The sequence below is a fragment of the Solimonas aquatica genome (assembly GCF_900111015.1).
Classification (GTDB): Bacteria; Pseudomonadota; Gammaproteobacteria; order Nevskiales; family Nevskiaceae; genus Solimonas; species Solimonas aquatica.
In genome coordinates this window covers 56848-114518 of sequence record NZ_FOFS01000006.1, presented here as the reverse complement: position 1 = coordinate 114518, position 57671 = coordinate 56848, and the positions used below count along the sequence as shown (strand labels likewise).

Sequence of the window (57671 nt, the reverse complement as noted above, 5' to 3'; positions counted from 1 at the left end):
CATGCTGACGCTGTACGACGAGCCGGATCTGCTGCGGCAGCGTGCCGGTCAATGCCTTTTGATAGGCCGCCTTGGCCTTGTCCTCGGCGCGCTCCACCGATTCGAGCACCGCGATGTCGGCATCGCCCATCGCCGTTTTCACTTTCGCCCAGCCGCGATGCATCGCGCCGCTGACCGTGCCGCCGTCGCTGGCCGTGCCGCCGAGCGAGTGCACCAGGGTCTGCAGTTCCAGCACGGCGGTGCCGCAATCGGCGGCGCGCTGCTTGAACAGGGACTTCAGGTCCGCTTTCTTGGCTTCCTGGGAGGCTTCGGTGAAACCTTTCTTGCCGTCCTCCGATGTCTGAATGAGTTCGTTGAGTAGCTTCACGGTGTCTTGACTGTGCATATTGATTCCTTCAACCGATGGGCCGGCGGGGATGTCCGTCAGGCCAAGCATGAAAGATGCGCGCAGCACCGCAAGCTGTCGGTTCGGTGCAACACAGACGCCCCGGTAGGCCGCGCCTAATCTGCAATCCAGGGATCCACGAAGCGAGCCTGCGCCCGCACGGCGCCAGGTGGCGCATGGGAGCGGCATGCGGCTCTTCGCACTGGAACACGGCAAGGTGGCGTATTACGCCGACTTCGCGCTGTACGGCTCCGCGCTGGCCGTGCTGACGACCCTGCTGCTGGTGGCCGGCCCGCGCGGACAAGCGGCGGGGCTCTGCGCGCTGGTGCTGCTGGGTCTGTGCACCTGGAGTCTGATGGAGTATCTGGTGCACCGCTTCATTCTGCACGGCATGCAGCCCTTCCGTCGCTGGCACGCGGAGCACCATCGCCGGCCGACGGCCCTGGTCGGCGCGCCCACCGTGCTGAGCGCGATGCTGTTCGTCATGCTGGTTTTTCTGCCCGCCGCAGCGCTGGCCGGAAGATGGCAAGCCTGCGCGCTGCTGCTGGGCGTGCTGATCGGCTATCAGAGCTATGCCATGACGCACCATGCCATACACCTCTGGCGCAGCAATCAGGCCTGGTTGCAGCGCCGCCGTCGCTGGCATGGCCTGCACCATCGTCGCGGCGGGCAAGCCACGCACTACGGCGTGACGACCGCCTTCTGGGATCAGCTGTTCGGCAGCGACGAGCGGAACTGAAGCCTCGTTCGTGCCACAGAAAAGCAAAAGGCCCGGCAGGTGCCGGGCCTTTTGCCATTACGCAAAGCTCAAGCCTTGCCAGCCAGCTGCGCGACGATGGCCGGATTCTCCAGCGTGGAGACGTCCTGCGTGATCGCTTCGCCCTTGGCGATCGAGCGCAGCAGACGGCGCATGATCTTGCCGGAGCGGGTCTTGGGCAGGTTTTCGGCGAAGCGGATGTCGTCCGGCTTGGCCAGGGCGCCGATCTCGCGGCCGACGTGGTCGCGCAGTTCCTTGGCCAGCTTCTCGGCCTCGGCGCCGATGGGGCGCTCGCCACGGCAGATCACGAAGGCGAACACGCTCTCGCCCTTGACCTCGTGCGGGCGACCGACCACGGCCGCTTCCGCCACCGCCGGGTGACTGACCAGCGCGCTTTCGATCTCCATGGTGCCGAGACGATGACCGGAGACGTTCAGCACGTCGTCGATGCGGCCCATGATCCAGTAATAGCCATCGGCATCGCGATGCGTGGAGTCGCCGGCCACGTAGTACTTGTTGCCGAACTGACCCCAGTAAGTCTTGATGTAGCGGTCGTTGTCGCCCCAGATCGTGCGCAGCATCGACGGCCAGGGCTTGGTGACCACCAGATAGCCGCCGACGTCGTTGTCCTTGATGATCTCGCCGGATTCATCCACCACTTCCACGGCGATGCCGGGCAGGGGCTTGGTGCAGGAACCGGGCTTGGTGGGCACCGCGCCGGGAATCGGCGAGATCATGATCGCGCCGGTTTCGGTCTGCCACCAGGTGTCCACGATCGGCAGCTTCTCCTGGCCGATCACGGTGTGATACCACATCCAGGCTTCGGGATTGATCGGCTCGCCGACGCTGCCGAGCAGGCGCAGCTTGGAGAGATCGTACTTCTTCGGCCAGTCGTCGCCGAGCTTCATCAGCGCGCGGATCGCGGTGGGCGCGGTGTAGAAGATGGTCACGCCGTGTTCCTGCGCGATCTTCCAGAAGCGGCCCGCGTCCGGCACGGTGGGCGCGCCTTCGTACATCATGATGGTCGCGCCATTGGCCAGCGGACCGTAGCAGACGTAGGAGTGACCGGTGATCCAGCCGATGTCGGCGGTGCACCAGAACACATCATCCTCGCGCAGATCGAACACCCACTGGCTGCTCACCGTGGCGCCCAGCAGATAGCCGCCGGTGCAGTGCTGGATGCCCTTGGGCTTGCCGGTGGAGCCCGAGGTGTAGAGCAGGAACAGCGGATGCTCGGCGTCCACCCATTCCGGTTCGCAGCGGTCGGACTGCTTGGGCACCAGATCGTGCCACCAGATGTCGCGGCCTTCCTGGAAGCCCACCTTGTGGCCGGTGCGGCGCAGCACCAGCACATTGCCGATGCTCTTGCAGCCTTCCGACAGGGCTTCGTCGACGGCCTTCTTCAGGTCCACGATATTGCCGGCGCGATGACCGCCGTCCGCCGTGATCAGCAGCTTGGCGCCGGCATCGTCGATGCGGTCGCGCAGCGAGCCGGCGGAGAAACCGCCGAACACGATGCTGTGCACCGCGCCGATGCGCGCGCAGGCCTGCATGGCCATCACCGCCTCGGCGACCATCGGCATGTAGATCACCACGCGATCGCCCTTGGTGATGCCCAGGGACTTGAGCGCATTGGCGAGCTTGCAGACTTCGGCGTGCAGCTGCTGATAGGTGTAGAGCTGCACATCGCCCTTCTCGCCCTCGAAACGGATCGCGAGCTTGTTGCCGCGCGTGGCGAGGTGACGGTCGAGGCAGTTGGCCGAGGCGTTGAGCTTGCCGTCGGCGAACCAGGTGTAGTTCGGCGCCTGGCTGTCGTCGAGCGTCTTGGTGAACGGCGTCTGCCAGCTGATTTCCTTGCGCGCCAGATCGGTCCAGAAACCAACGTGGTCCTTGGCGGCGGCTGCGTGCAGGGCAGCCAGCTTGTCGGCGTTGAGGCGCGCACTGCGCACGAACTGCTCGCTGGGGGCGAACACGCGCTTTTCGCTGAGCACGGACTGGATGGTCTGCTGTTTGTCACTCATGGTGGATCGTCTCCTCGCCTCGGAGTTATGTGAAAGCGGCGGAGCTCACGCCGCAGATCGGTCATTATTCCGCAAGCGTCTTGCGGACAAAACCCCGACCTCGCGGCCGGGGTTTTGTGTTGTCACACCGCTGGAACAGTGTGTGTACCACAGCCCTCATCAGTCATGCACGTGCAGCGAGCTGCCCTTGGTTTCGCGCGTGAACAGCACGCCGATCACCAGGGTCATCAGCGCCACGCCGATGGGATACCAGAGGCCGTAGTAGATGTCGCCCTTCAGGCTCACCAGGGCGAAGGCAATGGTGGGCACGAAGCCGCCGAACCAGCCGTTGCCGATGTGATACGGCAGCGACATCGAGGTGTAGCGGATGCGGGTGGGGAACATCTCCACCAGCCAGGCGGCGATGGGGCCGTAGACCATGGTCACGTAGAGCACCAGCAGGGTCAGCAGCACCACCAGCATGGGCTTGTTGATCAGCGCATCATCCGCCTTCTTGGGATAGCCGGCCGCTTCCAGCGCGCCGCCCAGGGTCTTGTCGAAGGCGCCCTTCTGCTCCTTGAACGCGGCCTTGTCGAGCGCCTTGCCGTCGAAGGAGGGCACCACGTTTTCGCCGATCTTCACCTGCGCCACCGTGCCGGCCGGTGCCGCGACATTGCTGTAGGGAATGCCGGCCTTGGCCAGCGCGCTCTTGGCGATGTCGCAGGAGCTGTTGAAGACCTTCTTGCCAACGGGATCGAACTGGAAGCTGCACTGCGCCGGATCGGCAACCACGCTCACCGGGCTGCTGGCGGCGGCGGTTTCCAGGGTCGGATTGGCGTAGTGGGTGATGGCCTTGAAGATCGGGAAGTAGGTCAGCGCCGCAATCAGGCAGCCGGTCATGATGATGGACTTGCGGCCGATGCGGTCGGACAGCCAGCCGAACAGCACGAAGCAGGGCGTGCCGATGGCCAGCGCTGCGGCGATCAGCAGGTTGGCCGTGGTGGCATCGACCTTCAGCGTCTGCGTGAGGAAGTACAGGGCGTAGAACTGGCCGGTGTACCAGACCACGGCCTGGCCGGCGGTGGCGCCGAGCAGGGCCAGAATCACGATCTTCAGATTCGCCCACTGGCCGAAGGATTCGGAAAGCGGGGCCTTGGACTGCTTGCCCTCTTCCTTCATCTTCTTGAACAGCGGCGATTCATTCAGCTGCAGACGGATGTACACCGAGATCGCCAGCAGCAGGGCCGAGACCACGAAGGGAATGCGCCAGCCCCAGGCTTCGAAGGCATCGTTGCCCAGCGTCAGGCGGCAGCCGAGGATCACCAGCAGCGAGAGGAACAGGCCCAGGGTCGCGGTGGTCTGGATCCAGGAGGTGGAGTAGCCGCGGTTGTCGTCGCGGGCATGCTCGGCCACGTAAGTCGCGGCGCCGCCGTACTCGCCGCCGAGCGCCAGGCCCTGCAGCAGTCGCAGCGAGATCAGAATCACCGGCGCGGCCACGCCGATGGAGGCGTAGCTGGGCAGCACGCCGACCAGGAAGGTCGAAAGACCCATGATCAGGATGGTGACCAGGAAGGTGTACTTGCGGCCCACCAGATCGCCCAGGCGGCCGAACACCAGCGCGCCGAAGGGACGTACCGCAAAACCGGCGGCGAAGGCCAGCAGCGCGAAGATGAAGGCGCTGGTGTCATTCAGACCGGAGAAGAACTGCTTGGCGATGATCGCGGCCAGCGAGCCGTAAAGATAAAAGTCGTACCACTCGAATACGGTGCCGAGCGAGGACGCGAAGATCACGCGTCGGACATCGGCTCGGCTCATATCGGGGGCACCACCGGCGATGGTGCTGGCAGGGCTGCTCATAGCGAACTCTCCTCTTTGTGTAGGTGTCGTGGTCCCCGGCTTCGCGCACAGGTCCTGGCATCAGCTAAAGCAGTTCCAATGCCAGAACCGAGCTTATTCAAAATCAAGGTCTTGTGTGTGACAGCCGCCGGGGTGCTGTTACCTTGCGTAACAGCTGCGTCACGAAACGAAAGCGGTCGGGGCGTCCGGGCGAGGGGCGCCGCGCCTGCTGGCGGCGTCCGGAATCGTGCGCTTACAGCGAGTAGGCGCTGAGCTGCTGCCAGAGCTCGGCGGTGGCGCTCAGGTCCTGGCTGGTCTTGCCGATCTGCGCTTCCGGCAGGTACTGATAACCACCCGGCCAGGTGTGGCCGCCGTTGTTGATGGTGTACAGCCGCACCTGCCCGCCGCTGCCGCAGCCGCTGTTGCGCTTGAGCGTGACGCTGGTGCCGTCGCTGACGCTGTCCGGCAGATTGCTGCTCACGGTGCTGCTGGCCGTGCAGTTGTTGCGGCTCAGCCAGAGATTGAACGCATCGGCCACCGACAGCACGCCGGTGCGGCCGCCGTTGTACGGCACCAGCGTGTCCGCCGTGCCGGAGAACATCAGCAGGGTGCGCGGCGAAGACGGCGCGCAGGCGCGCGACAGGCCGCTGCTCAGGGTCGCCGCCACCGTGGCGAAGGCGGCGATGCGATCCGACAGCTCGCAGGCCAGGCGTGCAGTCATGAAGCCGCCTTCCGACATGCCGCTGGCGTAGACGCGCTTGCCGTTCAGACCGAAGTAGCCGGTGGCGATGTCGATCACCTTGGCGATGAAGCCGACATCGTTGGCGCCGCCGCTGCTGTTCAGGGGATCGGTATTCCAGCTGCCGCTCAGGCCCTGCGGCAGCACCGCCCAGTAGCCGTTGGCGGCGACACTGGCGGCCACATAGCTGAGCGTCACCTGGCCTTCGGGATCGCCGCCGGCGCCGTGCAGCATCAGCAGCGCCGGTGCTGCCTTGGTGGCCGGCTCCGGGCGCACGATCGCGAAGCGGCGGGTGTTGCCGCCATCCGTGAAGGTGACATCGAAGATCGCGGTATTGCGCGCCAGATACACCCAGTGGTTGTTGTACTTCACCAGGCCGTTGGCGGTGGTCTTGGGACCGTAGACCGCTGAACCCACGCTCAGGGTGCCGATGGCACCGCTGCGCGCGCCGACGAAATTCTTCACCGTGGTGACGGTGCCGGTGGCCGCTGCCGCAGGCAGGCAGAACAGCGCTGCCAGCAGGGATAAGCAAGGCAGCCTTCGTGCAATATGCGTGGCCATTCCAAGGCGCTCCGGGTGAGTCGTGGCCACAGTATCATCCTGCGTATCAGCCGCGGCCATCAGGTCTGCGTTCACCGCTCGTCGGTGCCTGCGCCCGCTTTCGGCGGTTCAGGCGCGGCCACTCAGCCACCACCCTACATCTGTGTCAGGAGTGCACTCACATGCAGCAGCGTCCGCTCGGCCGTTCCGGTCTCAACATCGTGCCGCTGGTGTTCGGCGGCAATGTCTTCAGCTGGACGGTGGACGAGGCGCGCGCCTTTGAGCTTCTGGATGCCTTCGTCGATGCCGGCTGCAATCTGATCGATACCGCCGACGTCTACTCCTACTGGGCGCCCGGCAATCGTGGCGGCGAATCGGAAACCATCATCGGCCGCTGGCTCCAGCGCAGCGGCAAGCGCAATCGCGTGCTGATCGCCACCAAGGTCGGCAAGTCCATGGGCCCGGGGCTCAAGGGCCTGGCGCCGGACTACATCGCGCGCGCAGTGGAAGCCTCGCTGGCAAGACTGCAGACCGATCACATCGATCTCTACCAGGCGCATGCCGATGATCCCGACACGCCGCTGGCCGATACCCTGGGCGCCTTCTCGCGGCTGATCGAACAGGGCAAGGTGCGCGCCATCGGCGCCTCCAACTATTCCGCCGCGCGCATCGAGGAAGCCTTGGCAGTGAGCGCGCGCCATCATCTGCCGCGCTATGAAACCCTGCAGCCGGAATACAACCTCTATGCGCGCGCGCCGTTCGAGCGTGACTATGCGCCGCTGGCGCAGCGCGAGCAGCTGGGGGTGATCAGCTTCTATGCCCTGGCCAATGGTTTTCTGAGCGGCAAGTACAAGAGCGCCGCCGACTTCGCCGGCCACGCCCGCGCCGGCAGCCTCGCTGCCTACGACACCCCGCGCGGCTGGCGCATCGTCGAGGCCTTGCATGCGGTGGCGGCGACGCAGCGCGCCACACCCGCGCAGGTGGCGCTGGCCTGGCAACTCACGCGGCCGGGACTCACCGCGCCCATCGCCAGCGCCACCAGCGTGGCGCAGCTGACGGAAATCGTCGGCGCGCTGCATCTGGCGCTCAGTGCTGCGGATCTGCGCCTGCTGGAAGAGGCCAGCCGCGAGCCGGTTTGAAACGCCGCTGCAGCAAAAAAACCTGGCGGTGCTCGCGCACCGCCAGGCCGGCTGCAGACCGCTGCGTGCTGCACTCAGTGTTCCGCAGCGAGCTTGAGTCCGCGCATGCCGCTGCGGATGGACTGCTCGCGTGCCAGCGCGCGCTCCTTGGCGGTGGCGTATCGCGCGTCCCAGTCGTTGAGCAGCGGCACCATGGCGCGCTTGAACAGCGGCGGCACCAGCGCCACCAGAATCATGGTCAGATAACCATACGGCAGCATCGGCGCATCCGGCATCGCCCGCAGCTTCCAGAACTCGGCCTCGGCTTCCGCATGATGATGCGAATGACGGGTCAGGCTGAACAGCGTCATGCTGCTGAGCATCTTGTTGGAGTTCCAGGAGTGGCGCGGCTGCACCGGCGTGCTCGGATCGCGCACCAGCCCGTAATGCTCGAAGTAGTTGGCGATCTCCAGGATGGCCTTGGCCCAGGCCGAGACCGCGGCGAACAGACCGACACCCGCCCAGCCCGCGATGTAATAGGCGCCGACGAAGGGCACCAGGCACATCAGATTGCCGCGCATCAGACGGCTCTGCAGCGGATTCCACACCGACTTGCCGGTCTTGGCCAGACGCTGCTTCTCGATCTTCCAGGCATGCGCATAGCTGCCGATGGTGGAGCGCAGAATGAACGGATAGAGGCTTTCGCCGCGACGCGCCGAGGCCGGATCGATGGCGGTGCCGACGTTGACGTGATGACCGTAGACGTGCTCGATGGCGAAGGACACATCGCTGCTGAACACCAGCATCCAGCGGCCGAGGAACATGTCGACCGGCTTGGCGGTGCGGTGCGTCAGTTCATGGCCGACATTGGTGCCGCCCACTGCGTTGAACAGGCCGACGCTGAGGATGCCGCCCACCCACATCGACCAATGCGTGGTCGCGGCGCGACCCGCGAACATGTCGATGCCCAGATGCTGCTGCACCCAGGCGCCCAGACCCATGGGATCACCGCTGCCGATCATCCACAGGAAGGTGCCATCCATCACCACCAGCAGCGGCAACACCATGAACAGCGCCAGATTGAGCAGCCAGGTGGCGCCGAAATCCGGCTCGGACAGATCTTCCGGCAACACCGCATCCAGCACCACAAAACCGATGATCACCGCGAGGATGCCGAACCACATCCACCATCCGCCCAACATCAGGGTATAAGTGATCCACGCCATCATCGCTGGCATGGTCAATGAACGCACGTACTTCATGACCTGTCTCCTTCGAAAAAGCTTGATGTGGCGGATTCGCTCGATTCCGCCGGCGTCCGTAGATTGACCACCGTCAATGGCAGCGTCTCCTCCCGTTCGGTAGGTTTTGCCACTCAAGACGGGGGAGTGTTTTCTTCATGGGCAGGCGCGGACCGCAGGAAAGCGGTGTGGCGGCGGACAAGCCGTCGCCGGGCAATCTGCGTTACGCCATCGCCAGGGCCCGCCTCGCGAACGTGGCGCCGGCCGAACCCATCGTGCTGATCGAAGCACCCGCCGGATACGGCAAGACCACCCTGATCAATCAGCAGCTGCAGGCCACGCCTGCGGACCTCAGAACCCTGGTGATCACCCTGGGCGCCGAACACCGCGACGCCACGGTGCTGCTGCGCGAACTGCTCGAACGGCTGGGCGGTGAGGCCGCCGGCCCGGCGGCGGCACGCGCCGATGCAGCGGACCTGTTCCTGCAGTTCACCAAGATCGTGGAAAACCCTTCGCAGTGCCATCGTCTGTTTTTCGACGATGTGCATCTGCTGGAAGGCAGTCCGTCCATCCGCTATCTGAACCGCTTGCTGCATGGCGCGGGGCCCAATCTCCGCTTCGTGCTGAGCGCCAGGGATTTTCGCGAGTCCTCGCTGTCCATCAGCGAGTTCTCCGCGGCCGGCATGGTGCGCCGCATCGGCGCGCAGTCGCTGGCGATGACCGAGGAGGAGGCGCTGTGTCTGGCCGCTGCGCGCAGCAGCGAGTGGGCGCCCGAGCAGGTCAAGGCCCTGGTGCGCAGCACGCAGGGCTGGCCGGTGCTGCTGCAGCTGGCACTGTCGGGCCAGCCGACGACGATCGAGCCGATGTCACGCACGATCTCGGATGTCACGCCGATCAGGCAGTACATCGAAGACCGCTTCCTCTCCAAGCTCGACGACGACGAGCTGCGTCTGCTCGCGGTGCTGGCGATCGACGACATCGTGCCGCTGCAGGCGCTGAACGCGCTGGCGATCAAGGCGCCCGAAGCCGTGCTGTTCGCCCTGGAGCGGCTGGGCATCGTGCAGCGTCGCAGCGGCGGGCCGGAAGGCGAATGCCTGAGTGTGCATCCGATTCTGCGCGAGTCGATCCTGCGTTCCGCCAGCGGCAGGGTGGCGCCGCAGCTCCATGCGTTCCGGCGCGACCTCGCACAGTGGTGGTACGAGCAGGCGGATATCCATCGCGCCGTCGGGCTTGCCGCCGATGCGGGCGACCGCGAGCGTGCCGCCGGCTGGCTGCGCGCCGCAGCCGAAGCGCTGGTGTTCCTGACGGGCCGGCATCAGACCTTCCTCGATCTGCTGCAGCGTTGCGAGCCGCTGAGCACGCAGCAGCGCGACGAGCTGGAGCAGTTCGCGGTGTGGGCGCTGATCTTCCAGCATCGCCATGCCGATGCCGAACAAAGGCTGATGCGCGCGCGTTCGGTGTCCGAAGACGCGGGCCAGGTCGTGATTCTGCAGCGCGCCACCATTGCCGCCATGTGCGACGACTACAGCTCGGCCGCCGCCTTCGCCGAGGAATGGCTGCGCAGCGACTGCCACAATGATTTCCAGGAAGGTGCGGCGCGCGTGATCGTCGCGTTCAAGCAGAAGTGCCAATGCCAGTTCGACGAGGCCACGCACAGTCTGTCGCGGGCCCGGGCGCTGTTCGCCAGGACCAGTTCCCATTACGGATTGTCCTGGGTGCACGTGGTGTCCCTGCTCAATCTGCTCAAGGCCGGACGGCATCGCCACGCGCGCGCCGAGGTGGCGACGAGTCTGCGCCTGGCGGCCGGCGAGGGCGGGCTGTCCAATCTGCGCGCCATGCTGCTGGGCATCCAGTCGATGCTGCACTACGAACGCGACGAGCTGGCGCAGGCCAGGGCGGCGCTGGAGGACTGTCTGCCGGCGCTGCCGGATCAGGGCATCGTCGATGCCATCGTCTGCGGCTACGTCACCGCGGCCCGGCTGCGCTGCGCCGATGGCGATCTGGGCTCGGCGCTGGATCTGCTGGCCGAAGGTGAACGCATGGGTGTGCATCGCGGCTTTCCGCGCATGGCCAAGGCCATTGCCGCCGAGCGCGTGCTCAGCCTGTTGCGCGCCGGCGCTCTGGATCAGGCGGAGCTGGTGGCCAGGGATGCCTTCCTGACGCCGGACAGCGCAGACCCGGTGGCCCGCGACCGCGCCGGGCGCCTGTTTGCGCGCCTGGCCTTGCTGCGCGGTGAGCCCAGGCGCGCGCTGGCGCTGATCGAACCCATTCTGCTCCGGGCCCGCAACACCGGACAGCAGTTCAAGCTCTGTGAGTGCCTGCTGCTGGCGGCCATCGCCCATTTCGACAGTGGCAATGCCGTGACCGCGCTGGAGCAGCTGCAGGAAGCCTTCGAACTCGGCGAGGTGGAGGCTTACTTCCGCGTCTATCTCGACGAATACCCGCTGCTCTCGCCCTTGCTGGAGGTCTACGCCAGCGAGCGTCAGGCGCGCGCCAGCGCGATCGCCGCACAGCTGCGGGAAAGCGTCTCGCCGGCCCGCAAGAAAGAACAACTCGATGCCTTGAGCAAGCGCGAAATCCAGATCGTGAAACTGCTGGCCGAGGGCATCAGCAATGCCGAAATCGCCAGGCGCTGCTTTCTGGGCGAGGGCACGGTGAAATGGTATCTCCACAACATCTACGGCAAGTTGGATGTGCGGGGGCGCACCGCCGCAGTGAGAGCGGCGCAGCGCGCAGGGCTGATCTGAAGAAGGGCGCGCTGCGCGCGTTCCTATCGATCGGTAGGAGACCTTTGCCGTGACGCCGGCTACCTTGCGATCCGCGATCCGCGCTCCGGCGTCAAGGCGCAAACATCCTCCACTGCGGGAATCCCCACATGCTGTCGCGACTATTTCGCCGTTCACCCGTGGACACCACGATGCGCATCGAGCCGGCCGGGCAGATGCTCAAGGTCAACGCCAAGGCCACCTTGCTGCAGGCGGCGCTGGATCAGGGCGTCGCGTTTCCGCACCATTGCCGCGCCGGCGGCTGCGGCAAATGCAAATGCCGGCTGCTCAGCGGCAAGGTCCGCGAGATGACGGACAAGAGCTATGTCCTGAGCGCCGAGGAGCTGCGGCGCAATTTCATTCTCGCCTGTCAGAGCGTGCCGCTGACGGACGTGAGCGTGGAGGTGGAACTCGCGGCCGGCCATGGCCCGCGTCATGCGCTGGTGCACACCAGCGGCGAGATCACCGCCATCGAGCATCTGACCGACGATATCGTGCACGTGCAGGCCAGGCTCAAGGACGCGGCGCAGTACAGCGCCGGCCAGTACGCGGAAATCTGCGTGCCGGGCGTCATCGTCAACGGGGTGCGCGAGACCCGCAGCTATTCCTTTGCCAGTGCGCCCGGCGCGGACCCCGATCACCATCGGGTCTCGTTCTTCATCCGCCGGGTGCCGGGCGGCGCGTTCACGGACTGGCTGTTTACCGAGGCCAAGGTCGGCACGGTGCTCGAAGGGCATGGCCCTTATGGCGACTTCTGGCTGCGTGATGGCCTGGCGCCGCTGCTGTTCATCGCCGGTGGCAGTGGCCTGGCGCCGGTTCTGGCGGTGCTGGAGCAGGCCTTGCTCGATGGTGTCAGCCGCGATGTCACGCTGTTCTTCGGCGCCAGGACGCAGCGCGATCTGTATGCGCTGGACAGGATCGAGTCGCTCAAGGCGAGGTGGAAGGGCGCGTTTGCCTTCGAGCCCGTGCTCTCGGCGCTGGACACAGATGCCGGCTGGACGGGCCGCCGCGGTTTCATCGCCGAGCATCTGGGCGCCGTGCTGGGCGAGCGTCTCGCCGCGCATCAGGCCTATCTGTGCGGACCGCCGCCGATGATCGACAGCTGCATCAGGATGCTGCGGGATGCGGGTGTCGGCGACGAGGCGATTTTCTTCGACAAGTTCCTCGACCGCAGCCACGTGCTGGAGGCTTAACGCTGTGCTTGGCACATGGAGGTGCCAACGGCAGTCAAGCGCGCAAGCGCTTGATTGCCGGGAGCGCAGGAAAACCACGCTTTTCCGTAGCGACCTGAAAAACGCCAGGGATGGCGTTTTTCAGCAAGCTGTTAGTTGCAAGGCCTCATTCGCCGGCCGTGCGATCCGGCGTCTTGCGCGGCAGGTTCATCTTGCTGCGCCGCTCCCAGAGCGTCTTGCGGCTGATGCCCAGGGCGCGGGCGAGTTCGGACTCCGACATGCTGTCCTGCTTGGCGAGCACGAACTGGCGGAAGTAGTCCTCCAGGCTCTGTCCGCCCGCCGGCAGCTGCATGGCGTCCCTGGCCGGTGCCTGCGGCAGCGCCAGATGATCGGGCTCGATGGCCGGGCCGTCACAGAGAATCACCGCGCGCTCCAGGGCATTGCCCAGCTCGCGGACATTGCCCGGCCAGTCGTGACGCCGGATCGCGGCCAGCGCGCGCTGTGACAGACGCAGGCCGCTGCGGTTCAGGCGTTGCGCGGCCTGCGCCAGCAGGTGCTCGGCCAGCACTTCCAGATCCTCGCCACGCGCGCGCAGCGGCGGCAGGGTGATCTCCATGACCTTGAGCCGGTAGTAGAGGTCTTCGCGAAAGCTCTTCTCGCGCACCATCTGTTCCAGATCGCGATGCGTGGCGGCCAGCACCCGCACATTGACGCGCCGCGACTGCGTGCTGCCCACCGGCCGGATCTCGCCTTCCTGCAGCACGCGCAGCAGCCGCGCCTGCACCGCCGGCGCCAGCTCGCCGACCTCGTCCATGAACAGCGTGCCGCCGTTGGCGGCGGCAATCAGGCCTTCCTTGCGCTGGGTGGCGCCGGTGAACGCGCCTTTCTCGTGACCGAACAGCTCGGCCTCGATCAGATTGTCGGGAATCGCGGCGCAGTTCACCGCGATGAAAGGTCCGTCGCGACGCGCGCCCTGATCATGAATCGCGCGCGCCACCAGCTCCTTGCCGGTGCCGGACTCGCCACGGATCAGCACCGTGACCTCGGCGCCGGCGACGCGCTGCACGCGGTCGCGCACCTCGCGCATCGCGCTGCAGTTGCCGATCATGCCCATGGTCGGATACTGCCGCTCCAGGTCTTTCTTCAGCGCGGCGTTCTGCCGCGCCAGCAGCCCGGTCTTCAGGATGCGCTCGATGGTGAGCAGCATCTCCTCGTGGTTGAAAGGCTTGGCGATGTAGTCGGCGGCGCCCAGCTGCATCGCTTCCACCGCCGAGCGGATGCTGGCGTAGCTGGTCATGATCAGCACCGGTGTCGGCGCCACGCGCGCAATCAGCTCGGTGCCGGAAGCGCCGGGCAGGCGCACGTCGGCGATGATCAGGTCGCAGTCCTTGAGGCTCAGGCTTTCGGCCTCGGGCACGCTGCCGGCCTCGCTGATCTGATAGCCCTGCCGCGACAGCAGGCGCGCCAGCTGACGGCGGATCACGGCTTCGTCTTCGACGATCAGGATATGGGTCATGTGAGGCTCAGGTGAGAATGCCCAGCGCGGCGTCCGGCGCCAGCGGCAGACGCAGCACGAAGGTGCTGCCCTCGCCGACGCGGCTGTCCACGCTGATGCTGCCGCCATGATCGGCGACGATGCGGTAGACCAGCGGCAGGCCCAGGCCCGTGCCCTGGCCCGGCAGCTTGGTGGTGACGAAAGGTTCGAAGATGCGGCCGAGCAGTTCTTCGGGAATGCCGCTGCCCCAGTCGCGCACGCTGATGGTCACCGAGGCCGCGCCGCGGCTGGCCTCGATCTCGACGCGGCCATTGGGCGGCGAGGCGTCGGCGGCATTGCCCAGCAGATTGACGAACACCTGCGTGAGGCGCGCGCGATCGCCATCGATGATCAAGGCCTCGGGCACGCGGTTGTCGAAGGCGATGTTGCGGCCGCTGCGCGACAGGCGCACCAGCCGCGCCGCTTCCTTGACCAGGCTGTGCAGCTCCAGCGGTTCCAGATCGCGCGCCGGCGCCGAGGGCCGCGCAAAGCTGAGCAGCGACTGCACGATGTCGCTGATGCGTCGTGACTGTTCCAGGATGTCGTCGAGACCCTGGCGGCGCTCGCCGGCATCGTCCTCGTCGAGCAGGTTCTGTGCGATGCAGCTGATGCCGGTGAGCGGATTGCCGATCTCGTGCGCGACACCGGAAGCCAGCGTGCCGATGGAAGCCAGGCGCGCGCTGTGCGTGAGTTCGGCTTCCAGCTGCTGCTGCTCGGTGAGGTCTTCCACCAGCAGCACCAGCTGCGCGGATTCGCCGTCGCCGGCAATCGCTTCCTTGTGCAGGTTCAGCCAGCGCAGGCCGCCGCGCAGATGCACCGGCTGCTTGTACAGATGCGCGGACTCGGTATCGAGCAGGCGCGAGAAGATCTCGCGCCAGGGCGGCGGCAGTTCGCGCACGCGCGAGCCCAGCACCTGATCGGCGGAGAGGCCGGCGATCTGCGCCATGCGCTCGTTCCAGATCAGCACCTCGCCGTGATCGCCCAGCGAGCAGACGCCGATGGGCAGATCCTGCAGCACCTGGCGATGGAAGCGGCGCAGGCGGTTGAGCTCGGCGGCCAGACCGCGCAGACGATCCTGCGAGTGCTCCAGTTCTTCCTCCACCAGATGACGGCGCATGCTTTGCTCATTCTGTCGGCCGGCCAGCACCTCGCTGGCCAGCTGCGGGCCGATCAGACCGGAGAGATTGCGGCGCAGGCGCTCGGTCAGAAAATGCAGCTGGCGCGGCCGGCGTTCGCCGGCGTCGAGCTTGAGTTCGGTGAGCGCGCGCCGCAGCTCGGCCTGCGCGACATCACCGCCCAGGGCCTGTTCGATGCGCAGGCGCAGCTCGCCCACGCCGCCGGCCTGCGGCGCTTCGCTCAGGATCGTCACCGCATCCATACGGCAGGCCTGATCGGCGGCCTGTTCCTTGGCATTGGGTCTGGCCAGCAGCGAGCCGAGCACGAACAGCAGCAGGTTCAGTCCCAGCGACCAGAAGGTGGCGAACAGCCAGGGATCGCGCTCGTGCAGCGGCAGGTTCTGCAGCGGCGAGGGGGTGCCGATCAGCAGCGGCCAGGCCAGGATCAGGAACCAGATGCTCATGCCCGCGCACAAGCCGGCGAGAAAGCCGACGCGGTTGGCGCGCGGCCAGACCAGCATGCCGACCACCGCCGGCAGAAACTGCGTGACCGCGACGAAGGACACCAGGCCCAGCTGCACCAGTCCCGTGCTGCGCTGCATGCTGATGTAGGCCAGATAACCGATGGCGATCACCAGCGCGATCAGCGCGCGGCGGCCCCAGAGCAGACGGCGGTAGAGATCCTGCGAGGGCGCGGCGCCGGAGTTGACCCACAGTGGCAGGATCAGATGATTCAGGCACATCGCCGCCAGCGCCAGGCTCTCGACGATGATCATCGCGCTGGCCGCCGAGATGCCGCCCACGAAGGTCAGCAGCGTGAGCAGGCCGCTGCTCTCGCGCTGCGCCAGCCCCAAGGCGTAGTACTCGGTGGGCACGTCCAGGTGCAGTTCCTGTCCGGCCCAGAGCAGGATGGGAATGGCCAGGTTGAGCAGCCACAGAAACGCCGGGAACGCCCAGCTGGCGGTGCGCAGGCCGGCCGGATCGATGTTCTCGCTGAAGATCATGTGGAACTGGCGCGGCAGCAGAAAGCCGGCGGCGAAGGCCAGCAGGCAGAGCGTGGTCCAGGAGCCGCTTTCGCGCAGCGGCGCCTGCATGCGCTCCACCGCCTGCGGATGCGCGAGCAGGTAATCGCTCAGGCCGCCGAAACCCCCGAACACGCCGAACAGCGCAAAACCCGCGCAGGCCAGCAGGGCCACCAGCTTGATCACCGACTCGAAGGCGATGGCCATCACCAGGCCTTCGTGCTTCTCGCGCGGCGTGAGATGACGCGCGCCGAACAGCACCGCGAACAAGGTCACCGTGATGCAGAAGCCGGCGGCGAGCACGCCGGGCGGCGCTTCGCGGGTCAGCACCTGCGCCGAGGTCACCACCGCCTGAATCTGCAGCGCGATGTAGGGCAGGATGCCGATCAGCATGAAGGCCGTGACCAGCCAGCCGGTCCAGGGACTCACGTAGCGGAAGGCGAACAGATCGGCCAGCGAGCTGAGCTGGTAATCGCGCACCAGGCGCAGCAGCGGCTGCAGCAGCACCGGCGCCAGCAGGAACGACGCGGTGACGCCGACGTAGATGGTCAGGAACATGAAGCCCTGATTCGCCGCCAGACCCACGCTGCCGTAGAAGGTCCAGGTGGTGGCGTACACGCCCAGTGACAGGGTGTAGGTGAGCGGATGGCGCACCCAGTGCGCGGGAATCCATTCGCGTTCGGCGGCATAGGCGACGATGAACAGCGCCGCCAGATAGGCGATGCCGACGCCGAACAGGGTGAGCAAGGCCGGACTCATGCGCGGCGCCGCCAGCGCAGCGCCGCGACGCCGAAAATGCACAGGCCCCAGGCCAGATACAGCAGCCACCAGGCACGGCCGCTGTCCACCCACAGCCATAAGCCCGGCGGCAGCAACAGACCCACGACCAACAGCAAGGCGATGCCCGCGTCGTCCCGGCCGGGCGGCTGCGAACTGCTCATGTACTCCCCTCTCGTCGTCGCGCCGGATCGAGCCGGACGGCTGTTACTTAGCGTAACAGTCGGTTTCGCCAGGTGACATGCGTACTCCCCGCAAAAGCCGGCCTGGCGACGCAAGTGTCTGTCAACGCGGGATTTTGTTCCGTGGCATGGGCCTTGCCCCTATTCGCGCCAGCGGCGCCGCCCGCGCCGCTTTCGATAAACACTAGAGGAGAAGCAAGACATGAAGGCGATGAAGTCCACGCACGGGCTTTGCCTGCTGGCCGCCGGCTCGGCGCTGCTGGCAGCGCAGGCAGTTTCGGCTGCCGAGGTGAAGATCAGCGACAGCACCAGCCTCACCATCGGCGGGTACATCAAGTTCGACACGCTCTACAGCCGCTTCTCGGACGGTGAGGTGGCGCAAGGCACCGGCCGTGATTTCTATGTGCCCAGCAGCATCCCGGTGTCCACCGGCAGCGGCCAGGCCTATCAGCGTCTGGACGCGCACGCCAAGGAAACGCGCCTGATCGTCAAGACCGACACCAATCTCGACGGCCACAAGCTCGGCACCCACATCGAGGCCGACTTCATCAGCGGCCAGATCGCGCAGACCATCTCCGGCTCCGGCAACGAAGGCGTGACCAACGCCTACAACCCTTCGCTGCGGCGCGCCTTCATCACCTTCGACAACTGGCTGTTCGGTCAGGAGTGGACCAACTTCATCAATCTCACCGCGCTGCCGGAAACCCTGGACTTCGTCGCCTTCCCCAGCGACGGCACGGTGTTCGGCCGTCAGCCGCAGGTGCGTTACAGCAGCGGCGGCCTGTCGCTGGCCCTGGAGAACGGCGAGACCACGGTGCAGAACTTGAGCGGCACCACCGCCGGCAACACCGACGACAACGTGCTGCCGGATCTGACCCTGCGTTACGCCGTGAAGCTGGGTCCGGCCGATATCAATCTCGCCGGCGTCGCGCGACAGCTGAAGATCGACAATCCGGCGGTGACCACCGCGCCCACCGCGCCCCTGCGTAACGACACCGCTTTTGGCGGCGGCGCCTCGCTGTCCGGCAAGATCACCTTCGGCCCCGGCGACGACCTCCGCTTCATGCTCAACGGCGGCAAGGGCATCGGCCGTTATCTGGCGCTGGGCACGGTGGCGGACGCGGCCATGAATGACGTCAGCCACGACCTCAAGCCGGTGAAGGTCTACAACGGTTACATGGCCTATCGCCATGTCTGGACCGGCACCTGGCGCAGCACCTTCACCGTCTCCGGTTTCAAGGCCGACAACGAAACCGCCCTGGTCGGTACCGGCGTCACCAGGAAGCTCTACAGCGCCAGCGCCAATCTGCTGTACTCGCCGGTCAAGCCGCTGACCCTGGGCCTGGAATACCGCCACGCCAAGCGCGAAGTGGACAGCAGCGCCGAAGGCAAGCTGGACCGCGTGCAGTTCTCGGCCAAGTACATGTTCTGAGTTCCTCCAAGCCGCCCTCCCCGGGGGCGCAGCGCCCAAGACCTCAGGTCCGGCGCGATGTCATCGCCGCGGTTCCCCCCTCACTCCCGGGGAACCGCGGTCTTTTTTTTGCAAGGCTGCCGTAAGGACTCATCCGTGGCTTGCGCCCGCTTGCGACGGATAAGTTGCTGGCGTCGCGGGTTACACTGCGCGCTTCACGCAAGATCCATCGACGCGCAGCGCGTGCACTACCAACATCTGTTTCATGCCGGCAATTTCGCGGACGTGTTCAAACACGCCCTGCTGTGCGCGCTGCTGCGCGCGATGAACGACAAGCCGGCGGCCTGGACTTATTACGAAAGCCATGCCGGCGCCGGCGGCTACGATCTGGGCAGCGCGGCGGCGCAGCGCACCGGCGAGGCGCAGCAGGGCGTGGCGCGGGTGCTGGCCGCCGCCACACCGCCGCCGGCGCTGGCGCCGTATCTGGAACTGCTGCAGCAATGCACGGACGCGCGCGGCCTGGCCTGGTATCCGGGCTCGCCCTGGCTGGCGGCGCGCACGGCGCGTGCGCAGGATCAGCTGGTGCTCTGCGAGCGCGAGCCGGCGATTGCCGCGCAGCTCAGGCAGCGCCTCGGGGAAGACCCGCGCATCGCCATCCACCGCCGCGACGGCTACGAGCTGCACAGCCTGCTGCCGCCGGCCAGCGGTCGCGGCCTGGTGCTGATCGATCCGCCCTTCGAGCGCCCCGATGAATTCGATGCCCTGCAGACTGCGCTGAGCCGCGCGCTGGCGCGTTTCGCCGGGGGCGTGTACGCGGTCTGGTATCCCTACAAGAAGCGCTTCGACACCGAGCGCTGGCTGCGCCGCGTGCGCGAGAGCCTCAAGCGCGAGGCGGCCAATTACATTCTGGAAACCGGCGCGCCCAGCGAAGGACAGATGCATGCCTGCGGCATGCTGATCGTCAATCCGCCGTATCGCTTCCAGCAGGAGATCGCGCCGGCGCTGCCCTGGCTGGCGCGCTATCTGGCGCATGGGCCGCAGGCGCAGGCGCGCGCCGAACTCTGGCCCGTGAAGAAATAACCCCGCTGATCGAGAGCACACGATGAGTGATCCGCAAGCCGACATCCAGGAGCTGCATCGCGGCCGGTTTCTGCGCCTGGTGCGCGACCGGCATTGGGAATATGTCTCGCGCGTCAACAGCAGCGGCGCGGGTTTCATTCTCGCCGTCACCGATGCGCAGGAACTGCTGCTGGTGGAGCAGTACCGCCTGCCGCTGCAGGCGCGCTGCATCGAGCTGCCGGCCGGCATGATCGGCGACGAGCACGAGTTCCGCCACGAAAGCATCGAGGCTTCGGCGATCCGCGAGCTGGAGGAGGAAACCGGCTATCGCGGTGCGCAGGCCGAGATCCTGATTTCCGGTCCGGTGGCCGCCGGCCTGACTTCCGAGATGCTGCATCTGGTGCGCGTCACGGACCTGACGAAGGTGGGCCCCGGCGGCGGCGTGCCGGGCGAGGACATCACCGTGCATCGCGTGGCGCTGCGCGAGGTGGACGGCTGGCTGCGCGCCCGCGCCGCCGAGGGTCTGCTGATCGAGCCGCGCATCTACACCGCGCTGTATTTTCTGCGCGCGCAGTTGCCGTGAATCTGGGCGACCGGCGGCAAGCCTTCTGGCTGGTACTGCTGGGCGCGCTGGGCATCACCGCGCTGCGGGTGATCTGGCTGCGCCAGCAGCAGCTGGAACTGTTCGTCGATGAAGCGCAGTACTGGTACTGGGCGCAGTCGCCGGCCTGGGGTTATTTCTCCAAGCCGCCACTGATCGCCTGGCTGATTGCGGCGACCACCAGTGTCTGCGGTGACGGCGAGCTGTGCGTGAAGGCTTCGAGCTTCGTGCTGTATCCGCTCAGCACGCTCGGCTTCTTCTTCGTGGGTGCGCGGCTCTACGATGCGCGCGTCGGCGCCATCGCCGCGCTGGGCTTCCTGCTGCTGCCCGGCATCGATATCTCGGCGCTGATCGTGTCCACCGATGTGCCGCTGCTGTGCTGCTGGATCTGGGCGCTGTACTGCCTGCTGCGCGCGCTGGACGAAGACGCCTGGCGCTGGTGGCTGGCACTGGGCCTGCTGGTCGGCCTGGGTCTGCTGGCCAAGTATCCCATGGTGTTTTTCTTCCTCGGCGCCTTGCCGCTGAGCTGGCGGCGTCTGCTCCAGTCGCCGAAGCCCTGGGCGGCGGCGCTGCTGGCGCTGGCGATCTTCGCGCCGCATCTGCTCTGGAATCTGCACAGCGGCATGGTCACCGTGCATCACACGGTGTCGATTGCGCAGTGGGATCGTGGCGCGCTGCTGCGGCCGAAAGCCTTGCTCGACTTCATCGGCGAGCAGCTGGCCATCATCGGGCCCTTGCTGGGTCTGCTCGGCTTGCTGCTGCTGCGCCCGCGTCTGCCGCTGGATGAACCTGCACGAGCACGCCGGCGCCTGCTGGCCTGGTTTTCGCTGCCGCTGCTGGCGCTGATGACCGCGCAGGCGCTGCTGGCCAAGGCCAATGGCAACTGGGCGGCGCTGGCCTTCGTCGGCATCGTGCTGTTCATCGTCGGCGAGGCGCTGCGGGAGCAGCGCACGGTCTGGCTCGCTGCCGCCATCGCGCTCAATGTGCTGCTGGGTCTGCTGGCCTACAACTACCACGCCCTGGCCGGTGCCTTCGGTGTGGAGCTGACGCGGCGCAATGATCCTTATGTGCGCATCATGGGCTGGCGTCAGGCGGCCGCGCAGATCCGCGAAGTCTGGCGCGAGTATCCGCAGGCGCAGCTGCTGGCCGAGGAGCGCGATGTGCTGGCCGAGCTGGCCTATTATCTGCGCCCCGAGGGCACCGCGATCCAGTCGCTGACCCTGCCCGGTGCGCCCCGGCATCACTACGATCTGGTGGCGCCGGCCGGCGATGCCGCCTGCTGGCTGTACGTGGCGCGGCGCGGCGATGCCTTGCAGACGCTGGCCGGACGCGTCGCGCAGGCGCAGCGGCTGGCGCCCATTCACGTGCCGCTGCGCCGCGATGCCGCGCTCGACTTGCAGCTGGTGCTGATCACCCGCGATGGAGATTTGCAGGCATGCCGCAGCTGATCGCCGGATTGCTCCTGCTGCTGCTGTTCGCCCTGTTCCCGCAGCTGGATGTGGCCTTGAGCAGCATCGGCTATCGCGCGGGAGAAGGCTTCGTTTGGGCGCAGGCGCCGGCCGTGCTGCTGATCTATCGTGCGGTGAATGTGCTCGCGCCGCTGCTGATTGCCGGGCTGCTGCTGGCGCTGCTCGCCGGCAGCCTGCGGCCTTCGCTGCGGCCGCTGCGCGCGCGCGCCGGCTTTCTGCTGCTGGTGCTGGCGCTGGGCCCGGGCCTGATTGCGCATCCCCTGCTCAAGGATCACTGGGGCCGGCCGCGCCCGGTGGAGACGCAGGTCTTCGGCGGCACGCAGCCGCTGGTGCCGGCGGCAGTGCCGAGCCGGTACTGCGACAAGAACTGCTCCTTCGTCAGCGGCCATGCGGTGATGGGCTTCTACCTGCTGGCCTTCGGCTATGCCTGGCCGCGGCAGCGGCGGCGCTGGCACTGGCTGGGCATCGCCGCCGGTGTGAGCATCGGGGCGGTGCGCATGCTGCAGGGCAAGCACTTCGCCAGCGATGTGCTGGGCTCGTATCTGGTGGTGCTGGGCACTTGCCTGATGGTCAGCGCGCTGTGGCGGCGCTGGCGATGGCCGGCGCTGGACTAGCACGGCTTCTCAAGCGCGCGGTCTCGGCTCACCATGTCGGCACAGACAGAAACATTCGGGAGAGCGGCATGAGCGAGAGCACGCATTACGGCGCCTGTAATCTCTGCGAGGCGATCTGCGGTCTGGAGTTCCGCGTGCGCGACGGCCGCATCGTGTCCATACGCGGTGACGAGCGCGATCCGCTCTCGCGCGGGCACATCTGCCCCAAGGCCGTGGCCCTGCAGGATCTGCACGAAGACCCGGATCGTCTGCGCAAGCCGGTCAAGCGCGTGGGCGAGCAGTGGCAGGAAATCTCCTGGGCGCAGGCGTTCACCGAGATTGCGCAGAAGACCGCCGCCATCCGCCGCGCGCACGGCAACAACAGCATCGCCGTGTACGCCGGCAATCCCTCGGTCCACAACTGGGGCAATCTCACCCATTCGCCGCAGCTGTTCTCGCCGCTGAAAACCCGCAACCGCTATTCGGCGACTTCCGTGGATCAGCTGCCGCATCATCTGGTGGCGATGTGGTTGTACGGCCATCAGCTGATGCTGCCGGTGCCGGACATCGACCGCAGCGATTACATCCTGATGCTCGGCGCCAATCCCATGGCCTCCAACGGCAGCCTGTGGACGGTGCCGGATTTTCGCGAGCGCCTGAAGGCGCTGCAGGCGCGCGGCGGCAAGCTGGTGCTGATCGATCCGCGCCGCACGGAAACCGCGCAGCTGGCCAGCGCGCATCATTTCATCCGGCCCGGCAGCGATGCCGCGCTGCTGCTGGCGCTGCTCCAGGTGCTGCTCAATGAACACGGTCTGCGTCCGCGCCGGCTCGCGCCGCTGGTCGAAGGTCTGGATGAAGTGGCGGCGCAGCTCGAGGCTTATACGCCGGAGCGCGCGGCGCGCGTCACCGGCATCAGCGCCGAGGCCATACGCGGCATCGCCGACGAGCTGCGCACTGCCAGGGCGGCAGCGGTGTACGGCCGCATGGGCGTCTCGGTGCAGGCCTTCGGCACCGTCTGCCAGTGGGCCATCGCGCTGCTCAACATCGTCACCGACAATCTGGATCGCGAAGGCGGCCTGATGTTTCCGCAGCCGGCTTTCGATCTGGTGGCCGATGCCGGCAAGCGTGGACATATGGGCGTGTGGCAGAGCCGCGTGCGCGGCCTGCCGGAATTCGGCGGCGAGCTGCCGGTGGCGGCGCTGGCCGAGGAAATCCTCACGCCGGGCGAAGGCCAGGTGCGCGCGCTGTACACGGTGGCCGGCAATCCGGTGCTGTCCACGCCCAATGGCCGGCAGCTGGAGAAGGCGCTCGCCGGCCTGGAGCTGATGGTCAGCATCGACTGCTTCTGCAACGAGACCACGCGCTTTGCGCATTACATCCTGCCGCCGACCAGCCGCCTGGAACACGATCACTACGACATCATTTTTCACCACCTCGCGGTGCGCAACACCGTCAAGTACAGCCCGGCGGTACTGCCCAAGCCGGCGGGTGCGCTGCATGACTGGGAAATCTTCGCGCGCCTGGGCCGGCGTCTGCGCGCCGAGCTGGGCGCGCAGGGTTCGCTGTTCAAGCGCCTGGGCAACGAAATCCTCGCGCGCCTGCCGCCGCATCGCCTGCTCGACATCGCGCTGCGCATGGGCCCTTACGGGCGCAAGAGCGCGCACAAGCTGACGCTGGCCAAGCTGCGTGCGCGGCCTGAAGGCATCGATCTGGGCGCGCTGCGCAGCTGCCTGCCGCAGCGGCTCAAGACCAAAAACCGGCGCATCGCGGTGGCGGTGCCGGCGGTGCTCGCGGACCTCGCGCGCCTGGATGCGCATCTGGGCGCGCAGGAAGCCGCCGTGCCGGGGGCCGAGGAGCTGTGGCTGATCGGACGCCGTCATGTGCGCAGCAACAACTCCTGGATGCACAACGCGCAGCGCCTGGTGAAAGGCAAGCCGCGCCATCAGCTGTTCATGCATCCGCAGGATCTGGCCGCGCGCGGCATTGCCGACGGCGCACGGGTCAGCGTGCGCTCGCGCGTCGGCGCCGTGGAAGTGGAAGTGCAGGCCACCGAGGACATCATGCGCGGCGTGGTGTCGCTGCCGCATGGCTGGGGTCATGCCCGCAGCGGCGTGCGCCTGCGCATCGCGCGCGAGCAGGGCGGGCAGAGCATCAACGATCTCACCGACGAGCAGGCGCTGGACGCACTCTCCGGCAATGCCGCGCTCAATGGTCTGGCGGTGCGGGTGAGTGCGGCGGCCTGAATGCCGGCGCCAGGGCAGTTTCAGAAATCCGCGCAGCCGCATCGACCCATTTCCCTCTCCCTCATCGCGCAGGGGGTTGTTTGTTCTGAGGCAGAGAAAATAAGGCCCGAAAACAAAAAAAGCCGAACGATCAGCGAGATGCGTGACAGAAAAATAAGCGCGAAAAATCGGCTATGAGTCGGCTCTAATGGGGTTTGAATGCCGATTTTAGGCCGGAAAATGTCGGCGAAGCGCCAATGTAGTGGGTGAAACGGTGGAAAAAAACGCCGGCAAAATTTCCATCGATCACGTGGGCGGCAGGCGCAGCAAATAGTCGCCGACGATGTCCAGGGCGTCGGGCTCTCGCTCCGCCGACAGGCCCATGTACTCGCGGCCGGGAATGTCGCCCCAGGGGATCGGGGCGCCCTTGCTCGTGGAGCCGAACTCGCCGCGCTCGGCGCCAAAAAACATCACGGCGGCGTAATCCAGATTGGTGCCGACCGCCGCGAAGTCGGGGCCGTGGTCGGGCACCAGGCTCGCAGCCAGGTGGCCGGTGCGCTGCAGCATCTTGCCGGGCCAGTAGCCCAGCTCGGCGCGCTCCCGAATGGTCGTCGCGGCCAGCGTCGGCCAGGAGTCGCCGGAGTTGGGCGACCGCTGGCGCGCAAATGCATCTTCGGACTCGTCCAGCAGCAGGTGGGCGAGCTGCTCCATTGCCGGCGTCATGTCGGCCGCGCGATGGGCCAGATCCAGGAACGCAGCATGCACCGCGGGGAAGTTGGTCTCGATGTCGATTTTCATGTCTGGTCGCCGTAATATGGGCTCCGGTGAGTGCGCGAAACTGGCTGGCGCCGATGCCAATAGCCAGCGTTAGGGGCGTTACGCCGGATCTGCCCGGCCGATGCGAGACCACTCACCTTTTTCCCTCTTCCCTCGTATAGATCAGCTGCCCAACTCGGAGCTGGTTCAGGCGCTTGTCGCTGCCGTGCATGTAGTTGTAGACCATCGTGCCGTCCTGATTGATGCGCACCACCACCAGCAGTTGTGAGTTGCCCCTAAAGACCCCGATGTATCGGGTCCGGAAGCCGTCTTCGTACTCGGTCAACATAGATCTCATAGGGGTCTGCAAGGGCGCTCAGTGCGTGGAGGGCGTAACGCTCGCGTGCGTCCTGTGGCTTTTCCACCATGTGAGGCAGGCGCGAGTAGTCGACGATCACCGGCTCGATGGGCGTGTAAAACACACGCTGCCTCTGCTCCGGCGAGACGCCGAACACCTCAGCCACCGCAGCCTCACGCGTTTCCGCCATCGGTAGCATGGGTGGCGCCGCGATGCGATCAGCGTCAGCGATGGTGCGGATATCTGGCCGATCAAAATCCCGCCATGTTTTTTGCCCCTCCACCATCCGCACCACATCGCGCAGCGATGGGGAGCGGGTCAGGGTGAGGGGGAGTCAGCTGCCATCAGCAGCGCAGGCCTGGCGCATGCCTGCAGCGCGTTCAAGGCCAGCACTCGCGCAGCGCGTCGCGGCTGCTGCCGTCGGCGCTCTTGCGTCCTTGTGCGTCGAGCGTCCAGCTCTGGCAGGGCGTGTCGTTCAGCTGCAGGCCGACGGCGCGCGCTTCCAGCAGGAAGCCTTCCGCCTGCGCCTGCAGGCTGATGGCGTAGCGGCTTGCCGCGTCGCTCTGGTTCACGAGGCTGCCGTCCTCGTGCACGTAGAGCTGCGCGCTGTCACGCTGCAGCAGCTGCGAAAAATCCTGCGCGTAGCTTTGATGCAGCAGCCGGTATTGCTCCTGCTGTGCGGCCAGTTCGGCCAGCGTGCGCGTGGCCAGGGCGCGATGGCTGCGCAGGATGCTGGATTGATGCAGATGCACGGCCATCATGGCCAGCAGCGCGGCCAGCAGCAGCGTGAGCACCAGCTCGATCAGTGTCAGCCCCTGCTGCCTGTGTGTTCTGCTCATGGATGCAGTTCCCACCAGTCGATTTCACCGCTGCCAGCCGGCGCACCGTGATCCGCCTGCGGCGCATTCAGCACCGCACCTGCACCGGGCAGGATGCGCAGCGGCGGGGCGGGGGTCTTGCCGCCCGCCAGCAGCAAGGCGGGTTTGAGCGGCGGTCCCGCGCCCAGCGCCGTGGCGGACCTTAATGCGCCGGCTGCATCCGCGCCAGTGCGCAGACGCAGCGCGCCGCTGTCGGGCTCCAGGGCATACAGGCGGCGCTGCGCGGCCAGACAGCTGCCGGCGGCGGTGGGGATGGCGGTGGCCAGCAGCAGGCTGCCGTCCGCCAGCAGCGGCGCGGCGCTGGCGCGTTCGGCGCTGCTTTCCACCGGCAGGTCCACGCGCCAGCCGCCGCGTGCCGCCACCGCGCTGCGCAGCTGTGCGAGGCTGCGGATGCCGCTGATGCCGCTCACCGTGTCGCGGCCATCGAGACTGGCGGCGCTGCTGTTGTAGAGCTGTTCGGCATCGAGCAGCGTGCTGCCGTCGTCGATGACACCCAAGGCCGCCTGCGCGGCGCGGCTGCTGCCATCGCTGTCGCTGAGCAGACGGCCGCTGCCCAGATACAGCCAGCGCCTTTGCTGCGCGTCCAGACGCGGCGCGGGTTTTTCCAGCAGCGGGCGTCGCGCTTCCAGCACGCTGTGCAGGGTCCAGGCCGATGGCTCGGGACTGTCGTGCAGATCCAGACGCAGCAGGCGACCGCCGGGCGTGGCAGCCTCGCCGCTGGCGGTGCCGAAGTAAAGCGAGTCGGTGTTGAAATCCAGATTCCAGTCCACGGCCACCGCGCTGCCGATGAAGCTCGCCGGTGCCAGGCTGCCGAGATCGCGTGGCGCGTAGCCGCTGACATAGCGTGCAGCCGCAAGATCGTAGACGTAGAGCCGCGCGCTGCTGCTGGCGCTGGCGCGCCTCGCATCATCCGGTCCGGAACCGAACAGCAGAAACCATTTGCCGCCGACGCGAAACGCCGCCGGCTGGGCAAGCGTGAAACCCAGCGCGGCATCGCTGAGTTCCGCGAGCAGGCGCGGCGGCTGTTCGGGATTGCTGACATCGAGCAGCAGCAGCGCCGGCCGTGTGCGCAGCGGTTCGCTGCCGGCAAAACCGGCGAAGGCGGCAGGCGCCGCATTGCGCGGCAGCGTGCGTGGCGCGGCGCGCAGGCGCATGCCGACCACCAGCAGCGTGCCCCAGCCGCCGGGATGATCGGCGTCTTCGTTGAAGATACGCAGATCGAAGGCGGTGGGCGCGGCGTCCACCCAGGCCTGCTGCGGCGCGCTGTCGCTGCCCAGCTCGCGCAGATGCGGCAGTAGGTTGTAGGGCGCATAGGCCCACAGTTCGGCGCCCGGCGCGTGCGCGCTGAGGCCATCCGGCGCGCTGCCGGCGAAGCCGGCGTTGAACGCGTGCAGCAGGCCATCGCCGGCACCGAGATAGACCACGCGACGACGCTGCCGGTAGCGTTTGAAGAAGGCGCTGTAGCTGGTATCGGCATAGAGCAGATCGTAGTGCTCGGCCGGCGCGCCGATCAGCAGCGGCTGCGAGTTCAGGATCATGCCCAGACGCTGCGTGCGCAGGACGCCGTCTTCCAGCAGTTCACGCGCGCGCAGTTCCGGCACGGCGGCGCCGCGCACATGCTCGATCAGCTGCGTGGCACTGCCGGCGTCGGGCAGATCGAGCAGGCCGTAGCGGCCGGCACTGAAGCTGGCCGGCTGCAGGGGCAGCTGTTCATCGGCGGAGAAGCGGCCGTCCTGATCCAGATCCAGGGCGGTGAACAGATGACGCGCGCGCTGCGCGCTGGCGTAGTCGCGCTGCAGGCGCGCATCCGGCACGGCGGACAGCCAGGCGCCCGCGCGCCAGAGCGGACGCAGCGCCGACAGCGGCAGGCTGTCGAACAGGCCCAGCTGCGGATCGCGCTGATAGCGATCGAAGCGGCTCGCCACTTCACCGGCCTCGTAACGTAGCGCCACCGCAGGGTCTTGCGTGTAATCGCCCAGCTGGCCATCGCCATCACCGTCCTCGCGCAGCCAGCCCCGTGCATCGACGAACAGCGCGCGCAGCTCACCGGTCCAGCGCGCTTCGTGCTGGTGCGCATCGCGCTGAAGCAGGCGATACGAGGCCAGCAAGGCCAGATCGCCGCCGATGCGCGTCTGCGCCACGATCTCGCCGCCATCGAGCGGGCAGGCGGGCAGGCTTTGCGCGCGGCTGTCATCGCCGCTGCGGGAGAGCAGCAGTGCCAGCAGCGCGGCCAGCGGCAGGCGGCGCATCAGGGCTCCAGCACCTGACGGTAGATCGCGCCGGTGATGACGCTGGCGCTCTGCTTCTGCGCGCGGCCCTCGCTGTGCAGATAGAAAATCAATGCGCCGCCGCCGGCGGCCAGACTCGCGCCGGCGCCTTCATAGCCTTGCGCGAAGGCGGCATTGCCGCCGGGCAGACCGATGGCGCGCAGGCGATAGACCGCCAGCGTTGCGCTGCTCTCGTCCTGCGCGTAGCGGGCATCCACATCCAGCGACAGCGGCGCGAAGCTGCCGGCGGTTTCACTGTTGCCCGCGTACCAGAGCCGCTGCGTGCCCGCGCTCAGCGTCAGCGCCGGCGACACGCCGGCAAAGGCCGCATCCTCGATCCCGCCACCGAAACGCTGCGGCCAGCCGCGCGTGGCCAGATGCGCGCGCAGCAGCTCGTGCAGCTGTGAACGGCCCGCCTCGCTGGCTTCAAAAGCCGCGAGCTGTGCGCTGTAGGCCGCGCCGGCGCGCAGGTTCAGCGTCAGATGCCGCAGTGCGAAGAACGAGATCAGGCTCAGCAAGGCCAGCACGATCAGGCTGCTCAGCAGCACCCAGCCGCGCTGCGCCCTGTTGATCATCATGGCGCGCGCCGGCTGCGCAGCGTCAGCTCGCGTGAGTAGACCTGCCGCGACCAGAGCTGTTCGGCGCCAGAGGCTTGATACTGATAAGCACCGGGCAGCGCGTAGCGACGCGTGTCGCGGCTGCCGCTGCGCCAGTCGGCGCGCGCAATCAGACCCACGCGCACACTGCACACGCGCGACCAGTCGCTCACCGCGGCGGCGGCGAGATAGCGGTCCGGACGGCGGTCGCCATCGCTGTCGAGGCCGTAATCGAATTGCAGCTGCTCGATGTTTTCCACCAGCGGCTTTTCTTCCAGATTGCCGGCGCTGGTGAGCTGGATGGCGACCAGGGTGGGAATCGGCTGACCGCCGTCGGCCTTGCTGCTGCACTGGCCGCTGCTGTTCTGCACGCTGCAGGGGCGCAGCGCATAGACCGCGACGCGATAAGGCAGCTGATAGACGCCGTGATCCGCCGCGTTCTGCGCCGGCACCGCGGCCTGTGCCGCACTCCAGTCGCCGGCGGCGAACAGATAGGCGCCGCCCCCCGCAGCCACGCGCAGCCAGATGCCGGCAGCGTTGCCGCCGGGTTGGGTGGTGCTCAGGCCATCGGCATCGACGCTCTTGAGGGCGAGCATGTCGCTGTCGCGGCGATAGTCACTGCCGCTCAGGCAGTCGAAGGGCGGCGCGGCACCGCCGTCGAAGCCATGCACCGCATCGAGCGGATCGGCGATCCAGTCACCGGTGCAGGCTTTGGCCCCGCTGCGTCCGGCCGGATGCAGATTGGCCGCGACGCGGATCGCGCCGGCCTCGACGCCGCCCCAGCTGTCGGCGCTGCGGATGGCGCGCGCCAGCAGTTCCAGGGCCGTGCGCGCATTGTCCTGTTGCCTTGCGCCGGCCTGCTGGCTGCGCCAGAGGCGCTGCTCCAGCACCAGCAGCTGCGTCAGTGCCAGGCCCAGCAGCGTGGCGGCGCTCAGCGCCGCGAGCACTTCCAGCAGCGAGTAGCCGCGCTGGCGCCCGTTCATCGCGTCCACAGCAGCTGCAGACAGCTGCGCGAGGACTGGGCGGCGCCGCAGTCCAGCGGCGCGGCCGTGCCGGCCTGATCCCAGTACAGCTGCAGGCGCAAGCGGCCGGCTTCGCCGCAGTCCACACAGGCGATGCCGAGCAGCGCGCGGGGCAGGCTGCCCGCGGCCTGCGCCAGCTGCCACTGCGCCAGGGCAGGACCATCGCAGAAGCCGCTGCGGCAGTCGCTGCCGGCGGTGGGCGTGGCGCCGGGACTGCGCGCGTACTGCGCTGCGAATGCAGCATTGCCGCGCATCTGTTCGGCGAGTGTCTGCAGCATGAGCTGCGCCTGCAGCAGGCGCTCGCTGTGCAGGCGCAGCTGCACCGCGTGCTGCAGCAGGGGCGCGAGGCCGGTGAGCGCGAGCGTGAGCAGACTCAAGGCCACCAGCACCTCGATCAGGCTGCTGCCCTGTGCGCGCGTCATGGGCAATCGCTCGGCACGCGGTCGGGCTGGCAGCTGCGCGGACTGCGTGTGGTGGACAGCACGATGGCGCGACGCTCGCCGTCCGCGCCCAGGGGCAGAATCGTGAGCGTGCCGGCGACGCTGCAGCGGCCCAGGGAATTGAGGCTGATGCGGCTGGCCAGCGCGCCATTGCCGTTGATCTGGCTGCGCCGGCTCAGCGGCTGCTCGGCGCGCAGCAGCACATCGGCGGCGTCATAGCGGCTGTTGCCATTGGCATCGACGAACATCAGCAGGCCTTGTTCCCAGCCGCCGCTGCTGCTGCACGCGCTGCCGCTGGCCTTGCACAGCAGCACGTTGCGATTGCGCTGCAGGGCCTCGGCGCGCGCCAGCTGCAGCAGACCGAGCAGCAGCTGTGCCTCGCTGTCGCTGCGCAGCTCGCGCAGCAGATGCGTGTAAGCGGGCAGGCCGAGACTGGCGAGCAGGCTGAGCAGCGCGAGCCCGACCAGCAGCTCGATCAAGCTGTAGCCCTTGCCTGTCTGCGGTCTGCCGGTTCTGCGCATGCGGCGCGCCCCAAGGTGAAGCCGCGCGGAGCATCGCGCCGGCGCGGCTTGCCGGACTGCGAAGCAAAGCACAGTGGCGGCAGATCGGGCGGCGTCCCTGCCGCGCGATCCGCCGCACTCTAGCCGCCGCTCAGACGCTTCTGCCGACCGCCTGCGCTGCGCTGCTGATGATGCCGGCGTCCAGGGTGTCGGGCGTGAAGTACAGATGCAGCGGCCGCTCCGAATCCAGGATGCGCAGCACGTCCTCGAAACGCGACAGAGGATGGAAGAGATACACGCCCCAGCCGCCATTGCCGCCGTCGTAAAAATTGGCAGGCAGGGGCGCGCCCTCGTTCTGGAAGTCGATGGTGCCGACGCGCCGGGCGCCGCTCCAGCAGTAGATGCGCGCCGCCAGCGTCGGATGACCGCTGCGGTAACTCAAGGTGTAGGCATCAAACGGCGCGATCACCGGACTGGCCGCTGCCGGCTGCACGGCGGGCAGGCTGGTGAATCCCGCCACCTCGCCGAACACGAAGGTCTGCCCGCCGATGATGGTGCGCGTCTCACCCTCGAGGGCGTACTGCGTGACGCGGATCGCAAAGCCCTTCACCGCTTTCTCCAGCACATAGCTCAGGGTCAGGCTTTGTGTCTCGCCCGGCGCCAGACGCAGCTGCGGCAGGCCGCGCTTCGGATCGCGCAGCTGGTAGATGCCGGGATACGGTGCTTCGAGCGCGTGATGCGCCCCGGCCAGCTGTTCGAGCAGGCGCCCATGCGGTTCGAGCAGCAGTTGCGCGCCTTCGTGGCGTGCCGCTCTGCGGTGGCCGTCCAGAATCTCGAATTCCAGCTGGGTGCTGATCTCGCGCGTGCTGGTGTTCTGCACACGCACCACGCCCAGGGTCGGGAAGCGGCCCATCTTCTGAATGGTGTTGGGCGCGATGATGTGGATATTGCGCCAGGCCACGCTGCGCAGCGCCAGCACATCGCTCATCAGATCGCTGCCGGGAAAGCCGGCGAAGGCAGCGGCGCCCGGTTGGGTGATGTGTGCCAGCAGGCAGTAATGGGTATCGCTGTCGGCCGCGGATGCCGGCGTCGGCGGATTGGGCCAGTTGGTCGGCACCAGCGCGCTGCCGCCGGCGGCAATCACCGGAATCGGCACCTGCGCATTGATCATGCCGCCGTTGCCCGGGCTGGCGCCGTTCCAGTTACCCGGCACGGCGAGCCCGGTGCTGGCGCGCACCCAGTAGCTGCGCAGCACCTCGCTACCGTCGCTGGGCGTCAGGCCACGATTGATGACGCGCGCGTAGAGCACGGCCGGCTGGCCGGGGGCGAGATCCTGTTGCACCAGACCACCGTCGGCGATCTGACGCGGCCAGATCTCGCCGGTTTCCCAGGGCCGCGTGGTGCTGACATCGGGTTCGGCGCCGCTGTCGCCGGGCGCATCGCGGATGTACAGCACGGCGGCATGGCTGCTCACCAGCACCAGACCGCCGTTGCCGGGATTGGTGGACGTGACGCTCAAGTCATTGCCGGCCGTGGTGGTGCCGATGCCGGCCAGCGTGGCGATGTCATAAGCGCGGCCATTGAGTCCCGCTTCCTCGTTGACGTAGAGGCGGCCGAGCGCACGATCGATCTGCAGGCCGCCGAGCTGCGGCTGGGCGCCGGCGTTGTTGTTGAGATTGGGCAGCTGATAGATGAAGAAGCTGTTGTTGGCGGATGCCAGCGGCGGCGTATGGCTGCTGCCCGGCGCCTGACTCAGGAGCGCGGCCTGCAGCGCGGGGCTGAGCCTGACCAGCGAGGTCTTGCCGTTTTTCACGCCGCCGCTGCCGTCGTTGTTGTTGGCCACCCAGAGATTGCCAGCGGCATCGAAGTCCAGGCCTTCGGGCTGCGCAAACAGAAAGCCGGAGGGCGCCGACAGGGCGGCGGTGCTGTTGGCGACCGGAATCGGACCACTGAGATTGCTCAGCTCGCGCCATTGCCAGCCCGCCGCCGTCGGGGTGAAGACCACCACGCGATGATTCTGGTAATCGGAGGCCCAGAGATTGCCGGCCGCATCGAAGACCAGATTGGCGAAGTAGGAAGTCTTGCCGGCATTGCCCAGCACGATGCGCGTGCTGTAGTTGTCCTGCCCGGCGGTGGCGGCCCCGGGATAGCCGCCACCGGTCCCCGAATACTGGACGATCTGGTTGTCGCCGAAATTGCCTTCGGCGACGTAGAGCAGATTCGCCGCATCGAAAGCCATGCCCACGTAGTCGTTGCCGTCGAGGGTGAAGACGAAAGCCTTGGCGCTGGCTTCCCGTCCCAGATGCAGATAGTCGGCGAGCTTGAGCACGCACTGTGCATTGGGCGAGCTGCAGGCGATGAACAGATCGTTGCCGTGCAAGGCACAGGCATTGGGTGCGGCGATCCGCCCCTGTCCGGGAAACAGGCTGTCGATGATGGCCTGCACATCGATCTGATAGCTCGGATACGCCTGCGCGGCGCCGCTCATCGGATCCGGGATGTAGGCACTGACCTTGCCGTTCTTGTATTCGGGGACGATCAGGGACTTGCTCAAATTCGCGCTCATGACATGCACTCCAAGAAATTGCGGATGAGGGCCGGGACTTCCGTCGCCGGCCGGATCGCAGCAGCTGCCCCGCAGCCGGTGCCGCCTCAGCGGCCTGGCAAGGCGGTGTTGCATCTGCTTGCTGATCTGTTCAACGCAAAGCACGCGACGAATGGCTCATGCCGACAGAAATTGCCTGTGTGCGGCATCACGTTCCGCCAGCAGCTCGCTACGCAAAAGCGTGGTTTTCCTGCGCTCCCGGCCATCCAGCGCTGGCGTGCTGGATGGCCCCTGGCACCTGCATGTGCCAAGCACAGCGCGCCAAAAGCTTCGTTTTTCAGCACGCTGCTAAGCTGCGCGGAGTCCGCAGATGCGCATGCGCGCTGCGGCATGAGCCGTTTCGAGGCCGAATTCCGTTTATGAAAAAGCCAGGCCCCTGCGGTGGCCGTGGCGCCTTCGTTCCGCTTTTTCGTTCACTGATCAAACAAGGGGATCCCTCCATGTCGATTTACAAGCTCGCACTGGCCTTTGAAGACATTCCCGGTTGTGGCACCACGTATCCGGGCTGGCCGCGGCCGCACCATGGGTCTGAAGGCGAGGCTCAGCTCGCGGAGCGTCTGCCCTCGCTGCCGGAGCAGCAGCTGATCAGCGCCGCAGTCGATGCGGTGCGGCTCTATCAGCTGGCGGTCACCGTCGGCGGTGAACTCAAGGACGGCCTGAGCCAGCAGGCCGGGCGCCTGTACGATGACTACTGCGGCTCGGTGCCGCTGGCGGAGCTGATCAAGCTGCTGCATCGCGGCTGGCCGCTGCCCGGCCCCTCACCGCGCGTGCAGGATCTGGTGGCCAAGGTGATGAGCTATGCGCTGCTGGAGCGCATCAGGCCGCCGGCCGGAGAAGGCTGCTGCACGCACTGGCAGGAGCAGCTGGCCGGCCTGCGGCATCAGATTCTCGGCGGCTCGGGCATGCAGCTGATGAGCAAGTCCACCGGCAGCAGCGGTCCGCGCTGAGCCGCTAGTGCTGCGCTCGGGCGCGCTGCGCGCGCGCCAGAGCGGCGCGCGCCTGCGCCAGCCAGGGACTGTCGGCGGCGTCCATCGCTTCGCGCAGCGCCACGGCCGCTCGCAGCGGTGATACGGCCTCGTCGGCGCGGCCGGCCTGCAGCAGGGCCTGACCCAGCCAGAGCTGCAGCTGCGCCTGCTGGCGCAGCCTTTGCTCCGGATGTGCGGAGGCCAGCAGATGCGTCAGCGCCTCGCGTGTGCGCGCCACTGCGCGCTGCGCATCGCCACGCGCCAGCGCGACACGGGCCAGGCCCAGCTGTGTGTACAGCCAGCGGTCCGGCAGCCAGGCCGGCGCCGGCGGCGGCGCCTGTTGCAGGCTTTCATACAGCGACTGCGCCTCGTCCAGGCGACCCTGCGCGAGGCGCAGCTCGGCCTGGGTCAGCAAGGCCTCGTCGTAGCGCTCATGCCTGCGGCCGTAGAAGCGCGCCAGTCCGCGCCTGGCTTCGGCGATGCAGGCTTCGGCCAGCCGCCATTGTTTCTGGGTCGCGAGGCGCTCGGCCTGCTGGCGCAGGGCGATCGGCAGGTACACGCTGTCCGGCGCCTGTGCGCGCAGGAAGGCGATGCTCTGATCCAGCAGCGCGCCGGCGGCATCGATCTCGCCGCGTGCGAACAGCAGGCGCGCGTAGAAGATGCGCGCATCCACCGTCCATTCCAGATCATCCTCGCCGCGCAGCTTGCGCAAGGTTGCCAGCGCGGTGCCGAGCAGGGGCTTGGCCTCGCTGAGCCGGCCACGGTCGTAGAGCACCGCGCCGAGATCTTCCTGGGCCACGGCGAAGCGCACATGGTCTTCTCCCACCTGATGCGCGTAGAGCGCCATGGCCTCGCGCAGCTGCGCCTCGGCCTCGTCCCAGCGGTGGGCGCTGCGCAGCATCTCGCCGTATTCGATGCGGGCATTGGCCAGATCGCTTGGACTGCTGGCGAACGGCGGGGTCTGCAGCAGCGCCAGCGCCTGGCGGAAATACGCTTCGGAATGATCGAAATGTCCCTGACGGCGCTGGATGCGCGCCAGCTGCAGAAGCGCGGTCAGGCGAAAGCCATCGTCGGGATGATGGTCTTGCAGGATGCGCAGCGATTCGCCAGCCTGCTGCTCGGCGGCGGGGTCGGCGATGGGGCGGGTCTGATAGGCGATCTGCGACAGCCAGGCCAGGGCATGGGCGCGGGCGCTGGAGTCGCGATCCCGCAGGACATCGAGCATGCGCAGCGCCTCCCGCAGGGTGCGCTCCGCCTCGCCATAGCGGGCGCCTTCCGCCTGCGCGCCGCCCAGCGCGATCTGCACGGCGGCGAGCCGTGCATCGGCGCCGCTGCCCAGGGTCTGGCGCAGCACCGCCAGCTGGCGGGCATACAGATCGGCGGCACGCTCGCTCAGATCGAGATCGTCATACAGGCCCGCGATGATGCCCAGCAGCTCCGCGCGCACCTCCGGCGCTTCCTGCAAGCCGTTCTGGATCTGCCGGGCGCCGATGTCGAGCAGCTGCTCGGCGGTGGTCCGCCTTGCCTGGGCGCCGTCCGGATTGTCCAGGCCGTTTGCGTTGAAGATGCCCAGCAGGAAGTTTTTCACGGCGGTGGCCTTGCTGGCCTCCAGCGCCGCCTTGTGCGCCTGCCACAGCGTGCTGCTCAGACCGGCGGCGCCGAGCAGCAGCACCACCGCCGCCAGCGCCACGCCGAGGCGATGGCGACGCACGAACTTGCGGCTGCGGTACAGCAGGCTGTCGGGCGTGGCCAGCACGCGCTCGTCGGCGAGATGGCGGCGCAGATCGTCGGCGAGGGCCGCGACGCTGGCGTAGCGTTCCTGCGGATTCTTCTTCAGCGCCTTGGCGACGATGGTGTCGAGATCACCGCGCAGGCTGCGGCGCAGGCGCTGCGGACTGCTGGCGCGTTGTGCTGCGCGCAGCGCAGCGGCCTGATCCGCGCCATGCAGCGCGGTGCGGCTCATCGGCGGCACCTGCGCCTGCAGCGCCGCGCGTTCCAGCTGCGCCGCCGACTGACCCGGCGCACCGTAAGGGCGTTCGCCGCACAGCAGCGCATACAGCATCACGCCCAGCGCGTAGACATCGGTGGCGACGGTGACGGTCTGGCCATTGATCTGCTCGGGCGCCGCGTACTCCGGCGTCAGCGCGCGTCCGCCGATGCGCGTCAGCTCGGAGGGGGGCTGTTCATCGTCCTGCACCAGCGTGGCGATGCCGAAATCCAGCAGCTTGACCTGCGCGCCGGCGCCCACCAGCACATTGCCGGGCTTGAGATCGCGATGCACCACCAGATGCGCGTGGGCATGCGCGACCGCCTCGCAGACCTGCAGATACAGCTGCAGACGCGCGCGGATGTCCAGGCGCTGTGCGTCGCAGAACTGATCCAGGCGTTCGCCTTCCACATATTCGAGCGCCAGATACAGCTGCCCGCCCGGCAGCACGCCGGCATCGAGCAGGCGCGCGATGCCGGGATGACTGAGCTGACCCAGAATCCGTCCTTCACGCACGAAGCGCTCGCGCGCCGTGGAGCCCGCCAGATGCAGGTGCAGGAGCTTGAGCGCCACCGGCGCTTCGAACAGGCCGTCGGCCCGTCGCGCCAGCCAGACCTCGCCCATGCCGCCGAGGCCGAGCGGACGCTCCAGGCGGTAAGCGCCCAGCAGCTGCGCGGGGCGCAGCGCCGAGTCGCCGGGTGCAGCGTCCGTCGGCAGCAGCGCGATGGGGCCTTGTTCGAACCAGCCCGGCGCCTGCTCCTGCTCGGTGGCTTGCAGCAGTTCCAGCACGCGCTGGTGCAGCCCGGGGCGGCTGCCTGCGAGCCGCTGCAGCTCGCTTTCGCGCTGAGCCGCCGTCTGCTCCAGCAGCTGATCGACGAGGGCAAAGGCTTCGCGCCACAGCTGCGTGTGAGGCGAGCTGCCGCTCATCTTCAGCCAGCGCCTTCCAGGGTGTGCAGCAGAAAGCCGCGCGCCTTGAGCCAGTCGCGTTTGACGGTGGCGACCGAGAGCTGCTGCACCTCGGCGATCTCTTCGATGGTGAGTCCGCCGAAGAAACGCATCTCGACGATGCCGTGGGCGCGGGCGTCGATACGCGCCAGCGCTTCCAGCGCCGAGTTCAGCGATTCGATATCGGCATTGGCCAGCGGCGCCTCCGGCTCGGCCGTGGTCAGCGTCAGCTCGGTGACGCCGCCGCCGCGCTTGTCGGCCTGGCGTTGCCGGACGTAGTCGATGATCACATTGCGCATCACCGAGGAAGCGTAGGCGAAGAAGCTGGCGCGGTTGCTGGGCGGCAGGCCGGCGCGCTGCGTCAGACGCAGATAGGCCTCGTGCACCAGGGCCGGGGCATCGAGCAGGGTGTGCTGCTGCAGGCCGAGGCGTTGCCGCGCGATCTGCTGCAGGGTGGGGTAGATCGCCGAGAACAATTCGTTGCGGGCGTTCTCGTCGCCGGCGCGAAGCTCATCCAGCAGCTGCGTGATCTCTGTCATAGGCCAGGGGTAGAAAAAAGCGTGCCGTCGCCGAGCGCCAGCCGCAGCGGACCGGTCGTCATCCTACAGGAGCGCGGGCGGCGATCGTGTCGGCATCCGCCGCACGTTCCGGCGGCGGCTCGGAGCCTGTTACACTTTCGCCGACCCGGTATTGATCTCTGCCTCCTGTGCTGATTCCGCTGCGCGCGCATCGTCTTGCCCTGTGGCTGGCCCTGTCGGCCATGCTGCTGCGCGCGCTGATTCCCGGCGGCTTCATGCTGGGCCGCGATGCCGGCAGCGGCAGTTATGGACTGGTGCTGTGCAGCGAGCAGAGCGCCTTCTCCTCGCTCAAGGACAGTGTCACGCATGCGCAGGGCGGCGTTTCACACTGTGCCTTCGCGCTCAGCGCCATGGCCAGCGTGCCGGGCTCGGCGCTGCCGCTGTTCCTGCCGACGCTGCGCCGCGAAGACCCGCACAGCACGGCCGCGCTGTTTCCCCATGCGCTTGGCGATCATCTGCGACCGCCACCACGCGCGCCTCCTGCCTTGTCCTGAACCGCGTTTGCCTGCGGTGAGCGCTTCACGGCGCGCGCGGCTCTGCTGCGCACGTCCGGCGTGGCCGCAGATTTCCCCAGGGACAGCAGCCATCTGAAGCTGGTTCGGGGTCGCGCCCAGACCGTGGACACGATGTCCACCGCGCGAGCCCCGGCCGCGTCCGTGTGCGAACGGACGAGCCCGGCCTGTTCCTGACGCGTCTTCAAAAAAGCCGTGGTGGCGCCGTACGCCGCCCGGACGCCGTCATCAAGGAACATCCATGTTGTCCAAGCGTGAAACCCTGAGCCTGCTGTCCTCCCTGCTGGTGCTGGCGCCCATGCTGGCCGAAGCGCAGCAAAGCGCCGATGCCGGCGCCCGCCGCGAGGCGCTGGAAAAGCAGAAAGCCGAAATCGAAGCCCAGCTGCGCGAACTGGATCGTCAGGCCGCGCCAGCGCCTGCAAGCAGCGCCGCCGCCGTGAGCGACGAGGAGCTGGAGACCGTGCTGGTGCAGGTGCAGCGCCCGCACGCCGCGCCGCTGCCGGTGGCACAGACCGCGCTCAGCGTCGAGCGCGAGCAGTTCCGTCATGCGCCGGGACTGAACATCGCCGAGGTACTGGCGATGACGCCGGGCGTGACCTTCGTGCAGGGCAATGGCCCGCGCGATGTGTCGCTCTCGGTGCGCGGCTCCAACAACCGCCAGACCTTCGGCGTGCGCAACATCAAGCTGTTCGAGGACGGCTTTCCCGTGACGCAGCCCGACGGCCTGGGGCGCACCGATCTCACCGATCCGCATGCCTACTCGCGCATCGATGTGGTGCAGGGGCCGTCCTCGGCGGGCTACGGCAATTACGCCACCGGCGGTGCGGTGCTGTTCTACACGCGTCCGGGCCGCGAGCTGCGCGGTGCCGAACTGGCGCTGGACGCGGGCAGCTATGACTATTTGAACGCCTATGCAACCGTAGGCGATCAGGGTGAGCGCTACGAGTACAGCGGCTTCTTCAGCAATGCCCGCGGCGAAAGCAAGACCGCGCACACCGGCTATCTGACCAACACCGCGAACATCCTGGCCAGCTTCCAGCTCACGCCGCGCGACCGCGTGGTGTTCAAGTTCATCGACAACGAGATGGATGCAAGCCTGTCCATCCGCCTGTCGCTCAACCAGTACCGGCAGAATCCCTACCAGCAGCACTGCGGCGCGCTGGAAGGCACGGCCTGCGCCTCGGTGAGCCTGTTCGAGAACGGCTTCAACGGCAGCAAGGTGCTTCGGAGCCCGCAGCAGGCCGGCCTGCTGCGCAACGACCGCCGCACCATCCTCGGTGCACGCTGGGAGCATGACTTCGACGCGCAGACCCAGGCGCGGCTGCAGGCGGTGTTCGACAACCGCGACATCAAGCAGCCGACCAGCGCCACCGGCGGTCTGGGCAACTATCCGTCCTTCAATTTCTCCGGCGAGCTGGCGCACGGCGGCCTGCTGTGGGAGCGCGCTTCGCAGCTCACGCTCGGCGGCTGGTATCAGTATCAGAACAGCAATGCCTACAGCTTCAATCTGCGTCCGGATGGCCACGCCGCGCTGGGCGGCATGACGCAGTACAGCCCGGCGCGCGTGCAGAGCATGGGCCTGAAGTTTCGCGAGGAACTGCAGCTGGCCTCGCAATGGAGCCTGGTGGGCGGACTGGCGGGCGAGTTCACCAGGCTGCTGGGACGCAATACCGCGTACAGCTACCCCAGCAGCGGCGCACCGACCACCAGCATCACCACCGCGCAGCGCAGCTTCTTCAATCTCGCACCGGAGCTGGCGCTGCAGTACCGGCCCGATGCCGCCTGGCGCCTGCATGCGCGCGCGGCCAGCGGCTACGGCACGCCGCAGGTGAGCAATCTGTTCGTGACGCCGGAGGGCGTGGCCGGCAACAACACCCGGCTCAAGGCCCAGCGCAATCTGGGTTTCGATCTGGGCGCCAGCTGGACGCCGAATGCCGCGTTCAGCGCCGCGCTCACCGGCTTCTATGAGTTCTTCCGCAATGAGCTGGTTTCGCAGTCGCCCGGCGCCAATCTGCTGAGCTACACCTACAACGCGCCGCGTTCCGAGCATCGCGGTGTGGAACTGGCGCTGAAGTGGCAGATGCTGCCGCAGCGGCTGCCGGGCCTGAGCAGCTCGCTGGCCTATCTCTATGATGATCAGCTGTACCGCGATTATCAGGAGCGGCTCAGCGCCGGCAGCCAGTCGCGCCTGTTCACGCGCGACAAGAACAAGATTCCCGGCGTGCAGCCGCAGTATCTCAATGCCCGTCTGGCCTACGATCAGCCGGCCGGCTGGCTCAAGGGCTGGGGCGCTTATGTCGAAGCCAATTACCGGGAAAGTTTTTTTCTGGACAATGCCAATCTGCTCAAGGCGCCGGGCTACACGATCTACAACCTGAATCTGCACTATCAGCCGGCAGCGGAGCAGGGACTGTGGTCGCGCCTGGGTTTGCATCTGGCGGTGCAGAACCTGTTTGACAAGACTTATGTGGGATCAGCCGCCAACATTTCCGACAGCATCGATTCGGGCACCGGCGCGCAGCGTGATGCCACGGCCCTGGCCGCCAGCACCGGCTCGATCTATGCCGGCGGCGCGCGCGCCGTCTACGGCGGCTTCAACTGGAAATTCTGATCATGAGCACTTCGACCTCAGTACGCGCCGCGCCGGCCTGGCCCGATTACCGGGCCATCTGGCGCTGGCATTTCTACGCGGGACTGTTCTGCATTCCCTTCGTGATCTGGCTGTCGCTCACCGGCGCCATCTATCTGTTCAAGCCGCAGCTGGATGCAGGCATCGATGCGCCTTACGAGCAGCTGCGCGTCGACGGACCGCGCGCCAGTGCCCAGGCGCAGATCGAGGCGGCGCTTGCCGCCGTGCCCGGCGCGCGCCTGAAAGCCTACGAGCTGCCGGCCACGCCGCAGTCGGCGGTGCGTGTGCTGGTGGGGCGCGACACCGCGCTGTACCGCGTGTACGTGCATCCGCAGACCCTGCAGGTACTCAAGCGGGTTGACGAGGACCAGCGCTTCACGCGGCTGGTGTTCCTGCTGCACGGCGAGCTGCTGGCGGGCGATGCCGGTTCGGCGCTGGTGGAGCTGGCGGCCTGCTGGGCCATCGTGCTGGTGATCACCGGCCTGGTGCTGTGGTGGCCGCGCGGGCAGCGGGGCCTGGGCGGCGTGCTGTATCCGCGCCTGGCCCATGGCCGTCTGTTCTGGCGCGATCTGCACGCGGTGACCGGCTTCTGGGTTTCGGTATTCGCGCTGTTCCTGCTGCTCAGCGGCCTGCCCTGGGCCAAGTTCTGGGGCGGCAATCTCAAGGCGGTGCGGCAGATCGTGGCCAGCGTGCCGATTCAGCAGGACTGGACCACCGGCCATTCCGCCGAGCTGGTCCAGCGCCGTGTGGAAGAAGGCGGCGAGCATGCCGGCCATCATCACGGCAGCATGAGCGGGCAGCCGCCCGTCGATCTCGCAGCCGTGGATCGTGTGCTGCCGGCAGTGAGCGCCCTGCAGCTGCCGCCGCCGGTGCTGATCGCGCCGCCCACCGCGCGCGAGCCGCGGTGGACCGCGCGCTCGGATACGCAGAACCGGCCGCAGCGGGTGCGGCTGCTGCTGGACGCACAGACCGGCGCCGTCGTGCAGCGCGAGAACTTTGCCGACCGCAAGCTGCTCGACCGCATCATCGGCACCGGCGTCGCCGCGCATGAGGGGCAGCTGTTCGGCTGGTTCAATCAGCTGCTGGGTCTGCTCACCGCGCTGGGGCTGATCACGCTGTGCATCAGCGCCGTGCAGCTGTGGTGGACGCGTCGTCCGCAGGGGCAGCTGGGTGCGCCGCCGGCCGGTGCGCCGCCACGCTTCGTCACCTGGCTGCTGGCGCTGGTGCTGCTGCTCGGATTGCTGCTGCCGCTGATGGGCGCGAGCCTGCTGCTGGTGTATCTGAGCGAGCGCTATCTGCTGCGCCGGCATGCGCCGCTGCGCGCGTTTCTGGGCCTGCAGCCGCACTGAACCGGAGCCGGCTGCGGCGAGGCGGCCGGCCCGAACAAAATGACATAACAGTAGTGCCAGAAATTGCTTGGTCGCGGCGGGGGCAAGTCTTAGCATGCCGCCGCTGACGGAAATAGCAGACATACGGGGTAGGGTGGCTCATGAATCGGGGGGAGCGTGCGCAAGGCCTGTGCGGCCGGGCTCTGCCCTGGCCACAAGGTTCGGTGGCAGATGAGCGCCCGGGGCGCCCATTCCTGAGCGTGCACTGTCAGGTTACCCGCCCTTGCTGATTCCCTTGCGCGCGCAGCGTCTGGCTTTGTGGCTGGCCCTCGCGGCCGTGCTGCTGCGCGCGCTGATTCCGGCCGGCTACATGCTCGGCCGCGAGGCCGGCAGCGATGCCTACGGCCTGATTCTGTGTGGCGAGCAGAACGCTTCACCGGCACAGAAGGATCATCTGACGTCGACGCAGTCCGGATTTTCGCACTGCGCATTTGCGTTCAGCGCCATGGCCGGCGTGCCGGGCAAGGCGCCGCTGTTTGCAACGCTGCTTCCGCTGCGGGGCCCCTCGTTCAGTCTTGACCTGCCGGCGCGGCATGCGCGCGGCAAACGGCTGCGTCCACCGTCCCGCGCGCCACCACAGTTTCCCTGAGCTCTCTTTTTTCCTGCCGTTTCAACTACGCAAAAGCGCGTGCGGCCTCCAGGAGGCTGCGCGCCGGATCTATCGGGGAAGGTTCATGTCTTATCGTCATATCGCCTGGCGTGCCGCCGGGCTGTTTTCCAGTGCGCTTCTGTTGCCCGCCCTCGCCAGGGCCGAAGCGGATGCCGTGCAGCCGCTGGCAGTAGCAGAAGTGGATGAGCAAACCGTGGTGGTGGAGGCGCTGCGCCAGCGCCCGGCGCCGGCCAGGACGCCGGCGATTGTGCAGACGGTCTCGGCCGAGCAGCTGCAGCAGACCGTCAATCTGAGCAACACCGAGGATGCGCTGAAATATCTGCCCAGCCTGCTGGTGCGCAAGCGTTACATCGGCGACACCAATGCACCGGTGGCGACGCGCACCACCGGTATCAATGCCAGCGCCCGCAGCCTGATCTACGCCGATGGCCTGCTGCTCTCGACCCTGGTCAACAACAACAACGGCAATGGTTCGCCGCAATGGTTTCTGGTGCCGCCCGGCGCCATCGACCATGTCGATGTGCTCTATGGCCCCTACGCGGCGGCCTATCCCGGCAATTCCTATGGCGCGGTCGTGGAGATCGCCACGCGCACGCCGGAGACGTTCGAGAGCAGCCTGCGCCTCAACAGCTCGTTCCAGCCTTTCAGGCAGTACGGCAGCGATAGCGATTACAAGGCCTACGAGCTGGGCGCGGATCTGGCGGATCGTCGCGGTGCCTGGTTCTGGCGTCTGGATTTCAATCACCTGGACAGCAACAGCCAGCCGGTCACCTATCTGACCATCGGCAAATCCACGACCACTGCGGCCAGCGGCGATCCCGTGATCAGCGGCGCCTATGCCGACCGCAACCGCACCGGCGGCAACATCCTGGTGCTGGGCGCGGGCAATCTGACGCATACCACGCAGGACAGCGCCGTGGCCCGTCTCGGCTACGACTTCAGCAGCACGCTGCAGCTGGTCTACACCCTGGCCTACTGGCAGAACACCGCCACCACGCGGCCGCAGACTTATCTGCAGGATGCCAGCGGCGCAAGCTATATCGGCAACAGCGGTGGCAGCAGCGGCAAGGTCACGATCAATGGCAACAGCTACAGCGCCAACACCATCGCCGCGCTGTACAGCGACGGTACCGTGGATCAGCGTCGTCTGGCGCAGGGCCTGTCCCTGACGGATCGCAGCGAAACCCTGGACTGGCAGCTCGCGGTCAGTGACTTCGACTATGTGAAGGATCTGTCGCGGACCTCGACGCCCAGCAACAGCAGCGGCAGCAATTATCAGAGCAGCAGCGGGCGCATCACCGACGCCGGCGACACCGGCTGGCGCACGGCCGACGCCCGGATCAGCTATCACCCGCAGGGCCTGGCCAGCGTGCACACCCTCAGCGCCGGTCTGCATGCCGATCAGTACCACCTGGCCAGTCCCTTGTACGACAGCCCCGACTGGTTCAGCGCCGGCAAGGGCGCGCTGTTCAGTGATTCGCGCGGCAAGACGCGTACGCTGGCGGCCTGGGCGCAGGAGCAGTGGCGCATCGCGCCGGCATGGACCGCCACCGTCGGCGCCCGCTACGAGAAATGGAAAGCGTTCGACGGTTTCAACAACAACCGCAGCGGGACTTCGAGCTTCACCTACTTCCCGGTCCAGCAGCCCGAGCTCGACAAGCGTGGTGTCTCGCCCAAGGCCACGCTGGCCTGGCAGAGTCTGCCGGCGCTGGAGCTGAAGGCTTCGCTGGGTCGCGCCCTGCGTTTCCCCACGGTCGGCGAGCTGTATCAGAACATCGCCACCGGCTCGACCTACACCCAGGCCAATCCTTACCTCAAGCCGGAGGATGTGTGGGCCGGCGAGTTCAGTGCCATCTATCGGCACCATGATGCGCTGCTGCGCGTGACGCTGTTCCAGGAAACGGTCAAGGACCTGCTGATCTCGCAGAACGCCCAGCTCAGCAGCACCGTCACCACCTCCTTCGTGCAGAACCTGGACAAGACCCGGCAGCGTGGCGTGGAAGTGGAAGTGGGCAAGGATCGCTTGTTCCTCGACGGCCTGTCTTTCACCGGCAGCGCCACCTATGTCGATGCCGAAATCCTGGAAAACGACAGCTATGTGCCGACGACGGCGGGCGCGCACTCGGTGGGGCGTCGCACGCCGTATGTGGCGAAGTGGCGTGCCAGCGGTGTGCTCAGCTACCGGCCGGACGAGGACTGGACGCTGTCGCTGGCCGGCCGCTACGCCACGCGCCTGTATGCCACGGTGGACGGCAGCGACATCGTCACGCACACCTATCAGGGCTTCGAAGGCTACACGGTGTTCGACACCCGCGTGCGCTATCAGCTCGACAAGCACTGGTCGGCGGCCTTGGGCGTGGACAATCTCAACAACGAGAAGTATTTCCTGTTCCATCCCTTCCCGCAGCGCAGCGCCTTCGCCGAGCTGCACTATGACTTCTGATCGCAGCGGGCGCGGCCTCATGCGGATCTGAGGTAAGGCAGCGGGCGCAGCCGAGCCGCCGCCCGCTGCCTGATTCCCGGCGAGTGCCGGGCTGCCGGCCCAAACAAAATGGCATAACGGTAGTCCCAAGAATTGCTTTGTCGTCGCAGGCGCAAGCCTTAGCATGCCCCGCCTATAGCAAAAGCAGGCATACGGGGTAGGGTTGCTCATGAGTTGGGGACTGCGCAAAGCGCGCATGGGGGTGCTTTGGCTCGTGATGGCCGTGATGCTGGCCGCTTGCGGCCGGCATCAGGCCACGGCCGTCGGCGCGGTGGCGCTGGAGATCACGCATCAGGTGGATGGCCAGGCGCTGCAGTTGCACGAGGCGCAATATCCCACGCCGCAGGGCGAGCGTTTCAGCGTCGACAAGCTCCGCTATTACCTGAGCAACTTCCGTCTGCACCGTCGCGACGGCCAGTGGTTCGTGCCGGCCGTCGATGCGCAGTCCAGCAAGGGCTATTACCTGGTGGACGCGGCCGATCCGGCCTCGCTGCGCTTTCGTATCGAAGCGGTGCCGCCCGGTGATTACGATGGCATCGAATTCCTGGTGGGGGTGGACGAGGCGCGCAATCACGCCGGCGTGCAGTCCGGTACGCTCGATCCGGCCCAGGGTCTGTTCTGGACCTGGAAGTCCGGCTACATCTTCCTGCAGCTCGAAGGCCACTCGCCGCAGTCCGGCGCGGACGACCATGCGCTGACCTATCATCTGGGCAGCGTCGATGCGCAGGACCGCGCACGCAGCGTGTATCTGCCGCTTGCGCCGAGTGTCGCGAAAGTCAGCGAGCGCATCGAGCCCGAGATTCATCTGTACGTGGATCTGGCCGAGCTGTTCCGTGGCACGCACGAGATCCGCATCGCGCAGCTCAATACCGTGATGGGCAGCAGTGCGGGCAAGACCCTGTCCGACAATCTGCCGGGTCTGTTCCATGTCGATCATGTCCACAACGAGCCTCGCCATCGCGCGCATGATTCATGAAATGGCTGGCTGTGTTCCTGACGCTGGTGGGGCTGGGTCTGGCGCTGGGCTGGCCGCAGTTTTCGCAGCTGGCTGCCGACAGCTGGCGCCGGCACGGCACACCGCGACTGCAGCAGCCTGAGGGCTGGCCGCGACCGGTCTACGATTTCTCCGGCAATCCGCTCAGCCGCGCCGGCTTCGAGCTGGGCCGCGCGCTGTTCTACGAGCCCAAGCTGTCGCGCGACGACAGCATTGCCTGCGCCAACTGCCATCAGCAGTTCGTGGCCTTTGCCAACGCCGGGCACCGCCTCAGCCATGGCGTCAACAATGCGCTGGGCACGCGCAATGCCCCGGCGCTGTTCAATCTGGCCTGGCAGCCGAGCTTCATGTGGGACGGTGGCGTGCATCCGCTGGAAGTGCAGCCACTGGGGCCCATCAGCAATCCGGTGGAGATGGCCGAGACCCTGGCGGGCGTGGTGCGCAAGCTGCAGGATGATCCGCGCTATCCGCCGCGCTTCGCCGCCGCCTTCGGCTCGCCGCGCATCGATGGTCAGCACGTGCTGCTGGCGCTGACCCAGTTCGTCGGCACGCTGCAGTCGGCGGATTCGCCTTATGACCGCTACCTGGCCGGCCGTGTGCGTTTCAATGCGCAGGAGCAGCGCGGCCTGGCGGTGTTCCGCGCGCAATGCGTCAGCTGCCATCGCGAGCCGCTGTTCAGCGACTACAGTTTCCGCAACAACGGCCTGGATGCCGAGCCCCGGGATCCGGGCCGTGCACACATCACCGAGCGCGCCGAGGATCGCGGCCTGTTCCGCGTGCCCTCGCTGCGCAACATCGCGGTGAGCGGGCCGTACATGCACGATGGTCGCTTCGAAACCCTGGACGCGGTGCTGGCCCATTACGCCGAAGGCATCGTGTCTTCCGCCACGCTGGACCCGGCGCTGCGCCAGGGTCTGAAGCTCGACGCGGCGGACCGCGCCGCACTGCGCGCGTTTCTCGACACGCTCACCGACGAGCGCTTTCTGCACGATCCGCGCTTTGCCGATCCCGGAGAAGATTCATGAAGGCAGCCCAGGCTGGTCTGCTGCTCGCACTGTTGGCGCTGGCCTTGCGCGCGCCGGCGCATGAGGGTCATGTCCACGAGCCGGCGCAGGAAGTGCCGCCGCAGGCCGCAGAGTCGATGCCGCCGCCACCGGATGACTCGCCGCGCCTGGCGCTGAGCGGCACGCATCTGGAGCTGGTCGTGCTGCGCGATGGCGACGCCGGCCTGCTGATCTATGCCGATGACTATCAGAGCAATGCGCCGCTGTCGGGCCTGAACCTGCAGTTGCGCAGCGGCGCGCGCAGCGTGCAGGCGGCACCGGCAGGCGAGGGTCTGTATCGCGTGCCGCCGGGTGTGCTGCCGGCGCGTGAGGCCTTGCCGCTGCAAATCATCGCGCGCGGCGAGCATTGGCAGGAGCAGCTCGACGGTGTGCTCGCGGCCGAAACCCAGGCGGCGCCGGCGGCCTCGCACGCGCCGCCCGCATGGCTGGCGCTGCTGCTGTTGCCGCTGGCGCTGCTGGTTCTGCGGTGGCGGCTGCGCCGCCGTCGGGAAGCGCACGCTTGATCTACGAAGGCATCGTCAACTGGAGTCTGCGCCATCGTCTGCTGGTGCTGCTGGCTTCCGCGCTGTTGCTGCTGCTGGGCCTGTATCGCGTGCGCACGCTGCCGGTGGACGTGTTGCCGGATCTCACGCGTCCGACCGTGAGCGTGCAGCTGGAGGCACCCGGCATGGCGGCCGAGGACGCCGAGTCGCAGCTGAGCCTGCCGGTGGAAGCCGCGCTCAGTGCGCTGCCCGACGTGGAGCGCGTGCGCTCGGTGTCCAGCACCGGTCTGGCGGTGATCTACGCGGAATTCGCCTGGGGCAGCGATGTCTATCGCAACCGTCAGCTGGTGGCCGAGCGGCTGGAGACGGTGCGCGCGCAGTTGCCGGAAAACGCGCAGCCGCGCATCGGACCGCTCAGCTCGCTGATGGGCGAGGTGATGCTGATCGGCCTGCATGCCGGCGACGGCAGTCTCGACGCCATGCAGCTGCGCGATCTCGCCGACTGGCGTCTGCGTCCGGCGCTGCTGGCGGTGCCCGGCGTGGCGCAGGTGCTGGTGATCGGCGGTGAATCGCGGCAGTACGAAATCCGTCCCGATCCGCAGCGTCTGCGTCTGCACGAGCTGAGCCTGCAGCAGCTGATCGAGGCGGCGCGCGGCTATGGTCGCGACTACGGCGCCGGCTACGCCGACAGCGGCGGCCGTGAGCTGGCGCTGCGCAGCCACGGCCGGCCGTTCTCGCTGGAAGAACTCGGCGATCTGGCGGTGGCCTGGCGCGGCAATGCGCCGCTGCGGCTGTCGCAGGTGGCGGAGCTGGGCGTCGGTGCGCGGCTCAAGCGCGGCGATGCCGGTGTGGATGCACAGCCGGCGGTGATTCTCTCCATCCAGAAGCAGCCCGGCGTGGACAGCCTGCGCCTCACGCAGGATCTGCAGACGCGTCTGCGGGAACTCGATGCCGGACTGCCGGCGGGCCTGCAGCGCGTCGAGCTGTTCCGCCAGGCCGACTTCATATCGCGCGCGCTGCACAATGTGCGCGAGGCCCTTTATGGCGGCGCCCTGCTGGTGCTGCTGGTGCTCTATGTCTTTCTGCGCAGCGCGCGCGCCACGGCGGTGAGCCTGGCGGCGATTCCGCTGTCGCTGCTGGCGGCGCTGCTGGTGCTGCGTGCCTTCGGTTTTGCCATCGACACCATGACCCTCGGCGGTCTGGCCATCGCCGTCGGCGAGCTGGTGGACGATGCGGTGGTGGGCGTGGAGAACATCCTGCGCCGCTTGCGACAGCGCCGCGAACAGCAGAGCGTGATGGCACTGATCGCGCAGGCCACCATCGAGGTGCGCTCCGGCGTGCTGTACGCGACCCTGATCATCGTGCTGGTGTTCGTGCCGCTGTTCGCGCTGCAGGGCATCGAGGCGCGTCTGTTTGCGCCGCTGGGCCTGGCCTATATCGCCGCGATTCTCGCCAGCCTGCTGGTGGCGGTGAGCACCGCCCCGGTGCTGGCGCTATGGCTGCTCGATCAGCAGCAGACACCGCAGGAGCCGCGCTGGCTGCAGGCGCTCAAGGCGGCGTATCGCCGCGCGCTGCAGGCGGTTCTGCAGCAGCCGCGCCGGGTGCTGCTGCCGACGCTGCTGCTGGCGCTGCTGGCCAGCGCTTGCGCGTTCACGCTGCCGCGAACCTTTCTGCCGCCGTTCAACGAGGGCACGCTGACCGTGAATCTGATTGCGCAGCCCGGCATCTCGCTGGCGGAATCGGATCGTCTGGGGCGCATGGCCGAAGCGCAGCTGCTGCAGATTCCGGAAGTCCTGCACGTGGGCCGGCGCACCGGCCGCGCCGAACTCGATGAGCATGCCGAGGGCGTGCATTACGCTGAACTGGATCTGGCCCTGCGCGAAGGCGGGCGCAGCCGCGAGGCGGTGGTGGCGCAGGTCCGTGAGCGGCTGTCGGCGCTTCCGGCGAACATCGCCATCGGCCAGCCGATTTCGCATCGGCTCGATCATCTGCTCTCCGGCGTGCGCGCGCCGCTGGTGGTGAAGCTGTTCGGTGAAGACCTGAACGTCCTGCAGTCGCTGGCCGCGCAGGTGCGCGCGCAGCTGGCGGCGCTGCCGGGTCTGGCCGAGGTGCAGATCGAGGCGCAGCAGGCAGTGCCGCAGCTGGACATCCACGTCGACACGCGCCGCGCCGCGCAATATGGCCTCGCGGCGCCGGCGGTGCAGCAGACCCTGAGTCAGCTCAGTCTGGGGCTGCCGCTGTCGCAGATCATCGAAGGCGAGCGACGCTATGAGCTGGTGCTGCGCCTGCCGCCCGAAGCGCGGCAGGCCAGCGCGCTGCCGGCGCTGCTGCTCGACGCGCCCGCCGGGCCGGTGCCGCTGGCGCAGATCGCCGAGTTCCGCACGCACAGCGGCGCCAATCAGATCCTGCGCGAGAACCTGCGTCGACGGCTGGTGGTGACGGCGTATCCTGCGGACAGCGGCTTCGCGGCGGCCAGCGTCGAGGCGCAGGCGCGGCTGGCGCGTCTGCCGCTGCCGCAAGGCTACACGCTGAAGGTGGAAGGACAGGTGCAGGCGCAGCAGGCCGCGCAGCTGCGCATCGGCCTGCTCTCGCTGCTGTCGCTGGCGCTGATGCTGCTGGTGCTCTATGGCCGCTATCGCTCCTGGACCCTGAGCCTGATCGTGCTGGGCAATGTGCCGCTGGCGCTGATCGGTGGCGTGCTGGCGCTCAAGCTCAGCGCCACGCCGCTGTCGGTGGCGAGCCTGATCGGCTTCATCACCCTGGCGGGTATCGCCGCGCGCAACGGCATTCTCAAGCTCAGTCACTTTCTCAATCTGGCGCTGCACGGGGATGAGTCTTTCGGAACAGCGCAGGTGCTGCGTGGTTCGGCCGAGCGGCTGACGCCGGTGCTGATGACGGCGCTGATCGCGGCCCTGGCCCTGTTGCCGCTGGTCGTCGCAGGGCAGGCGCCCGGCAAGGAAATCCTGCATCCGGTGGCACTGGTGATTTTCGGCGGCCTGATCAGCAGCACGCTGCTCGACAGCTTCCTCACGCCCTGGCTGTATCTGCGCTTCGGCGCCGGCGCCACGCAGCGCCTGCTGCGCGAGACTGCGCGGCAGCACGCTTACTGATGGCGATCGCCAGCGACGCTTTGCTTCATATGCACAGCACTTCGTCGTCGGCTGTGAGCGCTTGCACAAGCTAACGTCATGAATCATTTGCCTCTGCAAAAATGTATCTATGCATGTTGCCAAATAGTCTAGGCGCCGCAGCCTGGGAACCATACCCGGGAGTGTACGATCCGCCGCGCAATCGATACCGCAGTCCTCTGTGGCATTGCATAACAAGTTGGCGCAAAGCAGACGGGGGTCTTGCGTGTGTGTGATTGACGGCCGGCGCTCGCGCCGGATTCATCGACACATGGGGAGTTTCATGGAACAGAAAGTGAAAGAAACGGTTGGGTGCCGTGCTTCGCCTTGGCGACGCGCGGCAGCCGGCGCGCTGGCGCTCGGTGCGCTGGCGGGTGCCGGGGCCGCGGTTGCCGGTGCGCCGGCGGCGGTCAACAAGTACACGGGCAATGTCATTCCCAACGGCTCGGTGCTGCTGGTGTGGAGTGCCGACGGTTGTTCGACGCCGGTCTGCTCGACCAAGACCAGCCAGGACTTCCTGGCGGTGCTCGACGCAGAACCCAACTCCACGACCTACGGCAACGTGATCTGGACGGCGGAGCTGCCCAACGTGCTGGCCTCCAACGTGGCGGGCAACATCGTCGGCCTGCTGGGTTCGGACTCGCACAACGATCCGCATCACATGCTCAGCTACACCTCGTACATCGCCGGTGGCGGTGATGGTCTGGTGGCGGGACGCAAGTACACCTTCGCCGGTGGCGTGATCAGCAAGAACGTGTTCCGCTTCGACATCACCAGCGTGCGCAATATCGGCAAGGCCGATATCGCGGTCTGCGGCACGCAGCCGCGCCGCTCCTCGCTGACCGACGACTTCATCGTCATGCCGTCGCAGGGCAAGGATCACAAGATCCTGTACACCTACATGAGCAACTACGTGTACGGCCCGGGCGGTACGGTCACCGAGATCGATCCGGACCGCAAGGCGCCGACGCTGCTCGGCAGCTGCCTGCCGTCCGTGCCGGCGGTGGCGCCGCTGCTCACCAGCATCGAGCAGGGCGGCCTGATGGGCGCACTGGGTGCGGGTGCCGACGACAATCCGCTGCTGGGTCACAAGGGCATCACCGAGTACTCGGCGGTGGTGCGTGCCGATCAGCCGCGCAATCCCACGGCTTACACCAGCTATCCGGATACGCGTGCGCAGCGCGCCTACAACCAGGGCGTGTTCTATCTGTTCAACAAGGACGTGGGTCTGGAAGCCCTGCCGCACGGCATGGCGCTGACCTATGACGGCAAGTATCTGGTGCAGTCCGACTACGCGGTGGCGGCCAGCATCGGCGGCGCGGCGATCAACGGCGCGCTGCGCGGTCTGTGCAATCAGAGCACGGCCATCAACACCGGCCCGCTGGGCGTCTGCGGTTCCAGCTTCGGCAGCTCGGTGCGCGTCTATCCGACCAGCGGCAGCTACACGCACGGCAAGACCAAGGACTCGCTGGCCAAGGCCGACATCTATCGCTCCAATCCCTACATCCGCTCGGTGAGCGCGGTGCCGGATGGTCCGCGTCATGAGCAGGTGATCTTCCACGAAGAGAACGAGGGCCTGATGGCTTTCGGCCTGCCGCATCAGTCGCACCATGTGGTCGGCCAGAAGGGCTGGGTGAACCTGGGCGATCCGAGCTACGACAAGGCCATCACCGCAGCCGGCATTGCCGCCAATGCGGCGGGCGTGTCGGTGTCGAGCGCGGTGAAGGGCAGTCCGAACTACGTGCCCCACGACGGCGCCTTCGCGGCGGCGATGTGCGGCGGCACGGTGTTCTACAGCCCGGACATCACCATCTCCGGCGATCAGTACAACGTGTTCGGCGGCAAGGGTCCGTACTGGCGTGCGGTGTATGACGTCGGTCCCTGCACCGGTGTCTCGTACTTCAGCCTGACCGATGACGACCGCTTCCTGATCGTGCCGATCTCGGGCATCGAAAGCCCGGGTTCGATCGATCCGAACGGCGCCGTGGAATTCGACCGCGACTATCCGCGTGAGCACAGCCGTCGTGTGCTGACCCTGGACGTGCGTCCGCTGATCGCCAAGGGTCATGCCGACACGCCGGCCACGGCGATCGCCTGCGACTTCCCTGCGCCTTCGGCCTCCAACAAGTTCAACACCACGCTCGGCACCCGGGCTACGCGTGCGGACCTGTCGGGCGGCATCAGCGGCAAGTTCAACATCCTCAAGCACAACAACGAGGCGGACGACTGCCCGCGCGTGCGTGGTGCGATCGGCCAGTTTGAAACCGGGCCGACGGGTGTGGGCGCCGCCACCACGGTGTCTTCGAATGTCAGCTAGCCGGGCGTGCCGTATGCCCGTCTCGCGCAGACCATCGAATCCGTCGAGGCCGGCAATCTGGGTGGCATCTTCCTGAACGCGACCAAGACCGGCGGCGAACCCTCCGGCGTGGGCGGCGATCCGGGCAGCGGCAACCTCAACTCGCTGCAGAACCTGTACACCCACGGCGGTCCGCACTTCGTGCTGGTCGACCGCGTCGGTTATCAGCCGACGCCGGCGGGTGCGGGTGGTTACCTGGATCTCACGCCGATCGACAACGGCGCGGGCCTGGGCCTGCCGCGTGATGCGGTGGTCGGCCAGCAGCCGGCGACCGGCACCGAGCGCTTCACCTTCATCCAGTACTTCGTGGAACTGAACCATGTGCCGCTGCCTGGCACCGGTTCGGACGGTGACCGCACGATCTGCGTCGGCAAGCTCGACCGCAAGACCGGCGCCACCGTGCTGGATACCTCGTTCACCGACGAGTTGCTCGGCACGCCTTGCGTGGACTTCGACAGCGCTGCCCGCGATGCCTGGCTCTGGCCCGGTGCGCGTGGTGTGAAGGGCACGGCCAAGCCGCACGCCGCGATCTTCGAGCGTGATGGTGCCGCGCTGTTCGGCCCGGGTTACTACCCGAGCACGCCGCTCAATCCCGACGGCGATCTGTAAGCAGTCCTGCTGCTGCGCCTCACCGGCCTTGCCGCCGGTGGGGCGCAGTCGGCACAACAGGGCGCGAAACGCGGGTGACCGCTTTCGCGCATCTGTCTTTTCCGTGCGGCCATCGAGGTGGCGACGGTATGAAACAGGCCGTTCTGATTCTTAGGAGAGTTTGCGTGGTAAACAAAACATCGTGGGCGCTGCTGGGGGCAGCGGCGCTCCTTGCAGGTTTGTCGCAGACGGCAGCCGCCGCCGACAATGCCAAGGCCGACAAGGCCATCGCCGACAAAGGCCTGGCGGCGGACGTGATCGTCAACGGCCAGATCATCAGTGAAAACCACATCCGCCTGATGGCGGCGGGTTTCGAGAAGGAAAAGAGCGGTCAGGCCTTGAGCGGTGCCGATGCCCGCGCCGCCGCCCGCACCGAGCTGATCACCGAGGAAGTGCTGGCCCAGGAAGCGCGTCGCAGCGGCCTGGACAAGACCCCGGCGGTGGCCGATCTGCTGGCCTTCCAGAACCGCGAGATTCTCGCGCGTGCCTATCTGGAGGATTACTTCGCGAAGAATCCGGTCACCGAGGCGAGCCTGCGCAGCGCGTACGAGTGGAATCGCGCCAACGGCAAGATCCAGGAATACAAGATCCGCCAGATTCTGCTGCCCACGGCCGATGAGGCCGCGTCGGTGATCGCGCAGCTGGGCAAGGGCGGTGATTTCATCGAGCTGGCCAAGCGCAACACGCGCGATCCGGGTGGCCAGAACAACGGCGGCGATCTGGGCTGGTTCCGCCCGGATGTCTTCGTCGATCATCATTTCAGCGACGCGGTGGTGGCGCTGAAGAAGGGCGAGTACAACAAGACGCCGCTGCGCACGCGCTTCGGCTGGCATGTGATCAAGCTGGAAGAAGGGCCGCGACCGGTGAGCAAGCCCGAAAGCTACGACGAGCTCAGCGACAACGCGCGCGAGGCGCTGCGGCAGAAGACCGCGCAGCAGCAGATCGAGAACCTCACCGCACGGCTCACCGCCAAGGCCAGACTGGCCGGACCCGGCGCCGGCGGCGCGCAGAACGACAAGGCGGCCAAGTGATGCGTACCCCGATCCTGTACCGCGCCCTGAGCCTGAGCGCTGCCGCCACGCTGGCGCTGCTCGCTGCCTGCGCACAGGCGCCGACCACGCCGGGCGCTGCTTCCGCCGCCGAGCCGCAGCTGCAGCTCTCGCCGGAAGAGCGCGCCACCTTCTTCGTGCACGCGGCGCGCAGCGGCGATCTGGCCGAGACGCGCAAGCAGCTCGCCGCCGGCGCGCAGCTCGATGGTTTCGACACCCTGGATCAGACCGCGCTGATTGCGGCGGTGGATCACAACCAGATCGAGATCATCCGCTTCCTGCTCGACAAGGGTGCCAATCCCAATCTCGGCGATCACGCCGGCTGGACCCCGCTGATTCACGCCGCCTACTTCGGCGCCAACGAAGAACTGCTGAGCCTGCTGATCGACCGTGGTGCCGACGTCAACGGCCGCAATGATCGCGGCGTCTCGGCGCTGTATCTGGCGGCGGCGGTGGGACGCGAGGATCAGGTGCGCGTGCTGCTCAAGCACGGCGCCGATCCGGCGCTGGCCAGCAAGGCCGGCTACACGCCCAAGCAGGTGGCGCAGATGCGGGGCCTGGAGCGCATCGTCGCGCTGCTGGACGGCAAGGAGCCGCCGGCCGGTGGTGTGATCAGCACGCCTTCCGCCGCACCGGCCGCACCGGTGAAGCCGCAGGGTTCCTGAGCTTGCGCGCGGTCCTGTTCCTGCTGGGGCTGCTGCTGAGTACCGCACTGCCGGCGCATGAGCCTGCGCCGGCAAACGCGACGCGTGTGCTGGACAAGGCCGCGCAGCATCGTCTGGGGCTGCGCACACAGCGTCTCGACACGCCGGCGAGGCCGGTGCTGTGGCCGGCGCGCGTGGTGGCGGACCCGCAGCAGCGCCTGCGCCTGATGGCCGATCAGCCCGGTCTGCTGCTGGCGCCGCCCGGCGGTTTTCCGGTGGCGGGCAGCCCTGTGCAGGCCGGGCAGTTGCTGGCGCGCCTGCGGCCCACGCTCAGCGATCCGGAGCGGCGCGATCTGGAAGCCGAGTGGGAAGCGGCCAAGCGCGCCGTGGCGCTGGGCAGGCTGCAGATCCAGCGCTACTCGATCGACGAGGCGGAGAACCTGGAGGTGCGCCTGCTCACGCCGTCGGTGCAGATCCTGCTCGACTATCGCGCCGCACAGGCGCGCGAGGCGCAGCTGGCGCAGGCGCTGTCCGGCGAGCTGCTGCTGCGCGCGCCGGACCAGGCGTATCTGCTCAGCAGCAGCGCGCGTGAAAACCGCGTGGTGGCGGCGGGCGAGGCGATCTTCGAACTCAGCGCCGAGCACGCCGTGCTGCTGGAAGCCGAGCCCGACATGCAGGCTTTCGAGGCGCAGGCGGCCGGTCGTGGTCTGGATGCGCGCGGGCAGCTGCTGTCGTTGGATCTGGTGGCGCAGGGTTTTGATGCGCGCACGCGCAATGCCCAGATCTGGTATCGCCCGCAGGCGCTGCCGGCGTCGGAACCGCTGGTTGTCGGCGAGTCGGCGCAGCTGCTGCTGACGCCGCGTCTGCCGGCGGGTCGTTACCGTCTGCCCTCGAGCAGCGTGTTTCATCAGGACGGACAGGATTACATCTGGCTGCATGAGGCGCCGGAGCGCTTTCGCGCGCAGCGCGTCGTGGTGCTGCAGCGTGAAACCGGCAGCCTGCAGATCGCGGCGGCCAGTGCGCCCGAGGCCCGCGTGGTCACCGACGCCGCGCTGCTGCAGACGCGGGTGCGGCCATGAGACGCGCGCTGCCGCTGCTGATGCTGCTGCTGGCGCTGCCGGGCGCGGCGCATGAAGGTGAGGATCATGGCGCGGCGCCGGCGGCAGGCACCGGCGTCGCGGCGGTGCGCTGGCTGGGGCCGGATCAGCTGCTGGTGCCCAAGTCCGTGCAGCGTCTGCTGGCCATCCGCA

46 protein-coding genes (2 of these 46 only partly in view) are annotated in these 57671 nt (G+C 67.4%); 27 read left to right on the top strand and 19 right to left on the bottom strand.

The genetic code is table 11. The annotated features are described in order from the left end of the window. Positions 1-436, bottom strand: the 5' portion of a protein-coding gene (locus BMY12_RS08980; RefSeq protein ID WP_245732429.1) for a PA2169 family four-helix-bundle protein. 80 nt of this gene lie to the left of the window's left edge; the window shows 436 of its 516 coding nt (coding positions 1-436); its start codon is at positions 434-436; the stop codon falls past the left edge of the window. A 136-nt stretch (positions 437-572) separates the two neighbouring features. Here BMY12_RS08980 and BMY12_RS08975 point away from each other — a divergent pair, with 136 nt between their 5' ends. Continuing rightward, the gene (locus BMY12_RS08975; protein WP_093284817.1) at positions 573-1124 is read left to right on the top strand and encodes a sterol desaturase family protein; all 552 of its coding nucleotides are present in this window, start codon (positions 573-575) and stop codon (positions 1122-1124) included. Between the two features lie 68 nt (positions 1125-1192). Here the strand turns inward: BMY12_RS08975 and acs are convergent, their stop codons facing one another. The 3 genes from acs to BMY12_RS08960 form a co-directional block, all read right to left on the bottom strand. Next, positions 1193-3163 (bottom strand): acetate--CoA ligase, encoded by a 1971-nt coding sequence (gene acs, locus BMY12_RS08970; protein WP_093284814.1) that lies wholly within the window; start codon positions 3161-3163, stop codon positions 1193-1195. A gap of 159 nt (positions 3164-3322) precedes the next feature. Next, positions 3323-4999 (bottom strand): MFS transporter, encoded by a 1677-nt coding sequence (locus BMY12_RS08965; RefSeq protein WP_093284812.1) that lies wholly within the window; start codon positions 4997-4999, stop codon positions 3323-3325. A gap of 232 nt (positions 5000-5231) precedes the next feature. Then, the gene (locus tag BMY12_RS08960; RefSeq protein WP_245732427.1) at positions 5232-6278 is read right to left on the bottom strand and encodes a CE1 family esterase; all 1047 of its coding nucleotides are present in this window, start codon (positions 6276-6278) and stop codon (positions 5232-5234) included. A gap of 161 nt (positions 6279-6439) precedes the next feature. On the opposite strand from BMY12_RS08960, the gene BMY12_RS08955 reads away from it, so the two are divergent. Further along, complete coding sequence (locus BMY12_RS08955) at positions 6440-7396, top strand: aldo/keto reductase (RefSeq protein ID WP_093284809.1); 957 nt, start codon at positions 6440-6442, stop codon at positions 7394-7396. 74 nt (positions 7397-7470) lie between these two features. Here the strand turns inward: BMY12_RS08955 and BMY12_RS08950 are convergent, their stop codons facing one another. Continuing rightward, positions 7471-8637: an alkane 1-monooxygenase gene (locus tag BMY12_RS08950; RefSeq protein WP_093284806.1), complete on the bottom strand. Its 1167-nt coding sequence runs from the start codon at positions 8635-8637 to the stop codon at positions 7471-7473. Between the two features lie 137 nt (positions 8638-8774). Here BMY12_RS08950 and BMY12_RS08945 point away from each other — a divergent pair, with 137 nt between their 5' ends. Then, on the top strand, positions 8775-11363 hold the full coding sequence (locus BMY12_RS08945) for a LuxR C-terminal-related transcriptional regulator (RefSeq protein WP_093284804.1): 2589 nt from the start codon (positions 8775-8777) through the stop codon (positions 11361-11363). Between the two features lie 128 nt (positions 11364-11491). Continuing rightward, the gene (locus BMY12_RS08940; protein ID WP_093284801.1) at positions 11492-12574 is read left to right on the top strand and encodes a 2Fe-2S iron-sulfur cluster-binding protein; all 1083 of its coding nucleotides are present in this window, start codon (positions 11492-11494) and stop codon (positions 12572-12574) included. 145 nt (positions 12575-12719) lie between these two features. Here BMY12_RS08940 and BMY12_RS08935 read toward each other — a convergent pair whose 3' ends face one another. The 3 genes from BMY12_RS08935 to BMY12_RS08925 are packed head-to-tail and all read right to left on the bottom strand — an operon-like array spanning position 12720 to position 17165. Continuing rightward, positions 12720-14069, bottom strand: coding sequence for a sigma-54-dependent transcriptional regulator (locus BMY12_RS08935; protein WP_093284798.1), 1350 nt, complete (start codon positions 14067-14069; stop codon positions 12720-12722). Between the two features lie 7 nt (positions 14070-14076). Beyond that, the gene (locus BMY12_RS08930) at positions 14077-16983 is read right to left on the bottom strand and encodes a sensor histidine kinase (protein ID WP_093284794.1); all 2907 of its coding nucleotides are present in this window, start codon (positions 16981-16983) and stop codon (positions 14077-14079) included. Further along, on the bottom strand, positions 16980-17165 hold the full coding sequence (locus tag BMY12_RS08925; RefSeq protein WP_093284792.1) for a hypothetical protein: 186 nt from the start codon (positions 17163-17165) through the stop codon (positions 16980-16982). The genes BMY12_RS08930 and BMY12_RS08925 overlap by 4 nt, the downstream gene beginning before the upstream one ends. 220 nt (positions 17166-17385) lie before the next feature. On the opposite strand from BMY12_RS08925, the gene BMY12_RS08920 reads away from it, so the two are divergent. From BMY12_RS08920 to BMY12_RS08900, 6 genes are all read left to right on the top strand, one after another. Further along, a complete protein-coding gene (locus tag BMY12_RS08920) occupies positions 17386-18615 on the top strand; it encodes a DcaP family trimeric outer membrane transporter (RefSeq protein WP_245732425.1) in 1230 nt (409 codons plus the stop codon). Positions 18616-18837: 222 nt separating this feature from the next. Next, the gene (locus tag BMY12_RS08915) at positions 18838-19674 is read left to right on the top strand and encodes a 23S rRNA (adenine(2030)-N(6))-methyltransferase RlmJ (protein WP_177188915.1); all 837 of its coding nucleotides are present in this window, start codon (positions 18838-18840) and stop codon (positions 19672-19674) included. A gap of 22 nt (positions 19675-19696) precedes the next feature. Then, positions 19697-20236, top strand: a complete 540-nt coding sequence (locus BMY12_RS20305) for an NUDIX hydrolase (protein ID WP_177188914.1) — start codon at positions 19697-19699, stop codon at positions 20234-20236. Continuing rightward, positions 20233-21702 carry a glycosyltransferase family 39 protein gene (locus BMY12_RS08910; RefSeq protein ID WP_177188913.1) on the top strand — a complete coding sequence of 490 codons (1470 nt, stop codon included), beginning with the start codon at positions 20233-20235 and terminating at the stop codon, positions 21700-21702. Before BMY12_RS20305 ends, BMY12_RS08910 begins: the two co-directional genes overlap by 4 nt. After that, positions 21690-22337 (top strand): phosphatase PAP2 family protein, encoded by a 648-nt coding sequence (locus BMY12_RS08905; RefSeq protein ID WP_093284784.1) that lies wholly within the window; start codon positions 21690-21692, stop codon positions 22335-22337. The genes BMY12_RS08910 and BMY12_RS08905 overlap by 13 nt, the downstream gene beginning before the upstream one ends. Positions 22338-22405: 68 nt before the next feature. After that, on the top strand, positions 22406-24559 hold the full coding sequence (locus tag BMY12_RS08900) for a molybdopterin-dependent oxidoreductase (RefSeq protein ID WP_093284780.1): 2154 nt from the start codon (positions 22406-22408) through the stop codon (positions 24557-24559). A 285-nt stretch (positions 24560-24844) separates the two neighbouring features. On the opposite strand, the gene BMY12_RS08895 is transcribed toward BMY12_RS08900, so the two are convergent. The 9 genes from BMY12_RS08895 to BMY12_RS20485 all read right to left on the bottom strand — a co-directional run bounded on the left by BMY12_RS08895 (position 24845) and on the right by BMY12_RS20485 (position 33921). Beyond that, on the bottom strand, positions 24845-25336 hold the full coding sequence (locus tag BMY12_RS08895; protein WP_093284777.1) for a phage virion morphogenesis protein: 492 nt from the start codon (positions 25334-25336) through the stop codon (positions 24845-24847). 112 nt (positions 25337-25448) lie between these two features. Beyond that, on the bottom strand, positions 25449-25640 hold the full coding sequence (locus BMY12_RS19960; protein ID WP_143068901.1) for a hypothetical protein: 192 nt from the start codon (positions 25638-25640) through the stop codon (positions 25449-25451). Between the two features lie 392 nt (positions 25641-26032). Beyond that, positions 26033-26491, bottom strand: coding sequence for a type IV pilin protein (locus BMY12_RS08885; protein WP_093284772.1), 459 nt, complete (start codon positions 26489-26491; stop codon positions 26033-26035). Further along, positions 26488-28779: a pilus assembly protein gene (locus BMY12_RS08880; protein WP_093284769.1), complete on the bottom strand. Its 2292-nt coding sequence runs from the start codon at positions 28777-28779 to the stop codon at positions 26488-26490. The genes BMY12_RS08885 and BMY12_RS08880 overlap by 4 nt, the downstream gene beginning before the upstream one ends. Then, entirely contained in the window at positions 28779-29375 is a 597-nt protein-coding gene (locus BMY12_RS08875) for a pilus assembly PilX family protein (RefSeq protein WP_093284765.1), read from the bottom strand. The genes BMY12_RS08880 and BMY12_RS08875 overlap by 1 nt, the downstream gene beginning before the upstream one ends. Then, on the bottom strand, positions 29372-30376 hold the full coding sequence (locus BMY12_RS20300; protein WP_093284763.1) for a PilW family protein: 1005 nt from the start codon (positions 30374-30376) through the stop codon (positions 29372-29374). Before BMY12_RS20300 ends, BMY12_RS08875 begins: the two co-directional genes overlap by 4 nt. Then, the gene (locus BMY12_RS20295) at positions 30373-30837 is read right to left on the bottom strand and encodes a prepilin-type N-terminal cleavage/methylation domain-containing protein (RefSeq protein ID WP_093284760.1); all 465 of its coding nucleotides are present in this window, start codon (positions 30835-30837) and stop codon (positions 30373-30375) included. Before BMY12_RS20295 ends, BMY12_RS20300 begins: the two co-directional genes overlap by 4 nt. Then, on the bottom strand, positions 30834-31376 hold the full coding sequence (locus BMY12_RS20490; RefSeq protein WP_218140135.1) for a GspH/FimT family protein: 543 nt from the start codon (positions 31374-31376) through the stop codon (positions 30834-30836). The genes BMY12_RS20295 and BMY12_RS20490 overlap by 4 nt, the downstream gene beginning before the upstream one ends. Positions 31377-31506: 130 nt before the next feature. After that, positions 31507-33921 (bottom strand): NHL repeat-containing protein, encoded by a 2415-nt coding sequence (locus BMY12_RS20485; protein ID WP_218140134.1) that lies wholly within the window; start codon positions 33919-33921, stop codon positions 31507-31509. A 3-nt stretch (positions 33922-33924) separates the two neighbouring features. Between BMY12_RS20485 and BMY12_RS19950 the strand changes: the two genes are divergently transcribed. Together BMY12_RS19950 and BMY12_RS08855 are read left to right on the top strand one after the other, a co-directional pair. After that, positions 33925-34323 (top strand): hypothetical protein, encoded by a 399-nt coding sequence (locus tag BMY12_RS19950; protein ID WP_143068899.1) that lies wholly within the window; start codon positions 33925-33927, stop codon positions 34321-34323. Between the two features lie 77 nt (positions 34324-34400). Continuing rightward, positions 34401-34907: a hypothetical protein gene (locus BMY12_RS08855; protein ID WP_093284755.1), complete on the top strand. Its 507-nt coding sequence runs from the start codon at positions 34401-34403 to the stop codon at positions 34905-34907. A 4-nt stretch (positions 34908-34911) separates the two neighbouring features. On the opposite strand, the gene BMY12_RS08850 is transcribed toward BMY12_RS08855, so the two are convergent. After that, complete coding sequence (locus tag BMY12_RS08850) at positions 34912-37839, bottom strand: serine/threonine-protein kinase (RefSeq protein ID WP_093284752.1); 2928 nt, start codon at positions 37837-37839, stop codon at positions 34912-34914. A gap of 2 nt (positions 37840-37841) precedes the next feature. Then, positions 37842-38396, bottom strand: coding sequence for an ECF-type sigma factor (locus BMY12_RS08845; RefSeq protein ID WP_093284749.1), 555 nt, complete (start codon positions 38394-38396; stop codon positions 37842-37844). A gap of 167 nt (positions 38397-38563) precedes the next feature. Between BMY12_RS08845 and BMY12_RS08840 the strand changes: the two genes are divergently transcribed. The 15 genes from BMY12_RS08840 to BMY12_RS08770 form a co-directional block, all read left to right on the top strand. Continuing rightward, positions 38564-38929 carry a DUF2946 family protein gene (locus BMY12_RS08840; RefSeq protein ID WP_093284747.1) on the top strand — a complete coding sequence of 122 codons (366 nt, stop codon included), beginning with the start codon at positions 38564-38566 and terminating at the stop codon, positions 38927-38929. 259 nt (positions 38930-39188) lie between these two features. Beyond that, the gene (locus BMY12_RS08835; protein ID WP_218140133.1) at positions 39189-41558 is read left to right on the top strand and encodes a TonB-dependent receptor family protein; all 2370 of its coding nucleotides are present in this window, start codon (positions 39189-39191) and stop codon (positions 41556-41558) included. Positions 41559-41560: 2 nt separating this feature from the next. After that, positions 41561-42925 (top strand): PepSY-associated TM helix domain-containing protein, encoded by a 1365-nt coding sequence (locus tag BMY12_RS08830; RefSeq protein ID WP_093284744.1) that lies wholly within the window; start codon positions 41561-41563, stop codon positions 42923-42925. 262 nt (positions 42926-43187) lie between these two features. Next, the gene (locus BMY12_RS08825; protein ID WP_093284740.1) at positions 43188-43553 is read left to right on the top strand and encodes a DUF2946 family protein; all 366 of its coding nucleotides are present in this window, start codon (positions 43188-43190) and stop codon (positions 43551-43553) included. Positions 43554-43638: 85 nt separating this feature from the next. Continuing rightward, positions 43639-46017: a TonB-dependent receptor gene (locus BMY12_RS08820; protein WP_093284737.1), complete on the top strand. Its 2379-nt coding sequence runs from the start codon at positions 43639-43641 to the stop codon at positions 46015-46017. Between the two features lie 256 nt (positions 46018-46273). Then, positions 46274-47032: an MbnP family protein gene (locus tag BMY12_RS08815; RefSeq protein ID WP_093284735.1), complete on the top strand. Its 759-nt coding sequence runs from the start codon at positions 46274-46276 to the stop codon at positions 47030-47032. Further along, positions 47029-48075, top strand: coding sequence for a cytochrome-c peroxidase (locus tag BMY12_RS08810; RefSeq protein WP_093284732.1), 1047 nt, complete (start codon positions 47029-47031; stop codon positions 48073-48075). The genes BMY12_RS08815 and BMY12_RS08810 overlap by 4 nt, the downstream gene beginning before the upstream one ends. Next, positions 48072-48617, top strand: coding sequence for a hypothetical protein (locus tag BMY12_RS08805; protein WP_093284730.1), 546 nt, complete (start codon positions 48072-48074; stop codon positions 48615-48617). Before BMY12_RS08810 ends, BMY12_RS08805 begins: the two co-directional genes overlap by 4 nt. After that, positions 48614-51706, top strand: coding sequence for an efflux RND transporter permease subunit (locus BMY12_RS08800; RefSeq protein ID WP_218140132.1), 3093 nt, complete (start codon positions 48614-48616; stop codon positions 51704-51706). Before BMY12_RS08805 ends, BMY12_RS08800 begins: the two co-directional genes overlap by 4 nt. A gap of 301 nt (positions 51707-52007) precedes the next feature. After that, positions 52008-54041: a hypothetical protein gene (locus BMY12_RS08795; protein ID WP_093284728.1), complete on the top strand. Its 2034-nt coding sequence runs from the start codon at positions 52008-52010 to the stop codon at positions 54039-54041. Between the two features lie 6 nt (positions 54042-54047). Beyond that, complete coding sequence (locus tag BMY12_RS08790) at positions 54048-54689, top strand: hypothetical protein (protein ID WP_093284726.1); 642 nt, start codon at positions 54048-54050, stop codon at positions 54687-54689. Positions 54690-54907: 218 nt separating this feature from the next. After that, complete coding sequence (locus BMY12_RS08785; protein ID WP_177188911.1) at positions 54908-55759, top strand: peptidylprolyl isomerase; 852 nt, start codon at positions 54908-54910, stop codon at positions 55757-55759. After that, positions 55759-56442 (top strand): ankyrin repeat domain-containing protein, encoded by a 684-nt coding sequence (locus BMY12_RS08780; protein WP_093284722.1) that lies wholly within the window; start codon positions 55759-55761, stop codon positions 56440-56442. Before BMY12_RS08785 ends, BMY12_RS08780 begins: the two co-directional genes overlap by 1 nt. Before the next feature lie 2 nt (positions 56443-56444). Continuing rightward, the gene (locus BMY12_RS08775; protein ID WP_093284720.1) at positions 56445-57500 is read left to right on the top strand and encodes an efflux RND transporter periplasmic adaptor subunit; all 1056 of its coding nucleotides are present in this window, start codon (positions 56445-56447) and stop codon (positions 57498-57500) included. After that, a protein-coding gene (locus BMY12_RS08770) for an efflux RND transporter periplasmic adaptor subunit (RefSeq protein WP_093284718.1) crosses the window boundary here: on the top strand, positions 57497-57671 show its 5' portion. 914 nt of this gene lie beyond the right edge of the window; only the first 175 of its 1089 coding nucleotides appear in the window; it begins with the start codon at positions 57497-57499; its stop codon lies off the right edge, out of view. The genes BMY12_RS08775 and BMY12_RS08770 overlap by 4 nt, the downstream gene beginning before the upstream one ends.

Bases quoted from the DNA above. Each gene is read 5' to 3' on its own strand.
- BMY12_RS08875 (WP_093284765.1), bottom strand. From the start codon at position 29,375: ATGATGATCAACAGGGCGCAGCGCGGCTGGGTGCTGCTGAGCAGCCTG.
- BMY12_RS08935 (WP_093284798.1), bottom strand. From the start codon at position 14,069: ATGACCCATATCCTGATCGTCGAAGACGAAGCCGTGATCCGCCGTCAG.
- BMY12_RS08830 (WP_093284744.1), top strand. From the start codon at position 41,561: ATGAGCACTTCGACCTCAGTACGCGCCGCGCCGGCCTGGCCCGATTAC.
- BMY12_RS20490 (WP_218140135.1), bottom strand. From the start codon at position 31,376: ATGCGCAGAACCGGCAGACCGCAGACAGGCAAGGGCTACAGCTTGATC.
- BMY12_RS08855 (WP_093284755.1), top strand. From the start codon at position 34,401: ATGTCGATTTACAAGCTCGCACTGGCCTTTGAAGACATTCCCGGTTGT.
- BMY12_RS08835 (WP_218140133.1), top strand. From the start codon at position 39,189: ATGTTGTCCAAGCGTGAAACCCTGAGCCTGCTGTCCTCCCTGCTGGTG.
- BMY12_RS08815 (WP_093284735.1), top strand. From the start codon at position 46,274: ATGGCCGTGATGCTGGCCGCTTGCGGCCGGCATCAGGCCACGGCCGTC.
- BMY12_RS08925 (WP_093284792.1), bottom strand. From the start codon at position 17,165: ATGAGCAGTTCGCAGCCGCCCGGCCGGGACGACGCGGGCATCGCCTTG.
- BMY12_RS08845 (WP_093284749.1), bottom strand. From the start codon at position 38,396: ATGACAGAGATCACGCAGCTGCTGGATGAGCTTCGCGCCGGCGACGAG.
- BMY12_RS08880 (WP_093284769.1), bottom strand. From the start codon at position 28,779: ATGCGCCGCCTGCCGCTGGCCGCGCTGCTGGCACTGCTGCTCTCCCGC.
- BMY12_RS08945 (WP_093284804.1), top strand. From the start codon at position 8,775: ATGGGCAGGCGCGGACCGCAGGAAAGCGGTGTGGCGGCGGACAAGCCG.
- BMY12_RS08905 (WP_093284784.1), top strand. From the start codon at position 21,690: ATGCCGCAGCTGATCGCCGGATTGCTCCTGCTGCTGCTGTTCGCCCTG.
- BMY12_RS20485 (WP_218140134.1), bottom strand. From the start codon at position 33,921: ATGAGCGCGAATTTGAGCAAGTCCCTGATCGTCCCCGAATACAAGAAC.
- BMY12_RS08920 (WP_245732425.1), top strand. From the start codon at position 17,386: ATGAAGGCGATGAAGTCCACGCACGGGCTTTGCCTGCTGGCCGCCGGC.
- BMY12_RS08780 (WP_093284722.1), top strand. From the start codon at position 55,759: ATGCGTACCCCGATCCTGTACCGCGCCCTGAGCCTGAGCGCTGCCGCC.
- BMY12_RS08850 (WP_093284752.1), bottom strand. From the start codon at position 37,839: ATGAGCGGCAGCTCGCCTCACACGCAGCTGTGGCGCGAAGCCTTTGCC.
- BMY12_RS08965 (WP_093284812.1), bottom strand. From the start codon at position 4,999: ATGAGCAGCCCTGCCAGCACCATCGCCGGTGGTGCCCCCGATATGAGC.
- BMY12_RS08820 (WP_093284737.1), top strand. From the start codon at position 43,639: ATGTCTTATCGTCATATCGCCTGGCGTGCCGCCGGGCTGTTTTCCAGT.
- BMY12_RS08940 (WP_093284801.1), top strand. From the start codon at position 11,492: ATGCTGTCGCGACTATTTCGCCGTTCACCCGTGGACACCACGATGCGC.
- BMY12_RS08885 (WP_093284772.1), bottom strand. From the start codon at position 26,491: ATGAGCAGAACACACAGGCAGCAGGGGCTGACACTGATCGAGCTGGTG.
- acs (WP_093284814.1), bottom strand. From the start codon at position 3,163: ATGAGTGACAAACAGCAGACCATCCAGTCCGTGCTCAGCGAAAAGCGC.
- BMY12_RS08930 (WP_093284794.1), bottom strand. From the start codon at position 16,983: ATGAGTCCGGCCTTGCTCACCCTGTTCGGCGTCGGCATCGCCTATCTG.
- BMY12_RS08975 (WP_093284817.1), top strand. From the start codon at position 573: ATGCGGCTCTTCGCACTGGAACACGGCAAGGTGGCGTATTACGCCGAC.
- BMY12_RS08950 (WP_093284806.1), bottom strand. From the start codon at position 8,637: ATGAAGTACGTGCGTTCATTGACCATGCCAGCGATGATGGCGTGGATC.
- BMY12_RS08900 (WP_093284780.1), top strand. From the start codon at position 22,406: ATGAGCGAGAGCACGCATTACGGCGCCTGTAATCTCTGCGAGGCGATC.
- BMY12_RS08805 (WP_093284730.1), top strand. From the start codon at position 48,072: ATGAAGGCAGCCCAGGCTGGTCTGCTGCTCGCACTGTTGGCGCTGGCC.
- BMY12_RS08960 (WP_245732427.1), bottom strand. From the start codon at position 6,278: ATGGCCACGCATATTGCACGAAGGCTGCCTTGCTTATCCCTGCTGGCA.
- BMY12_RS08895 (WP_093284777.1), bottom strand. From the start codon at position 25,336: ATGAAAATCGACATCGAGACCAACTTCCCCGCGGTGCATGCTGCGTTC.
- BMY12_RS19950 (WP_143068899.1), top strand. From the start codon at position 33,925: ATGCACTCCAAGAAATTGCGGATGAGGGCCGGGACTTCCGTCGCCGGC.
- BMY12_RS08810 (WP_093284732.1), top strand. From the start codon at position 47,029: ATGAAATGGCTGGCTGTGTTCCTGACGCTGGTGGGGCTGGGTCTGGCG.
- BMY12_RS20295 (WP_093284760.1), bottom strand. From the start codon at position 30,837: ATGACGCGCGCACAGGGCAGCAGCCTGATCGAGGTGCTGGTGGCCTTG.
- BMY12_RS20300 (WP_093284763.1), bottom strand. From the start codon at position 30,376: ATGAACGGGCGCCAGCGCGGCTACTCGCTGCTGGAAGTGCTCGCGGCG.
- BMY12_RS20305 (WP_177188914.1), top strand. From the start codon at position 19,697: ATGAGTGATCCGCAAGCCGACATCCAGGAGCTGCATCGCGGCCGGTTT.
- BMY12_RS08795 (WP_093284728.1), top strand. From the start codon at position 52,008: ATGGAACAGAAAGTGAAAGAAACGGTTGGGTGCCGTGCTTCGCCTTGG.
- BMY12_RS08955 (WP_093284809.1), top strand. From the start codon at position 6,440: ATGCAGCAGCGTCCGCTCGGCCGTTCCGGTCTCAACATCGTGCCGCTG.